The sequence below is a fragment of the Sphaerisporangium sp. NPDC051011 genome (genome assembly GCF_040653595.1).
In the GTDB taxonomy this organism is placed as follows: domain Bacteria; phylum Actinomycetota; class Actinomycetes; order Streptosporangiales; family Streptosporangiaceae; genus Sphaerisporangium.
The window spans coordinates 115,344-170,687 of sequence record NZ_JBFAGG010000005.1; the positions used below are offsets into that span (position 1 = coordinate 115,344).

General features: G+C 70.9%; 58 protein-coding genes (2 of these 58 running past the window's edge). 21 read left to right on the forward strand and 37 right to left on the reverse strand.

Going from position 1 to position 55,344, the window contains the following annotated elements:
- The 6 genes from AB0H21_RS13390 to AB0H21_RS13415 form a co-directional block, all read right to left on the reverse strand.
- A protein-coding gene (locus tag AB0H21_RS13390; RefSeq protein WP_358515704.1) for a molybdopterin-dependent oxidoreductase crosses the window boundary here: on the reverse strand, window positions 1-72 show its beginning. 1,641 nt of this gene lie to the left of the window's left edge; only the first 72 of its 1,713 coding nucleotides appear in the window; the start codon lies at window positions 70-72; the stop codon falls past the left edge of the window.
- 127 nt (window positions 73-199) lie between these two features.
- Window positions 200-811, reverse strand: a complete 612-nt coding sequence (gene rdgB / locus AB0H21_RS13395; protein ID WP_358515707.1) for an RdgB/HAM1 family non-canonical purine NTP pyrophosphatase — start codon at window positions 809-811, stop codon at window positions 200-202.
- Window positions 808-1,524 (reverse strand): ribonuclease PH, encoded by a 717-nt coding sequence (gene rph / locus AB0H21_RS13400; RefSeq protein WP_358515711.1) that lies wholly within the window; start codon window positions 1,522-1,524, stop codon window positions 808-810. Before rph ends, rdgB begins: the two co-directional genes overlap by 4 nt.
- Before the next feature lie 4 nt (window positions 1,525-1,528).
- Window positions 1,529-2,281 carry an MBL fold metallo-hydrolase gene (locus AB0H21_RS13405; protein WP_358515714.1) on the reverse strand — a complete coding sequence of 251 codons (753 nt, stop codon included), beginning with the start codon at window positions 2,279-2,281 and terminating at the stop codon, window positions 1,529-1,531.
- 127 nt (window positions 2,282-2,408) lie between these two features.
- Window positions 2,409-3,320 (reverse strand): glutamate racemase, encoded by a 912-nt coding sequence (murI, locus tag AB0H21_RS13410; RefSeq protein ID WP_358515717.1) that lies wholly within the window; start codon window positions 3,318-3,320, stop codon window positions 2,409-2,411.
- A gap of 66 nt (window positions 3,321-3,386) precedes the next feature.
- A complete protein-coding gene (locus AB0H21_RS13415; protein WP_358515720.1) occupies window positions 3,387-4,205 on the reverse strand; it encodes a thioesterase family protein in 819 nt (272 codons plus the stop codon).
- 219 nt (window positions 4,206-4,424) lie between these two features.
- Here AB0H21_RS13415 and AB0H21_RS13420 point away from each other — a divergent pair, with 219 nt between their 5' ends.
- Window positions 4,425-6,176, forward strand: a complete 1,752-nt coding sequence (locus AB0H21_RS13420) for a DUF3352 domain-containing protein (RefSeq protein WP_358515723.1) — start codon at window positions 4,425-4,427, stop codon at window positions 6,174-6,176.
- Window positions 6,177-6,356: 180 nt separating this feature from the next.
- Here AB0H21_RS13420 and AB0H21_RS13425 read toward each other — a convergent pair whose 3' ends face one another.
- From AB0H21_RS13425 to clpS, 5 genes are all read right to left on the reverse strand, one after another.
- On the reverse strand, window positions 6,357-7,304 hold the full coding sequence (locus tag AB0H21_RS13425; RefSeq protein WP_358515726.1) for a cysteine synthase: 948 nt from the start codon (window positions 7,302-7,304) through the stop codon (window positions 6,357-6,359).
- A gap of 2 nt (window positions 7,305-7,306) precedes the next feature.
- Entirely contained in the window at window positions 7,307-7,585 is a 279-nt protein-coding gene (locus AB0H21_RS13430) for a MoaD/ThiS family protein (RefSeq protein WP_358515728.1), read from the reverse strand.
- A gap of 267 nt (window positions 7,586-7,852) precedes the next feature.
- Complete coding sequence (locus AB0H21_RS13435; protein ID WP_358515731.1) at window positions 7,853-8,263, reverse strand: M67 family metallopeptidase; 411 nt, start codon at window positions 8,261-8,263, stop codon at window positions 7,853-7,855.
- A 9-nt stretch (window positions 8,264-8,272) separates the two neighbouring features.
- A complete protein-coding gene (locus tag AB0H21_RS13440) occupies window positions 8,273-8,800 on the reverse strand; it encodes a DUF2017 domain-containing protein (protein ID WP_358515734.1) in 528 nt (175 codons plus the stop codon).
- On the reverse strand, window positions 8,797-9,087 hold the full coding sequence (gene clpS, locus AB0H21_RS13445) for an ATP-dependent Clp protease adapter ClpS (protein ID WP_358515737.1): 291 nt from the start codon (window positions 9,085-9,087) through the stop codon (window positions 8,797-8,799). Before clpS ends, AB0H21_RS13440 begins: the two co-directional genes overlap by 4 nt.
- A 45-nt stretch (window positions 9,088-9,132) precedes the next feature.
- Here clpS and AB0H21_RS13450 point away from each other — a divergent pair, with 45 nt between their 5' ends.
- A complete protein-coding gene (locus AB0H21_RS13450; protein ID WP_358515740.1) occupies window positions 9,133-10,416 on the forward strand; it encodes a nicotinate phosphoribosyltransferase in 1,284 nt (427 codons plus the stop codon).
- A gap of 114 nt (window positions 10,417-10,530) precedes the next feature.
- Window positions 10,531-11,196 carry an isochorismatase family protein gene (locus AB0H21_RS13455; protein ID WP_358515743.1) on the forward strand — a complete coding sequence of 222 codons (666 nt, stop codon included), beginning with the start codon at window positions 10,531-10,533 and terminating at the stop codon, window positions 11,194-11,196.
- Between the two features lie 17 nt (window positions 11,197-11,213).
- Here AB0H21_RS13455 and AB0H21_RS13460 read toward each other — a convergent pair whose 3' ends face one another.
- From AB0H21_RS13460 to AB0H21_RS13485, 6 genes are all read right to left on the reverse strand, one after another.
- The gene (locus tag AB0H21_RS13460) at window positions 11,214-12,044 is read right to left on the reverse strand and encodes a hypothetical protein (RefSeq protein ID WP_358515746.1); all 831 of its coding nucleotides are present in this window, start codon (window positions 12,042-12,044) and stop codon (window positions 11,214-11,216) included.
- A gap of 36 nt (window positions 12,045-12,080) precedes the next feature.
- Complete coding sequence (locus tag AB0H21_RS13465; protein ID WP_358515749.1) at window positions 12,081-13,838, reverse strand: DEAD/DEAH box helicase; 1,758 nt, start codon at window positions 13,836-13,838, stop codon at window positions 12,081-12,083.
- Between the two features lie 237 nt (window positions 13,839-14,075).
- Complete coding sequence (locus AB0H21_RS13470) at window positions 14,076-14,774, reverse strand: hypothetical protein (protein WP_358515751.1); 699 nt, start codon at window positions 14,772-14,774, stop codon at window positions 14,076-14,078.
- 207 nt (window positions 14,775-14,981) lie between these two features.
- A complete protein-coding gene (locus tag AB0H21_RS13475; protein WP_358515754.1) occupies window positions 14,982-15,866 on the reverse strand; it encodes a zinc metalloprotease in 885 nt (294 codons plus the stop codon).
- Between the two features lie 175 nt (window positions 15,867-16,041).
- A complete protein-coding gene (locus tag AB0H21_RS13480) occupies window positions 16,042-16,296 on the reverse strand; it encodes a DUF3039 domain-containing protein (protein WP_358515757.1) in 255 nt (84 codons plus the stop codon).
- A gap of 296 nt (window positions 16,297-16,592) precedes the next feature.
- A complete protein-coding gene (locus AB0H21_RS13485; RefSeq protein ID WP_358515759.1) occupies window positions 16,593-18,164 on the reverse strand; it encodes a DHA2 family efflux MFS transporter permease subunit in 1,572 nt (523 codons plus the stop codon).
- A gap of 137 nt (window positions 18,165-18,301) precedes the next feature.
- Here AB0H21_RS13485 and AB0H21_RS13490 point away from each other — a divergent pair, with 137 nt between their 5' ends.
- A complete protein-coding gene (locus AB0H21_RS13490; protein WP_358515762.1) occupies window positions 18,302-18,964 on the forward strand; it encodes a TetR family transcriptional regulator in 663 nt (220 codons plus the stop codon).
- Here the strand turns inward: AB0H21_RS13490 and AB0H21_RS13495 are convergent.
- The gene (locus tag AB0H21_RS13495; RefSeq protein WP_358515765.1) at window positions 18,907-19,485 is read right to left on the reverse strand and encodes a YqgE/AlgH family protein; all 579 of its coding nucleotides are present in this window, start codon (window positions 19,483-19,485) and stop codon (window positions 18,907-18,909) included. The two genes, AB0H21_RS13490 and AB0H21_RS13495, sit on opposite strands and share 58 nt — an antisense overlap.
- A 184-nt stretch (window positions 19,486-19,669) precedes the next feature.
- Here AB0H21_RS13495 and AB0H21_RS13500 point away from each other — a divergent pair, with 184 nt between their 5' ends.
- The gene (locus AB0H21_RS13500; RefSeq protein ID WP_358515768.1) at window positions 19,670-20,365 is read left to right on the forward strand and encodes a hypothetical protein; all 696 of its coding nucleotides are present in this window, start codon (window positions 19,670-19,672) and stop codon (window positions 20,363-20,365) included.
- 27 nt (window positions 20,366-20,392) lie between these two features.
- Here AB0H21_RS13500 and AB0H21_RS13505 read toward each other — a convergent pair whose 3' ends face one another.
- Both AB0H21_RS13505 and AB0H21_RS13510 read right to left on the reverse strand, forming a co-directional pair.
- Window positions 20,393-21,802 (reverse strand): NAD-dependent malic enzyme, encoded by a 1,410-nt coding sequence (locus tag AB0H21_RS13505; RefSeq protein WP_358515771.1) that lies wholly within the window; start codon window positions 21,800-21,802, stop codon window positions 20,393-20,395.
- Window positions 21,803-22,043: 241 nt separating this feature from the next.
- Window positions 22,044-23,000, reverse strand: coding sequence for a tetratricopeptide repeat protein (locus tag AB0H21_RS13510; protein ID WP_358515774.1), 957 nt, complete (start codon window positions 22,998-23,000; stop codon window positions 22,044-22,046).
- 217 nt (window positions 23,001-23,217) lie between these two features.
- On the opposite strand from AB0H21_RS13510, the gene AB0H21_RS13515 reads away from it, so the two are divergent.
- A complete protein-coding gene (locus tag AB0H21_RS13515) occupies window positions 23,218-24,939 on the forward strand; it encodes a S8 family serine peptidase (RefSeq protein WP_358515776.1) in 1,722 nt (573 codons plus the stop codon).
- Window positions 24,940-25,010: 71 nt separating this feature from the next.
- Here the strand turns inward: AB0H21_RS13515 and AB0H21_RS13520 are convergent, their stop codons facing one another.
- Entirely contained in the window at window positions 25,011-25,559 is a 549-nt protein-coding gene (locus tag AB0H21_RS13520) for a MarR family transcriptional regulator (protein WP_358516544.1), read from the reverse strand.
- A 375-nt stretch (window positions 25,560-25,934) separates the two neighbouring features.
- Here AB0H21_RS13520 and AB0H21_RS13525 point away from each other — a divergent pair, with 375 nt between their 5' ends.
- The 3 genes from AB0H21_RS13525 to AB0H21_RS13535 all read left to right on the forward strand — a co-directional run bounded on the left by AB0H21_RS13525 (window position 25,935) and on the right by AB0H21_RS13535 (window position 28,579).
- Window positions 25,935-27,299: a hypothetical protein gene (locus AB0H21_RS13525; RefSeq protein ID WP_358515779.1), complete on the forward strand. Its 1,365-nt coding sequence runs from the start codon at window positions 25,935-25,937 to the stop codon at window positions 27,297-27,299.
- 87 nt (window positions 27,300-27,386) lie between these two features.
- Window positions 27,387-28,076, forward strand: coding sequence for a DUF4230 domain-containing protein (locus AB0H21_RS13530; protein ID WP_358515781.1), 690 nt, complete (start codon window positions 27,387-27,389; stop codon window positions 28,074-28,076).
- A gap of 362 nt (window positions 28,077-28,438) precedes the next feature.
- Complete coding sequence (locus tag AB0H21_RS13535; RefSeq protein WP_358515783.1) at window positions 28,439-28,579, forward strand: hypothetical protein; 141 nt, start codon at window positions 28,439-28,441, stop codon at window positions 28,577-28,579.
- 111 nt (window positions 28,580-28,690) lie between these two features.
- On the opposite strand, the gene AB0H21_RS13540 is transcribed toward AB0H21_RS13535, so the two are convergent.
- On the reverse strand, window positions 28,691-29,878 hold the full coding sequence (locus AB0H21_RS13540; RefSeq protein ID WP_358515785.1) for an acetyl-CoA C-acetyltransferase: 1,188 nt from the start codon (window positions 29,876-29,878) through the stop codon (window positions 28,691-28,693).
- Between the two features lie 168 nt (window positions 29,879-30,046).
- Here AB0H21_RS13540 and mce point away from each other — a divergent pair, with 168 nt between their 5' ends.
- The 3 genes from mce to AB0H21_RS13555 all read left to right on the forward strand — a co-directional run bounded on the left by mce (window position 30,047) and on the right by AB0H21_RS13555 (window position 33,401).
- Complete coding sequence (gene mce / locus AB0H21_RS13545; RefSeq protein ID WP_358515788.1) at window positions 30,047-30,475, forward strand: methylmalonyl-CoA epimerase; 429 nt, start codon at window positions 30,047-30,049, stop codon at window positions 30,473-30,475.
- A gap of 272 nt (window positions 30,476-30,747) precedes the next feature.
- Window positions 30,748-32,040 carry a DivIVA domain-containing protein gene (locus AB0H21_RS13550; protein ID WP_358515791.1) on the forward strand — a complete coding sequence of 431 codons (1,293 nt, stop codon included), beginning with the start codon at window positions 30,748-30,750 and terminating at the stop codon, window positions 32,038-32,040.
- A 113-nt stretch (window positions 32,041-32,153) separates the two neighbouring features.
- Entirely contained in the window at window positions 32,154-33,401 is a 1,248-nt protein-coding gene (locus AB0H21_RS13555; RefSeq protein WP_358515794.1) for an AI-2E family transporter, read from the forward strand.
- Window positions 33,402-33,544: 143 nt separating this feature from the next.
- Here AB0H21_RS13555 and AB0H21_RS13560 read toward each other — a convergent pair whose 3' ends face one another.
- The 3 genes from AB0H21_RS13560 to AB0H21_RS13570 form a co-directional block, all read right to left on the reverse strand.
- Window positions 33,545-34,249, reverse strand: coding sequence for an alpha/beta hydrolase (locus AB0H21_RS13560; RefSeq protein ID WP_358515797.1), 705 nt, complete (start codon window positions 34,247-34,249; stop codon window positions 33,545-33,547).
- Window positions 34,250-34,388: 139 nt separating this feature from the next.
- Complete coding sequence (locus AB0H21_RS13565) at window positions 34,389-34,688, reverse strand: ATP/GTP-binding protein (protein WP_358515800.1); 300 nt, start codon at window positions 34,686-34,688, stop codon at window positions 34,389-34,391.
- 64 nt (window positions 34,689-34,752) lie between these two features.
- Window positions 34,753-36,234 carry a 3-hydroxybutyryl-CoA dehydrogenase gene (locus AB0H21_RS13570; protein ID WP_358515803.1) on the reverse strand — a complete coding sequence of 494 codons (1,482 nt, stop codon included), beginning with the start codon at window positions 36,232-36,234 and terminating at the stop codon, window positions 34,753-34,755.
- Between the two features lie 121 nt (window positions 36,235-36,355).
- On the opposite strand from AB0H21_RS13570, the gene nucS reads away from it, so the two are divergent.
- The 8 genes from nucS to AB0H21_RS13610 all read left to right on the forward strand — a co-directional run bounded on the left by nucS (window position 36,356) and on the right by AB0H21_RS13610 (window position 44,816).
- Window positions 36,356-37,015, forward strand: coding sequence for an endonuclease NucS (nucS, locus tag AB0H21_RS13575; protein ID WP_358515806.1), 660 nt, complete (start codon window positions 36,356-36,358; stop codon window positions 37,013-37,015).
- Window positions 37,016-37,589: 574 nt separating this feature from the next.
- Window positions 37,590-38,849, forward strand: coding sequence for a glycosyltransferase family 4 protein (locus tag AB0H21_RS13580; RefSeq protein ID WP_358516546.1), 1,260 nt, complete (start codon window positions 37,590-37,592; stop codon window positions 38,847-38,849).
- Between the two features lie 109 nt (window positions 38,850-38,958).
- On the forward strand, window positions 38,959-39,819 hold the full coding sequence (locus AB0H21_RS13585; RefSeq protein ID WP_358515809.1) for an ABC transporter ATP-binding protein: 861 nt from the start codon (window positions 38,959-38,961) through the stop codon (window positions 39,817-39,819).
- On the forward strand, window positions 39,816-40,670 hold the full coding sequence (locus tag AB0H21_RS13590; RefSeq protein ID WP_358515812.1) for an ABC transporter permease: 855 nt from the start codon (window positions 39,816-39,818) through the stop codon (window positions 40,668-40,670). The genes AB0H21_RS13585 and AB0H21_RS13590 overlap by 4 nt, the downstream gene beginning before the upstream one ends.
- Window positions 40,628-41,869 carry a sensor histidine kinase gene (locus AB0H21_RS13595; RefSeq protein WP_358515815.1) on the forward strand — a complete coding sequence of 414 codons (1,242 nt, stop codon included), beginning with the start codon at window positions 40,628-40,630 and terminating at the stop codon, window positions 41,867-41,869. The genes AB0H21_RS13590 and AB0H21_RS13595 overlap by 43 nt, the downstream gene beginning before the upstream one ends.
- A complete protein-coding gene (locus AB0H21_RS13600) occupies window positions 41,866-42,483 on the forward strand; it encodes a response regulator transcription factor (RefSeq protein WP_358515818.1) in 618 nt (205 codons plus the stop codon). Before AB0H21_RS13595 ends, AB0H21_RS13600 begins: the two co-directional genes overlap by 4 nt.
- A 160-nt stretch (window positions 42,484-42,643) precedes the next feature.
- The gene (locus tag AB0H21_RS13605; RefSeq protein WP_358515821.1) at window positions 42,644-44,131 is read left to right on the forward strand and encodes an aldehyde dehydrogenase family protein; all 1,488 of its coding nucleotides are present in this window, start codon (window positions 42,644-42,646) and stop codon (window positions 44,129-44,131) included.
- A gap of 79 nt (window positions 44,132-44,210) precedes the next feature.
- Complete coding sequence (locus AB0H21_RS13610) at window positions 44,211-44,816, forward strand: TetR/AcrR family transcriptional regulator (protein ID WP_358515824.1); 606 nt, start codon at window positions 44,211-44,213, stop codon at window positions 44,814-44,816.
- A gap of 33 nt (window positions 44,817-44,849) precedes the next feature.
- On the opposite strand, the gene AB0H21_RS13615 is transcribed toward AB0H21_RS13610, so the two are convergent.
- Complete coding sequence (locus tag AB0H21_RS13615) at window positions 44,850-45,176, reverse strand: STAS domain-containing protein (RefSeq protein ID WP_358515826.1); 327 nt, start codon at window positions 45,174-45,176, stop codon at window positions 44,850-44,852.
- 126 nt (window positions 45,177-45,302) lie between these two features.
- On the opposite strand from AB0H21_RS13615, the gene AB0H21_RS13620 reads away from it, so the two are divergent.
- Window positions 45,303-45,893 (forward strand): cob(I)yrinic acid a,c-diamide adenosyltransferase, encoded by a 591-nt coding sequence (locus AB0H21_RS13620; RefSeq protein ID WP_358515829.1) that lies wholly within the window; start codon window positions 45,303-45,305, stop codon window positions 45,891-45,893.
- An 82-nt stretch (window positions 45,894-45,975) separates the two neighbouring features.
- Here AB0H21_RS13620 and AB0H21_RS13625 read toward each other — a convergent pair whose 3' ends face one another.
- The 11 genes from AB0H21_RS13625 to AB0H21_RS13675 all read right to left on the reverse strand — a co-directional run.
- Window positions 45,976-46,383: a DUF2550 domain-containing protein gene (locus AB0H21_RS13625; protein ID WP_358515831.1), complete on the reverse strand. Its 408-nt coding sequence runs from the start codon at window positions 46,381-46,383 to the stop codon at window positions 45,976-45,978.
- A gap of 13 nt (window positions 46,384-46,396) precedes the next feature.
- On the reverse strand, window positions 46,397-46,798 hold the full coding sequence (locus tag AB0H21_RS13630) for a F0F1 ATP synthase subunit epsilon (RefSeq protein WP_358515834.1): 402 nt from the start codon (window positions 46,796-46,798) through the stop codon (window positions 46,397-46,399).
- 52 nt (window positions 46,799-46,850) lie between these two features.
- The gene (gene atpD / locus AB0H21_RS13635) at window positions 46,851-48,278 is read right to left on the reverse strand and encodes a F0F1 ATP synthase subunit beta (protein ID WP_358515837.1); all 1,428 of its coding nucleotides are present in this window, start codon (window positions 48,276-48,278) and stop codon (window positions 46,851-46,853) included.
- A 9-nt stretch (window positions 48,279-48,287) separates the two neighbouring features.
- Window positions 48,288-49,190, reverse strand: a complete 903-nt coding sequence (locus AB0H21_RS13640; RefSeq protein ID WP_358515840.1) for a F0F1 ATP synthase subunit gamma — start codon at window positions 49,188-49,190, stop codon at window positions 48,288-48,290.
- Between the two features lie 3 nt (window positions 49,191-49,193).
- Complete coding sequence (gene atpA, locus AB0H21_RS13645; protein ID WP_358515843.1) at window positions 49,194-50,846, reverse strand: F0F1 ATP synthase subunit alpha; 1,653 nt, start codon at window positions 50,844-50,846, stop codon at window positions 49,194-49,196.
- Between the two features lie 40 nt (window positions 50,847-50,886).
- Window positions 50,887-51,696: a F0F1 ATP synthase subunit delta gene (locus AB0H21_RS13650; protein ID WP_358515846.1), complete on the reverse strand. Its 810-nt coding sequence runs from the start codon at window positions 51,694-51,696 to the stop codon at window positions 50,887-50,889.
- Complete coding sequence (locus AB0H21_RS13655) at window positions 51,696-52,235, reverse strand: F0F1 ATP synthase subunit B (RefSeq protein ID WP_358515849.1); 540 nt, start codon at window positions 52,233-52,235, stop codon at window positions 51,696-51,698. Before AB0H21_RS13655 ends, AB0H21_RS13650 begins: the two co-directional genes overlap by 1 nt.
- A 30-nt stretch (window positions 52,236-52,265) precedes the next feature.
- Window positions 52,266-52,499 (reverse strand): ATP synthase F0 subunit C, encoded by a 234-nt coding sequence (atpE, locus tag AB0H21_RS13660; protein ID WP_114029024.1) that lies wholly within the window; start codon window positions 52,497-52,499, stop codon window positions 52,266-52,268.
- Between the two features lie 76 nt (window positions 52,500-52,575).
- Entirely contained in the window at window positions 52,576-53,367 is a 792-nt protein-coding gene (atpB, locus tag AB0H21_RS13665; RefSeq protein ID WP_358515852.1) for a F0F1 ATP synthase subunit A, read from the reverse strand.
- Between the two features lie 289 nt (window positions 53,368-53,656).
- Window positions 53,657-54,088, reverse strand: coding sequence for a hypothetical protein (locus AB0H21_RS13670; RefSeq protein ID WP_358515855.1), 432 nt, complete (start codon window positions 54,086-54,088; stop codon window positions 53,657-53,659).
- 138 nt (window positions 54,089-54,226) lie between these two features.
- Window positions 54,227-55,344 carry the 3' portion of an MraY family glycosyltransferase gene (locus tag AB0H21_RS13675; protein ID WP_358515858.1) on the reverse strand. It continues 136 nt past the right edge of the window, so the window shows 1,118 of its 1,254 coding nt (coding positions 137-1,254); its start codon lies beyond the right edge, outside the window; its stop codon occupies window positions 54,227-54,229.

Here is a 55,344-nt window from a genome sequence, read left to right on the forward strand (position 1 = left end):
GGCGCCCGCCACCAGCCCGGCGAGCGCCGCCGCCCACGCGTCCGCACGCGAACGCGCGTTGAAGTCCTTCACACAGCGAACGCTACGCCCAAAGCCCCCGCCGGTTCTTACGCCCTGGTTACGGGAACCTGGGCGTACCAGGCGGGTACCGCCGCCGGGTGACGGGGCTGTGCCCATGGCCTCGCTCTGCTCGGCTGGTTCAGCCGAGCAGGTCGCGCAGGGCGGGGACGAGCGCGCGGAAGGCCCGCCCGCGGTGGCTGATCGCGTCCTTCTCGGCCGGGGACATCTCGGCGGTCGTGCGCGTCTCGCCCTCCGGCACGAAGATCGGGTCGTACCCGAACCCATTGGTGCCGCGCGAGGCGCGGACGAGCGCGCCATGAAGAGCGCCCTCGACCACGCGCTCCTCACCGGACGGCAGGGCGGCGGCGGCCGCGCAGGCGAAGTGGGCGCCCCTGCGGCCGTCGGGAACGTCGGAGACCTGGGCGAGCAGGAGCCGCAGGTTCCCGGCGTCGTCGCCGTGCGACCCCGACCATCGGGCGGAGAAGACGCCCGGCATGCCGTTCAGCGCCTCGACGCACAGCCCGGAGTCGTCGGCGACGGCGGGCAGCCCGCTGGCCGAGGCGACGGCGTGCGCCTTGAGCAGAGCGTTCTCGGCGAACGTGAGGCCGGTCTCGGCGACCTCGCCGATCTCGGGGAACTCCTCCAGGCCGACGAGCTCGATCTTCTGATCGGCCTCGGCCAGGATGCGGCGAAGCTCGACGATCTTGCCCTGGTTGCGCGTGGCGAGCACGACTCGCGCCGCACCGCTCATGCGAGCGCCTCACGCTGGCGGACGGTCAGCTCGGCGCAGCCCCCGGCGGCGAGGTCGAGCAGCGAGTCGAGCGCGCCGCGGTCGAAGGGAACGCCCTCGGCGGTGCCCTGGACCTCGACGAACTCCCCCGACCCGGTCATGACGACGTTCATGTCCGTCTCGGCCGCGACGTCCTCGCTGTAGCAGAGGTCGAGCAGGGTGGAGGTGCCCACGACGCCCACCGAGACGGCGGCGACGGAGTTGACCAGCGGGTCGCCCGGGCACATCTTGCGCGCGCGCATCCACGCCACGGCGTCGGCGAGCGCGACGTAGGCCCCGGTGATGGCGGCGGTGCGCGTGCCGCCGTCGGCCTGCAGAACGTCGCAGTCGAGGACGATGCTGTTCTCGCCGAGGGCCTTGTAGTCGACGCAGGCGCGCAGGGACCGCCCGATCAGGCGGGAGATCTCGTGCGTGCGCCCGCCGATCTTGCCGCGCACCGACTCGCGGTCGCCGCGGGTGTTGGTGGCCCGGGGCAGCATGGCGTACTCGGCGGTGATCCAGCCGAGCCCGCTGCCCCTGCGCCATCGCGGCACGCTGTCCTGCACAGAGGCGGCGCACAGCACTTTGGTGCGCCCGAACTCCACGAGGACCGAGCCCTCGGCGTGAGCGAGCCAGCCACGGGTGATCGTGACGGGCCGAAGCTGATCGGGCCTGCGCCCGTCTTCACGTGCCATGGGCTCACCTTAGGTCATACACGGCCCCGCTCCGCGCGAGTTCGATGTCGCCGCCGAAGCCCGCGCGACGGGCCTCGGCGAGCACCTCCGCGGGGTCGTACCAGGGCACCAGATGGGTGAGCACCAGCGTGCCGACGCCGGCGCGCGCGGCGTGCTCGGCCGCCTGCCCGCCGGTCATGTGCAGGCCCTTCGGATTGCCCGGACGGTCCAGGAAGGACGCCTCGCAGAGCAGGATGTCGGCGTCCGCGGCGAGTTCGACCAGCTCGGGGCACTCGCCGGTGTCGCCGGAGTACGCCACCGAGCGCCCGCCGTGCGAGACGCGGAAGCCGTAGGTCTCGACGGGGTGGTTCATCAGGGCGGCGGTCACCTCGAACGGGCCCACGCGGAAGGTGCCCGGCGCGAGCGGCGCGAAGTCGAACGCGGTCTCCAGGCCAGGCTCCTCGTCCATGCCGTAGGCGGCGGCGAGGCGGCGAGGGGCGTCCCGGGGCGCGTGGACCGGGACGCGCGGCAGGGGCCGGACGGGGGCGTAGGTGCGCACGACGTGATAGGCGCACAGGTCCAGGCAGTGGTCGGCGTGCAGGTGGGACAGGCAGATGGCGTCGACGTCGTACAGGCCGATATGCCGCTGCAGGGGTCCGAGCGAGCCGTTGCCGAAGTCGAGCAGCATGCGGAAGCCCTCGGCCTCCAGCAGATAACAGGACGCGGGGCTGTCCGGGCCGGGAAAGCTCCCGGAGCATCCCACGATCGTCAGCTTCACGGCTTTCTCCTTACTCTCCCGGCGCGGCGCGCCCCTCCCCGAGGCCGCCTGTCGCACCGGCTCGCTGTTGTGCCCCGCATCACCGCCCACCCCCGAGCGCCTGACCCGTCTGACCCGCCTGACCCGCCTAACCGGGCTGGACGGGCGCGGTCAGCGCCTCCTCGTCCGCCGTCCCGTCGAGCGGCGCGCGTTCGACGGTGACGATCTCGGGGCCGAGGAAGCGCCGGCCGAGGTCGGCGAACAGGGTGCCGTCGCCGGTCGCGCGGAACCGGTGCCGGGGCCCCGTGCCCTGCCCCACCAGCCCGCGGTCGTGCAGGACGCGGAAGACGTCCTTGGCGGTCTCGTCCGCGCTCGACACCAGCGTGACGCCCTCCCCCATCACATAGGAGATGGCCCCGGCGAGCAGCGGGTAGTGGGTGCAGCCGAGGATCAGCGTGTCGCAGCCCTCGTCGATCACCGGCCGCAGGTACCCGCGGGCGACCTCGATCAGCTCCTCGCTCATCGTCTCTCCGCGCTCCACGAACTCCACCAGCCGGGGGGCGGCCACGCCGGTGAGGCGGACGTCCGGGGCGGCCGCGAAGGCGTCGTGGTAGGCCATCGACTCGATGGTGGCGCGGGTCGCGATCACCCCGACCCGGCCGTTCCTGGTGGCCCGCACGGCCCTGCGTGTCGCCGGGAGGATCACCTCCACCACCGGGACGTCGTAGCGCTCCCTGGCGTCCCTCAGGACGGCCGCGCTGGCGCTGTTGCAGGCGATCACGAGCATCTTGACGTCGGCCTCGACGAGGTGGTCCATGACCTGGAGGGCGTAGGCGCGCACCTCGGCGATGCGCTTGGGCCCGTACGGCTGGCGCGCGGTGTCGGCGACGTAGAGGATCGACTCGCCCGGAAGCTGGTCGATGATCGCCCGCGCGACGGTGAGGCCGCCGACGCCGCTGTCGAAGATCCCGATCGCGGGCTCCTCGCGGCCGATGTCCTCGCCCGAGGACTCCCTGATGCTGACCCACGGCGTGTGGGCGACGCTCCCGATGTCCGACATGATTCCCAAGGTTAGGGGAGCGCGGTCAATCGCTCGCGGTAAGAATCCTCACACGGCGGTAATCGTCTATGCCGGCCCGGTCGCGCCGGCTCGCCCGCCCCGGCCGAGGCGGGCGAGCTGGCGCGACTGGGCGACGAGGTGGCCCGCGGAGTCCCACACCTCGACGTCCTCGTCGAACCAGCCGTCCCTGATCAGCCGTCCGTGGCCGATGAGCGTGAGCCAGCCGGGCGCCGGCAGGGCGCGCAGGTGCCAGGTCAGCTCCACGGTGGGCGCCCAGCCCCGGCTCCCGGCCGAGAACACGACCGGCGGCAGCGCGTCCACGGCCAGGGCCAGGACGAACGGGTCGGGGTCCTGCGGCTCGGCCATGCGGAAGTACGCACGCGACTCGGGCCGTCCGGTCGGCTCGCCGTGGAGCCAGCCGATGGTGGGCGGGTCGAAGCGCAGCTCCATGCGGGCGCTGAACGTCATGTTCGACTCGGGCTTCGGCTCGGGCAGCGTCACGCATTCCTCGACGGGGGGCATGGCGACGGCGGGCGTCCCCGACCAGGTGCTCGCGGCGGCGCCGAGCGTGGCGGTCGTGACGAGGGCGTCGAGGTGGGCCCGGCCGTCACGGACCAGCGTGGCCCGGGTCACGGTGGCCGTCCTGCCTGTCTTGACCTGTTCCAGGTGGACCCGGGCCGGGCCCGGCGCCGCCGCGCGGAGGAACTGGACGGACGTCGAGACGGGGTGGTCGTGCGGGGAGGCGTCGACGACCGCCCGCAGCAGCGCGGCCATGAGGTAGCCGCCGTTGAGCGGGCCGCCGATGGAGTAGCCGGGGTCCAGGCACACGTCGTAGGTCGTCGCGTCGACCCGGATGGCCTGGGTGGCCTCGTCGAACTTCGTCATCTGTCCCCTTGAGCCCTCGCCCGGCCGAGCCTGCCGAATATTGTTCTGTTCACCCCTACTTTACCGACGCCCGGTGGCGTCCTGGCGGCGGAGGGGCCGCGAACGCTCGGCCCGACTTGAAATATCCCTACTTATGAAGGCGAAAGCGTCTTGCAAGCGGCCTGCTACCGGGACGATCTACTTTCATGACCGAACCCCATGAGACGGCGAGAGTGGATCATGTCTGACCAGCAGCCCTATCCCCCGTACCCCTTCAACCAGGACCCGGAGGCCACGGTGCACTACCGGACGCCCGGCGGCGGACCCACTCCCGCCGGGTACGGTCGGCAAGCCGGATACGGCCAGCAGCCAGGGTACGAACAACAGGCCGGATACGGGCAGCAGGCCGGATACGGGCAGCAGGCCGGATACGGGCAGCAGGCGGGCTACGGACAGCAGCCGTACGGCTATGCCCCGCCGCCGGTGGAGGGCCCACCGACCTGGCAGGGCGGAGAGCTGGGGCCGCCCATGCAGCCCCCTCCCCCGCCGGGCCACCGGAGGAAGCGGCGCGGCGGCTGGTTACTGGCCGTGATCGCCGCCGTGATCGTGGCGCTGGTCGGCGGTGGCGGCGTGTACGCGATGAACCTGCTCAGCGGCGGCGGGACCCAGCCCGAGGACGTGCTGCCCGGCGACGCCCTGGTGTACGCGCGGCTGGACCTCGACCCGTCCGCGGCCCAGAAGCTGGCGCTGTTCAGCCTGGCGCGCAAGTTCCCCGCGACCCAGGACAGCTTCTCCGGCGACGACCCGCGCAAGGCGCTGGCCGAGCTGATCGGCAAGAGCGGGGCCCTTGACAAGATCGATTACGCCCGCGACATCCAGCCCTGGCTCGGCGACCGGATCGGTCTCGCGCTGCGCGCCCCCGCCGACACGAAGAAGGGGCAGCCCGAGGTCGTGCTCGCCGTCCAGGTCACCGACGAGGCCGCCGCCCGCACGGGGCTGGCCAAGCTGAACAAGGGCGGCGAGCTGAAGGGCCTGGCCTTCCGCGAGGGCTACGCGCTCATGGCCGCGACCCAGCGGGCCGCCGACGGGTACGCCGCCGCCGCGCCGCTGTCGGCCAACGCGAACTTCACCGCCGACCTCAAGTCCCTCGGCGACCCCGGCATCCTGTCCTTCTGGGCGGACATGGGGCACCTCTCCAAGATCATCGCCGACACCACGGGCGCCGACCGCGCCGCCCTCGGCCTCGCCGAGAACGCGCGCTTCGCCGGAGCCCTGCGCTTCGACAGCGGCTACGCCGAGCTGAGCGTCGCCACCAGCGGCGTCAAGGCCGTCGACGCGAGCGAGCCGAGCCGTATCGCCGACCTGCCCGCCTCGACCGTCGGCGCGGTCTCGATCTCCGGGCTCGGCGACCTGCTCTCCAAGCAGTGGCCCGAGCTGCTCAAGACCATCGAGTCGGCCGCCGGGGCCCAGGGCGGGGGCGACATCGTCGCGATGGCCCAGCAGGCGTACGGCATCACGCTGCCGGACGACGCGGTGACCCTGCTCGGCAAGAACCTCACCGTCGCGGTCGACGAGAAGGGCCTGGACGGGGAACTGCCCAACATCGGCGCGGTGCTCACCACCGACCCCGCCAAGGCGCAGGAGGTCGTCGCCAAGCTGGAGGCCGCCGCCCAGAAGTCCGGCACGGGGGTGCCGCAGATCGCCAAGGTGGCCGCGGACGGGCGGCTCGTGCTCGCCAGCACCCAGGACTACGCGGCGCTGCTCGCGCAGGACGGGGCGCTCGGCGACAGCGAGACCTTCAAGACCGCGGTCCCCGACGCCGGCTCGGCGAGCGCCGCGCTGTACGTCGACCTGGACAAGCTGGAGAAGTACTACCTGAACTCGCTGAACGGCGACGAGAGGGCGAGCGTGGAGAAGCTGAAGGCCGTGGGCATCAGCGGCCGGCAGTCCGGCGACACCGGGTCCTTCACCCTGCGGGTCCTGTTCAACTGAGGTACCAACGAAGGGCCGGCTCCCCGTCCGGGGGCCGGCCCTTCGTCGTACGTCCGAAACGAGCAGCGCCGAGGCTTCGCCCAGAAGCCGCTCATGATCAGCTCGTGACCGGCTCAAAACCGGTACAGAACCGGCTCAGAGCGGGCACTGAGGCCAGGCCCAGAGCTGCTGGCACCGACGCTAGGCCCAGAGCTGGCCCTCCAGGCGGTCCTCGGCCTCGTCCAGGGTGCCCTCGTAGGCGCCCGTGGACAGGTACTTCCAGCCGCCGTCGGCCACGATGAACGCGATGTCGGCGCGCTCGCCCGCCTTCACCGCCTTGGCCGCCATGCCGAGCGCCGCGTGCAGCGCGCAGCCGGTGGAGATGCCGGCGAAGATGCCCTCGGCGCCGAGCAGCTCGCGCGTGCGCCGCAGCGCGTCGGCCGAGGTCACGGAGTAGCGCGTGGTGAGGACGTCGGCGTCGTAGATCTCGGGGATGAAGCCCTCGTCCACGTTGCGCAGCCCGTACACCAGCTCGCCGTACCGCGGCTCGGCGGCGACGATCTGGACGCCGGGCACCCGCTCGCGCAGGAAGCGCCCGACCCCCATCAGCGTGCCGGTGGTGCCGAGCCCGGCCACGAAGTGCGTGATCGAGGGAAGGTCCTCGAGGATCTCGGGCCCGGTCGACTCGTAGTGGGAGCGCCAGTTGGCCGGGTTCCCGTACTGGTAGAGCATCACCCACGAGGGGTTCTCGGCCGCGAGCCCCTTGGCGACGCGCACGGCCTCGTTGGAGCCGCCCGCCGCCGGCGAGGAGATGATCTCGGCTCCCCACATGCGCAGAAGCTGGCGGCGCTCGTCGGAGGTGTTCTCCGGCATGACACAGATCAGCTTGTAGCCCTTGAGCCGGGCGGACATGGCCAGCGAGATGCCGGTGTTGCCCGAGGTCGGCTCCAGGATCGTGCAGCCGGGGCTGAGCAGGCCGTCCTTCTCGGCCTGCTCGATCATCCACAGCGCCGGGCGGTCCTTGACCGAGCCGGTCGGGTTGCGGTCCTCCAGCTTCGCCCAGACGCGGACGTCCGCGGACGGGGACAGGCGTGGCAGCCCCACCAGCGGCGTGCGCCCGACCGATTCGATCAGCGAGTCGAAGCGCATGACTAGCGCGCGCCCCCGGCCACGGCGGGAAGCACCGTGACGGTGTCGCCGTCTGAGACGGGAGTGTCGAGGCCGCCCAGGAAGCGGACGTCCTCGTCGTTGAGGTAGACGTTGACGAACCGGCGCAGACCGGACTCGTCGACGATGCGCTCCTTGATGCCGGGGTGGCGGGACTCCAGGTCGCCGATCAGGTCGGACAGCGTCGCACCGGCGCCGCTGACGGACTTCTCGCCGCCGGTGTAGGTGCGGAGGATGGTCGGAATGCGAACCTCGATGGCCATCGCGGGTCAGTCTCCTTGGTCATTTGTCGTCGCGGGGGCGCCCAACGGGTGCGAACACGCGTCGGGAGGACGGGATTCCTGCGATCAGGAACAGTCGTAGACGACGGCACAGGGAGTGTGCCCGAAAAGGTGCGTCCGCACGGGCGACGAAGGCCCGGGGCGCACCCTGGCGCTCCCGATCTCCGGGTCAATCGTCAGCATGTTCCCAACTCTACAGCGTCCGGGCGTTCGCGCCGATGGCCGAAACCGCGCCGGACGGCGGACCGTTCAGGCGGGGACGATCTTCACGTCCTCCTCGGTGATGACGCCGTCGATGATCCGGTAGGAACGGAACTGCACCGCGTCGGCGTCGGCCGTGGACACCAGCACGTAGTGGGCGTTCGGCTCGGAGGCGTAGGAGACGTCGGTGCGCGAGGGGTATGCCTCGGTGGCGGTGTGGGAGTGGTAGACGACCACGGGCTCCTCGTCACGGTCGTCCATCTCGCGCCACACCCGGAACTGCTCCATCGAGTCGAAGCGGTAGAACGTGGGCGAACGCTCGGCGTTCTCCATGGGAATGAACCGCTCGGGACGGTCGGAGCCGACCGGCCCCGCGATCACCCCGCACGCCTCGTCCGGGTGATCGGCCCAGGCGTGGGCGATGATCTTGTCGACCAGTTCCCGTGAGATCGTCAGCATGCCTGGAAGTTACCAAAGCGCGCGGACCAGTGTGTCCTGCAGGTAGGTCAGCCAGTCGTAGGTCACGTACGCCGGGTAGCGCGGGTCGTCCTCGGACATGTCGGACAGCTCTTCATGGATCTCCTCGGTGACCTCCAGGCGCACGCCGAGGGCCAGCCGGACGTCGTTCAGCGCGCGCAGCCACGCCTGCGCCTGGTCGGCGGTGAGGCGAACCTCACCCTGCTCGGCGGTCTCCAGCAGCGTCTCGGCGTCGGCGCGCTTGCCCTCGCGCAGCGTGGCCTCGGTGTAGCGCCGGAACTCCGTCGACGCCTTCTCGTCGTCGGCGTAGGCGGAGGGGAACAGGCGGGCGAGCACCGGATCGGAGGGCTCCTCGGCCTCGCCGATGCCGAGCGCGCGCTCCAGTGGGTCCTGCCCGGTGGAGCCGGGCTGCACCAGGCCGAGGACCTGCGACACCAGCGAGCGCAGGATCGACGCCTCGCCGCCGTCCAGGAAGATCGTCACGCCCCCGCCGAGGCCCGCGCTGAAGCCCGTGCTCACGCCGAATCCCGCTGGACGGTGGCCCACAGGCCGTAGGAGTGCAAGATCTGCACGTCGCGTTCCATCTCCTCGCGGGTGCCGCTCGCCACGACGGCCCTGCCCTTGTGGTGCACGTCGAGCATGAGCTTCTCGGCCTTCTCACGGGGGTAGCCGAAGACGGTCTGGAAGACGTACGTCACGTACGACATCAGGTTGACCGGGTCGTTCCAGACGATCGTCAGCCAGGGGAAATCGGGCCGGACGTCCATCGACGGACGTGCGACCTCAGCCGGCGCGGTACTACCCACATTCCCATCCTGCCCTACCCCGGTCGTAGTCTTCGACTTGTGAAGATGGGGATGAGCAGCGCGTTGCTTACCGATCACTATGAGCTGACGATGCTGCAGGCGGCATTGGCCAGCGGTGCGGCCCACAGGCGCGCGGTCTTCGAGGTCTTCGCCCGCCACCTTCCCGGCGGCCGCCGGTACGGGGTCGTCGCGGGCACCGGGCGCGTGCTGGACGCCCTCGCCGGCTTCCGCTTCGGCGACGCCGAGCTGGCGTACCTGCGCGAGAACCGCGTCGTCAACGACGAGACCCTCGCCTTCCTGGCGTCCTACCGCTTCTCGGGCGACGTCCGCGGCTACCGCGAGGGCGAGTGCTACTTCCCCGGCTCGCCGATCATGGTCGTGGACGGAACGTTCGCCGAGGCGGGGCTGCTGGAGACGGTGATCCTCTCCATCCTCAACCACGACTCGGCCATCGCGTCGGCGGCCTCCCGCATGGTGGGGGCCGCCGGCTCGCGGCCGATCATCGAGTTCGGCTCCCGGCGCACCCACGAGGCCGCCGCCGTCGCCTCGGCCAGGGCCGCCTACCTCGCGGGCTTCTCCTCCACCTCCAACCTCATGGCCGGCAGCGTCTACGGCGTGCCGACGGCCGGCACCGCCGCCCACGCGTTCACGCTCCTGCACGACTCGGAGTACGACGCCTTCCAGGCGCAGATCGACTCCCTCGGGGCGGAGACGACGCTGCTGATCGACACCTACGACGTCGCCAAGGCCGTGCGCACGGCGGTGGAGCTGGCCGGGCCGGCGCTCGGGGCGGTCCGCATCGACTCCGGCGACCTCGCCGTGGCCGCGCACGAGGTGCGGGAGATGCTCGACTCGCTCGGCGCGACGCGCACCCGCATCGTGGTCACCAGCGACCTGGACGAGTACTCCATCGCCGCCCTCGCCGCCGCGCCGGTCGACGGGTACGGTGTCGGGACCTCGGTCGTCACCGGCTCGGGCGTGCCGACGGCGGCCATGGTGTACAAGCTGGTCGCCCGCGAGGACGCCGACGGCGTGCTCCAGCCGGTGGCCAAGAAGTCGGTCGGCAAGCCGAGCCGGGGCGGCGGCAAGAACGCGTTCCGGGCCCTGGAGGACGGAACCGCCGTCGCCGAGCTGGTCACCTCCGCCGACGCGCCCGCCCCGGCGGGGGCCCGGCCGCTGCTGCACGAGCTGGTTCGCGGGGGCGAGATCGTCGGGCGTGAGCCGCTGGACGCCGCCAGGGAACGCCACCGGGCCTCGGTGAACGAGCTGCCCGTGCCGGCCCGGCAGCTCTCCCACGGCGACCCGGTGATCCCCACCGTCTTCTCCTAGCCGCCCTCGCGGACCGCAGTCTCCCTTGTCGCTGGACTTCCCGACATATCCCCTTTGATCCCCCGGTGGCCGGGGCGGCGCGTCCCCGGCCACGCGACCGAAACGAGGCCGACCATGAACCCGGAGAACCGCGAGAACCCCGTGGATGTCGAGAACCCGGCGGGCGGGACGACCCCGGACGGCCCGGCGAACACGGCGAACACGGCGAACACGGCGCTGATCATCGTCGACGTGCAGAACGACTTCTGCGAGGGCGGCAGCCTGGCCGTCGCGGGCGGCGCCGGGGTGGCGGCGGCGATCGGCCCGCACGCCGCCGCCGAGCCGTACGCGCACGTGGTGGCCACCCGCGACTACCACGTCGACCCCGGGGCCCACTTCGCCGAGCACCCCGACTACGTCCACAGCTGGCCCGCCCACTGCGTGGTCGGCACCCCCGGCGCCGGGTTCCACCCCGCCCTCGACACCTCCCCCATCGAGGAGGTCTTCAGCAAAGGCCGCCACAGCGCCGCCTACAGCGGCTTCGAGGGACACGGCGAGGACGGCACGGGGCTGGCCGAATGGCTGCGCTCGCGCGGCGTGGAACACGTGGACGTCGTGGGCATCGCCACCGACCACTGCGTGCGCGCCACCGCCCTCGACGCCGTGAGGAACGGCTTCACCGTCCGCGTCCTGCTCGACCTGACCGCCGGCGTCGCGCCCCAGACCACCGAAGCCGCCCTCGCCGAGCTCAGGGCCGCAGGGGTCCACCTCACCGGCGCCCCGGTGCTCGCGACCCCCTGACCGCGCCGGCCGCGGCGTCACACCTCGGCGGGAACCGGCAGTTCCTCGGGGTCGGGCAGGAGGCTCGCGATGAGCTCCCACACGCGCTGGACCTCGACGAAGATCAGCCGCAGGTCGCCGTCGGGGGTCAACGTCCCCGGCATCATCGGCTCGGCGAGGCTCTCGCACAGCCAGTAGCCGAGAGGGCCGCAGTCCAGCACGGTGATGCCGCGGACCTCCGTGCCCGATCCGTCCCGGTTGGGCCACGCCGCGGTCATCCGCCAGTTGGCGTTGAGCTGCAGCAACAGATGGGTGAAGATCGTCAGCTCGGGCTCGGTCAGATCGTCCTCGGCGGCCAGCACCGCACGTAACAGCGCGGCGGTCTCCTGGACGCGGGTGGGGTCCATACGGGCGAGCGCGGCGAACCCGGCGTCCATGGCGGCGACCCTCGTGGTCACGACGGGGGCGACCGGAGGCTTGACCCCCCGGTCGCGCAGGCCGACCACCCGCGCCAGCGACCACACCAGCGCGCCGAGGTCGGTGGGCACGTACTCCGACTCCGCCTCGCCGGGCCATCCCTCGAACACGTAACAGGCATGGTGCCCGATGACCGCGCCGTGGCTGGTCGGCCCCTCACTGCCCGTGATCTCGACCTGGACCAGCACGAGCGGCTCGGCGATCACGTCGGCGAGGGTGGCCAGCTCGGGGATGACCTCGCCCATGTCGCCGAGGAGCCCCGCCGCCCACAGCTCGTCGCGGGCGCCCAGCAGGTCGGCGGTGACCGGCACCCCTTCGTACAGGCAGCCCAGCACCCCGAGGTGAGCCGGGCTCAGCCGGAAGCGGTCACGCGCGCTGTCGAAGGAGGGCATCGATCGATCTTCCTGCCTGGGCCGGGACGCACGAGCTTAGCGCGAGCGCTGGTTGGCCCACTTGCGGATGGTTTCGATGCGCTGGCGGATCTGCTCGGCGGTGGCCTGCGCGATGGCGGGGCCGCCGCAGGTGCGGCGAAGCTCGGCGTGGATGACGCCGTGCGGCTGGCCGGTGCGGTGGTTCCAGGCGCCGACGAGACCGTTGAGCTCCTTGCGCAGGGCCGCGATCTCCTCGTGCGGGCTCAGGGCGGGCTCCGGCCGGGGTTCGGCCGCCTGGCGCCGCTTGGCGGCCTGCTGCTCGGCCTGGTGCTTGCGGAGCAGGACCGCCACCTGGTCGGGCTCCAGCAGCCCGGGAAGGCCCAGGAAGTCCTCCTCCTCGGGAGAGCCGGGCGCGGCGGCCGTGCCGAACTCGCCGCCGTCGAACAGGACGCGGTCGAAGGTGGCCGACGCCTCGACCGTCTCGAACGGCAGCTCGTCGCCGAGGACGTCGGGATTATCCTTCTTCTGCTGGGCCTCCTCGACCAGGAAATCGTCGAGGCCTTCCTCGGGGAGCTTGCGGTCGAGGACGTGGTCGCGCTCGGCCTCCATCTCGCCCGCCAGCCCCATCAGGGTGGGCACGGAGGGCAGGAACACCGAGGCGGTCTCTCCCCGCTTGCGCGCCCGGACGAAGCGCCCCACGGCCTGGGCGAAGAACAGCGGCGTGGACACGCTGGTGGCGTAGACGCCCACGGCCAGCCGGGGGATGTCGACGCCCTCGGACACCATGCGGACCGCGACCAGCCAGCGTTCGTCCGAGGCGCTGAACTGCTTGATCTTGTCCGAGGCGCCGGGATCGTCGGAGAGCACGATCGTGGCGCCCTCGCCGGTGATCGCCCGCAGGTGCTTGGCGTACGCGCGGGCGGTCTCGTGGTCGGTGGCGATGACCATGGCCCCGGCGTCGGGCACGCCCCGGCGGACCTCGGCGAGCCGCCGGTCGGCCGCGCGCAGAACCTGGCGGATCCAGTCGCCCTTCGGGTCGAGCGCGGCCCGCCAGGCCTGCCCGAGCTGGTCCTTGGTGAGGGGGGTGCCGAGGGTGGCGGTGATCTCGTCGCCCGCGCGGGTGCGCCACCGCATCTCGCCGGCGTACGCCAGGAAGATCACGGGACGGACGACGCCGTCGGCCAGCGCCGGGGCGTAGCCGTAGGAGTAGTCGGAGACGCTGCGCCGCACCCCCTCGCCGTCCTCGGCGTAGGTGACGAACGGAATGGGGTTGGTGTCCGACCGGAACGGCGTGCCGGTGAGGGCCAGGCGCCTGGCGGCGGGCTCGAACGCCTCGCGCACGCCGTCGCCCCAAGACTTGGCGTCGCCCGCGTGGTGGATCTCGTCGAAGATGACGAGGGTCCGGCGGTACTCGGTGCGGGAGCGGTGGAGCGCGGGGTGCATGGACACCTGGGCGTAGGTGACCGCCACGCCCATGTAGTCGCGCGAGGTGGCGCCCTGGCTGTTCTTGAACTCCGGGTCGATGGCGATGCCCACCCGGCCGGCGGCGTCGGCCCACTGGCGCTTGAGGTGCTCGGTGGGCGTGACGATCGTCACCCGCTGGACGGTGCCCCGGGCGAGGAGCTCGCTGGCGATGCGCAGCGCGTACGTCGTCTTGCCCGCGCCCGGCGTGGCGACCGTGAGGAAGTCACGCGGCTCGCGCCGGAAGTAGAGGTCGAGCGCCTCCTGCTGCCACGCGCGGAGCTTGGGCGCGGTGCCCCACGCGGCGCGGTCGGGATACGAAGGTGACAGATGGGACGCGGCAAACGAGCTCACGCCGACCTCCTCCTCAGACGGCTCCGGCGGCCGGCCGGGCCCTCGCCCCCGTTTGTGATCTTGACGTCGCGCTCGTGTCGGTCCCTCACAGTGAAGCCACCCTAGTGGGGCCGACCGACAAACGCGCCGACGCCCGCGGAATCGCCGCCCGGTGTCCGGCTGCGCCCACGTGGTATTCTCGCGTCCGCGACCCCTGCCGCCCCGTGGGGCCGACGCCGCCCCACCCGGCCAGGCGAGCTACCTGAGCCCGTTGACCACGGCGTCGATCTCGGCCCGCCGCCCCGGGTCGTCCGGCTGGGCGAGGCCGACGACGATCACGCTCTTGTCGTCCTTGGTGAGAAGTGTCACCCGCAGGTACGACGGCCGGTTGACGACATCGGTGTACGTCGCGCGAAGCGCCCGTGAATGGCCCGTGTACGCGCCGACGCTCATCCACCGGTCGTCGACGACCTCCATGGTGTCCCCGCGCAGCAGCAGCCGCCCGTACAGGTCCGCGAGCCCGATCGCGGCCTGACGGGGCCCGAGAACGGCCACGGAGTCGGCCGCGCCGCCGGGCCTGGCCATCACCAGCGCGGTGTCCGGCAGGGCCGCGACGGAGGTGAATCCGGTGACCGGCGGGATCGCCCCGCGGGTCCACCCCTTCGGCAACGGGTAGGTGACGCCCGCCGTCGTGTCCGCCACTGCCGAGGGCGCCTCGGGTGAGCGGACGGCGCTCGTGATGACGGCGACCAGACCGGCCACCAGCGCCGTGCCCGCCACCACCGCGACGGCGAGCAGCGCCGCGCGCCTGGCCCACGCGGGCACCGCGACCCGCGACGGCGGCGCGGGCCTGCCGTACACGCGGGCCGAGGGCGGTAAGCCCTCCTCCTGTTCCGGCTCCGGCGGGGCCCATGCCGGATCGCCGTACGGCCGTCGTCCCGTGCGCTGTTCCTCCACGCCGCCTCCTCCCGGTGCTCTGAGTATCGCCACCGAGCCCGCCCCTCCGTCAACGCCGTGTTTATTGCCGAGCCTCCGGCACGGCGGTTCTGGGCGCCCTTTTAGGCGGCGTTCTTCCGCCCTCCAGAACACCGCCGCGCCCCGAACATGCCTATGGCCGCGCCCCCGGCACGGCGGTTCGGGGCGCCCCTTCAGGCCCCGAAGGGATCACGTGGCGGAGGCGCGGTAGGCGGACCACATGTCGCGCATGCGGGCCGCCTGGCCGGCGGTGAACTGGGACATGCAGCGGTCGTGGGCGTAGTCCATGAAGTTGTGGATCGGATCCTCGCCCGGGTCGGGGCAGGTGTCCTTCTGCACGGGGCAGCCCTGCGTGGGCGTCGCCTCGGGAGGGGTGTCGTCGACGGAGTCGCCGGGCGGGGAGCACCCGTTCTCGAACGTGTGCAGCAGGCCGAGCCAGTGGCCGATCTCGTGGACGGCCGTGTACCCCTTCGAGAAGTCCCGCATGGAACCCCCGGGCAGGCTGCGCCAGTCGATGACCACGCCGTCGTTGGCGGGGCGTCCGGCGTACCAGTGCGGGTAGGTCGCGTACCCGAGCACGAGCTCACCGAGCTGGGCGATGTAGAGGTTGAGGGTCTCGGGGCCGCCCCTGTGCAGACGCTGCTTCATGGCGTTCTCGCTGAGCAGCGGTTTGCGGAACCAGACCGGGTTGTCGGTGTGGGTGACGCCGCGCAACTCGAACCTGATGCCGGTGTCCACGCCGCCGAGCCGCCCGCCGTACGCGGCGTTGAGCGTCTCGACCTGCGGCCCGATCGCGGTGTCCGGGACGCCCTCGCGCCCGTCGGTGATCACGTGGACCCACAGGGGAACCGTCGTCGTCGTGGGGGGCCGCCGCCGGGGCGGGCCGGGCAGGGACCCCAGGCGGCGGCGCATGCCGGCGAGCATCCGTGCGGCGTCGGCGGCGTTCAGGGAGTACGGCTCGTCCCGCTGTGTCCCGGCCCCGGGCGCCCGGGTGCGTTCGCATGAACGCGCGGCGTCCGCCCGGGCGGGGCCGGAGGGGCCGCCCTGTGTGCCGAGGCACACGAAGGAAACCACGGACGCCAAAGACACGGCCACCGCGCGCCGCACCATGCACTCCCCCGTCGTCGCAGGTCAGAGTGCTGACGCTAGCCGCACTCCGCGCGATCACCGGGGAGCAACACTCCGTCGGAGACGCACGAGCCGAGGAGCGACCCTCCCTTGGAGACCCGCGAGCCCAGGCGCGGCACCCTCAGGAGCCGCCGGGCTCGCCGCCCTTGGGCAGGCCCTCGTAGATCTCCTTGCACTCCGGGCAGACCGGGTACTTCTTGGGATCACGGCTCGGCACCCAGACCTTGCCGCAGAGCGCCCGGATCGGAACGCCGGTCACCATGCTCTCGGTGATCTTGTTCTTGTCGGCGTAGTGCGAGAACCGCTCGTGGTCCCCCTCGTCACCATGCGAGAGGTTCGGCCGTACATCGCTCTCAGGCAGGATCTTCGTGCTCACGAACCGAGTTTATTGGGTGGTTCGGAGTCTCGCTCCGTCAACCAAGATCTGTCCGGGGCCCGGCACCCCGAACCCGCCGAGCCAAGCGAGGCCATAGGCCGTTCGGGGCGCGGCGGTGTTCTGGAGGAGGAGGGAGGAAGGGGTGAGGAACGAACCCCTTCCGAGTGACGACGGAAGAACGCCGCCTACGGGGCGCCCCGGACCGCCGTGCCGAAGGCGCGGCCATAGGCACGGTTCGGGGCGCCTGAGGGGGCGCCCCGAACGCGCCATGCAGGAGGCGCGGCCTTAGGCACAACTCAGCCCACGTGGACGGGCGCGTCCTCGACCTTGCGGCCGGCACGGACGAAGAGGGCCAGGGCGGCGGCGAGCACGGCCACGACCACGGAAACGCCGAAACCGAAGTGCATGCCGTCGAGGAAGGACAGATGGGCGGCCTGGGTCAGGGCGTCCGCGATCGGCTTGGGGCTGCCGGGGGGCACGGGGGCGACGCCGAGGGCGACCGCGCTGCTCATCGCGTCGACCTGCGCCGCGGTGGCGGGGATCTTCACGGCGGAGAGGTGGCCGGGCAGGACCTCCGCGACCTTGGCGGTGATGAGCGCGCCGAGGACGGCCGTGCCGAGCGAGCCGCCGACCTGCATGGCCGACTGCTGCATGCCTCCGGCGACGCCGCTGAGCGACTCCGGCGAGTTGCCGACGATGACCTCGGTGGCGCCGACCATGACGGGCGACAGGCCGAAGGCGAGGAGCGCGAACGGGATCGCGGTGTCGATGTAGCCGGCCTCCAGACCGAGACGGGAGAGCAGGAACATCGAGACGGCGGTGATCAGCATGCCGACGGCGATGGGGATCTTCGGCCCGAACTTGCTCAGCAGGACGCCGGCCAGCGGTGAGGCGACCATCATGCCGGCGCTCATCGGGAGCATGCGCATGCCCGACTCCAGCGGGGACAGGCCGTGCACGCCCTGGAAGTAGAACGTGAGGAAGAACATCGCGCCGAACATCGAGAACGCCATGAGCACCATCAGGGCCGTGCCGATGGAAACCGACGCGTTGCTGAACAGGCCGAGGGGCAGCAGCGGCTCGCTCGCGCGGGTCTGCCAGAAGACGAACAGCGCCCCCAGCACGATCGCCCCGGCGAGGAACCCGAGCGTCTTGGGGTCGCCCCACCCGTAGCCCGGTGCCTTGATGATGGCCCACACCAGGCAGAACATGGCGCCGGACAGCAGCACCACGCCCAGCCAGTCGATCTTGGACAGGGACCCGGCCCTGTTCTCCTTGATCACCCAGAAGGCGACGATCAGCGCGACGACGCCGACCGGCACGTTGATGAAGAAGACCGACTGCCAGCTCACGTTCTCGACGAGCAGGCCGCCGACGATGGGGCCCGCCGCGCTGGACATGCCGATCGTGGCTCCCCAGATGCCGATCGCCATGCCGAGCTTCTCGGCCGGGAACGCCGCGCGCAGCAGCGCGAGCGCGGCCGGCTGGAGCAGCGCGCCGAACAGGCCCTGGAGGACGCGCAGCGCGATGAGCATGCCGATGGAGGAGCTGAGGCCGATGGCCAGCGAGGCGAGGGCGAAGCCGGCGATGCCCACGAGGAAGACGGACTTGTGCCCGAACAGGTCGCCGAGCTTGCCCGCCGTGATGAGGAAGACGGCGAGGGCGAGCAGGTATCCGCTGGTGATCCACTGGAGGTCCGAGAGCGACGCTCCCAGCTCCTTGCCGATCACCGGGTTGGCGATGGAGACGACGGTGCCGTCGAGCATCACCATGATCACGCCGAGCGCGACCGCCAGCAACGTCAGCCACGGATGGCCGTGGCCGCGACGGGCCGGCGCGTCGGGGCGCGCGGCCAGCGCTTGAGCCATGAAGATGTCCCCCTGATTCGACTAGTAGTCAACGACCGGTAATTTATGTCAGTCGATGACAGATGACAAACGCTTTTATGCGACAGATGATGACTTATGGCAGTATATGAAGTAAATATTTCGAGGAGGCATCTGGGGTGGGTCTAAGGGAGCGCAAGAAGCATCGGACCCGGCTCGCGTTGTGCGATGCCGCCTTCGAGCTATTCCTCGAACAAGGGTTCGAGTCTACCACCGTCGATCAGATCGCCGCGGCGGTGGACGTCTCGCCGCGCACCTTCTTCCGCTACTTCGGCAGCAAGGAGGACCTGGCGCTCGACTACACGGTCGAGTACGACGAGCTGATCACCACGGCACTCGCCGCGCGCCCCGAGGACGAACCGCCGTTCCAGGCCCTGACCAACGCCTACCGCACGTTCATCCACGCGCTGGAGGCCGGCGCGGCCGAGGACCCCGCCCGGTTCGTCCGGCAGCGGCGCGTGATCGAGGGCAACCCGCACCTGATGGCCGCGAGCTTCGCCCGCATGGCCGAGACCGAGAAGAAGCTCACCGCCGAGATCGCCCGGCGCCAGGGCACCGACCCCGAGATCGACCAGCGCCCGCGGCTGCTGGTGGCGTTCATCACGGCGGCGATCCGCGTCGGCTCCGAGTGCCCCGTCGAGGCCACCACTTCACTGGCCGAGCTGCTCGGCAAGATGGAGAGCGTCCTGTCGCTCGTCGAGCAGGCGCTGGACCCCGGCTGGTGTCAGTTCAGCTTGGGGTCGTCCGGGCAGGTCGCCACGAAGGCCAACTCCCCGGGCTGACGCCGCAGCACCGCCCGCCACAGGTCGGCCGGACGCGAGTCGAACGTGTCGCCCGGCTCCGCCTCCACGACGTACCAGGACCCCTCGCGGATCTCGGCCTCGAGTTGGCCCGCCGTCCATCCGGCGTACCCGGCGAAGATGCGCATCTGGGTTATCTCACCCGCGAGGATCTCGGGAGGGGCGTCCAGGTCCACCGTGCCGAGCTTGGACACCGCCGAGACCCCGGCGTGGAGCCTGCGCCACCCGAGCGGCTCCTGGCCGCTCGGCACCGAGGCCAGCGCGAGCGCGCTGTCGGTCTGCACCGGCCCGCCCTCGAACAGCACCGGCGGTCCGCTGACCAGCGGGTCCCAGGACGGGAGCACCTGGTTCACCGTGACCTCGCTCGGCCGGTTGAGCATCACGCCGAGGGTCCCGCCGTCCTCGTCGTGTTCGAGGACCAGCACGACGCCGCGCCGGAAGTTCGGGTCGTCCAGCAGTGGCGTCGCCACCAGCAGCCCGCCGACGTAGATCGCCTCCGCCATGCATCCATCATGACGCGTGATGCCCCTAATGCGCGCCTACCCCCAGCCACTCGGCCACACGGGCGCGGACATGTTACTTTGGGTGCGCGAGCGGGCACTCTCCGTGTCAGATCCTGGTGATGGAGGAGCCTGTTTCGCGCAAACCGCCCCAACCAGACGGCAGTGGCCGAGAGGGAGAGCCCACATGAACCGCCTCATACTCGTGGCGCTCATGGCGGTGGGCGTGGCCGTGGGCGTCCCCGCCGCGCGCACCTCCCATGCCGCCGGCATCGGCGACGAGGGCGGGAGACGCGACCCGCGCGACGGCCGGGTCGACGTCAACGTCTCCCGGGTCGAGTGCCCCTCCAGCAAGGCGAACGTCGTGATGACCGCGCCGCGCGACCACGGCACCGTCGAATACTCCGTCTACCGCGGCGACACGCTCGTGCGCAACGGCCTGCTCTGGCCGGGCGTCCAGCGCACCATCCCCGTCTACGTCGAGCCGCGCTCCACCGAGCGCATCGGGGTCACCCTCGCCGGGCAGGGCACCACGCGCTACCAGGTCTGGTCCCGCTGCGAGACTCAAGAGGAGTCGTACGGCGAGTACCGCGAGTCGGTCTACAGCGAGAGCGAAGAGAGCTCCGACGACGCGCGAGGCGGCGGGCGCGCCGAGAGCGTGCGCTCCCACCGCTACAACCCGCTGATCCGCCAGCCGTACGGCCGCCTGCCGTACACCGGGCCGCCCGCCGACTTCTGGGGCAAGGTGGCCACGGCCACCGGCCTGATCGTCTTCGGCGGAATGCTGTGGTGGGTGGCCCTGGTGTGGCCGCGCCGCGTCCCCGCGGAGCCGCTCATACGGCCCCGCCCGATGTACGCCTCCCGCCGGTCCACGCCTCGATGAGACGGTCAACGCCTCGGCGAGGCGGGTCTACGCCTCGGTGAAGCCGCGGGCCTTGCCGCCCGCCGACTCCCGGACAGCCGCCGCCACGGTGGTCGCCACGTCCGGGTTGAAGACGCTGGGGATGATGTAGTTCGGCCCGAGCTCCTCCACCGACACGACGTTGGCCAGGGCGTTGGCGGCGGCGAGCAGCATGGCCTCGGTCACCGTGCGCGACTGCGCGTCCAGCAGTCCGCGGAAGACGCCCGGGAAGGCCAGCACGTTGTTGATCTGGTTGGGGTAGTCGGAGCGGCCCGTCGCGACCACGGCGGCGTGCTCGCGCGCGTCGTCGGGCGAGACCTCGGGCTCGGGGTTGGCCAGCGCGAACACCACGGCCTTGTCGGCCATGGTGGCGATGTCGTCGCCGTTCAGGATGCCGGGGGCCGAGACGCCGATGAAGACGTCCGCGCCCTTCACCGCGCCCCGCAGGTCGCCGCCGTACCCGTCGGCGTTGGTGTTCTCGGCGATCCAGCGCAGCGACGCGTCCAGGTCGTCGCGGCCGAGGTGGACCGCGCCGACGTAGTCGCAGACGACGACGTTGCGCGCCCCGGCGGCGAGCAGCAGGCGCAGCACGGCGGTGCCCGCGGCCCCGGCGCCCGCCATGGCGATGCGCACCTCCGGCAGGGACTTGCCGACGACGCGCAGCGCGTTGGTCAGGGCGGCCAGCACGCAGATGGCGGTGCCGTGCTGGTCGTCGTGGAAGACCGGGATGTCCAGCAGCTCGCGCAGCCGGCGCTCGATCTCGAAGCAGCGCGGCGCCGAGATGTCCTCCAGGTTGATGCCGCCGAACCCGGGGGCGATGGCCCGGACGATCTCGACGATCGTGTCGACGTCCTGGGTGTCCAGGCAGATGGGCCAGGCGTCGATGCCCGCGAAGCGCTTGAACAGCGCGGCCTTGCCCTCCATGACCGGCAGCGCCGCCGCGGGGCCGATGTTGCCGAGGCCGAGCACCGCCGAGCCGTCGGTGACCACGGCGACGGTGTTGCGTTTGATGGTCAGCCGGCGGGCGTCCTCGGGGTTGCGGGCGATGGCCAGCGACACCCGCGCGACGCCGGGCGTGTAGGCCATCGACAGCTCGTCACGGTTGCGCAGCGGCACCTTGGACTGCATCTCGATCTTGCCGCCGAGGTGCATCAGGAACGTGCGGTCGCTGACCTTGTGCAGGACGACGCCCTCGACCGCGTCGAGGCTGTCGACGATGGCCTGCGCGTGGTCGGTGTCCTTGGCGGCGCAGGTGACGTCGATGCGAAGCTTCTCGTGACCGGCGTTGGTCACGTCGAGGGCGGTGACCACACCGCCCGCGTTCTCCACTGCGTGAGTGAGCTGGCTGACGGCCTTGCCGCCCGCCGGAACCTCGAGTCGGACGGTGATCGAGTAAGAGACGCTCGGCACGGTGGCCACGGGTATCCGCTCCTTTGCGGTACTGCTGATCCGCGTGCTCGGGTGCCCGGTGTCGCGCATCCGGCTCGCCTGTTCCCCTGGGAGACCTGCATCCGGGGGTATCCATCGTGCCAGACGCGGCCGGGCGCTTCCGCCTCTCGCGGGACGTGGCCCGAGCCCTAGGGGTGGTGACCCGGGGCCCCGGCCGCCCGCGAGCGACGCCCTCCAGAGGAGAAGGGCGCCGCGCGGGAGCGGCGGCGCCTCAGTAGAGGGCGTTGGCGAGGGCCCGGCGCGCCTTGGCGACCGAGGGGTCGTCCGCGGGCAGGGCGTCGAACAGGCCGAGCAGGTGGCGGCGGGCGCGGTCGCGGTCGTCGCCGGAGGTGCGGCGGACGAGCTGGACGAGCCGCTCGAACGCCTCGTCCACCTTGCCGCCGAGGATCTCGACGTCGGCGGCCTGGGTGTGGGCCTCGACGTCGGCGGGGTTCCCGGCGGCGCGGGTCAGGACGGCCGCGGGGTCGAGGCCCTGGGTGCGACGCACGAGGCCGACGCCCGCGAGGCCGATCTTGGCGTCGGGGTCGGCCGGGGACCGCGCGAGCAGCCGCTCGTAGGCCGCCGCGGCTGCGTCGAGATCGCCCTGCTCGATGGCATTCTCGGCGGCCAGCAGGTCGGGGTCGGCTGCGAACTGCGGCGCCTCCTGGCCCTCCGGCGCCTCGCCGGGCGGCGGCAGGTACTGCGCGAGGGCGGTCATGAGCTGGTCGAGCCACTGGCGCACCTGCGCCTCGGGAAGCGCGCCCTGGAAGCCCGTGACGGCCTGCCCCTGGAAGACGGCGAGGACGGTCGGGATGCTCTGCACCTGGAGGGCGCCGCTGATCTGGGGGCTCTTGTCGACGTCGACCTTGGCGAGCACCCACCGGCCCCCCGCCTCGGCGGCGAGCTTCTCGAGGATCGGGCTGAGCTGCTTGCAGGGCTCACACCAGGTGGCCCAGAGGTCGAGGACGACCGGCGTGCGCATGGAGCGCTCGATCACGTCTGTGGCGAAGGTCTCATCGGTGACGTCGATGACGGCCGCGCCGACGGGAGGCTGGGCGGGACCTCCGCCCGCCGCGGCCTGCGCCGCCGCCGCCTCACGGCGGGCCTGGGCTTCCAGTGCCTGCTTGCGGGCACCGAGGTCCACGGCCCCCTGCAGCGAGGCCGGTCGAGTGAAGTCCGCTGGGCTCATAGTCCAATCCTGCCGTATCCCGCGTGTGCTCAGGGTCGCCACGGGGGCGGCGGGGCCGCGCCGGAGGGACGACCGCGCGCCGGGGGACGGCTGGGGACGGCGGGAGGACAGCCACCGAATGTCACGCCTTTGTCGCAGAAATCTCTCGGAACTGTCGTGTGGCGCGAATATCACCAACGATGGGCACGGCATGAATTCAGCTCACGTGGAGGTGGGTGTGAAACGCGTCATCGTCGTCTCCGCCGCTGCCGCCGTGATCGCCGCGACAGTGGCGGTCCCGGCGCAGGCCGTCCCAACGACGGCCGAGCCCGCGGCAACGACCCAGTACGTCGTTCTTTACAAAGACGGCGCCACTGCGGCGGACGCCCAGAAGGCGATAGAGGCCGCGGGTGGCACCGTCGTCAAGGTGAACAAGGCCGTGGGCCTGGCCACCGTGACGACGGCGAACCCGGGCTTCGCCTCGGCGCTCACCGGTAACGGCGCCATCGAGGGCGTCGCCCACGACCGTGTCATCGGCAGCGTCCCGAAGACCGCCAGGCTGGCGGCGAACACCCAGGCGGCCATCCAGTCCCAGGCGGTCGAGAAGGCCGGCCGGGGCGATGGCGGCCCGCTCAAGTTCGGGCGCTCGGTCAAGGCCGAGCCGCTGTCGGATCTGCAGTGGGACATGAAGCAGATCCACGCCGAGGAGGCGCACAAGTACGAGCAGGGCGACCCGAAGGTCCTGGTCGGTGTGATCGACACCGGGATCGACGGCTCGCACCCCGACATCGCGCCCAACTTCAACCGGGCGCTCAGCCGCAACTTCACGGTCGACATCCCCTACGACGCCAACGGCGACGTGGTCGACGGCCCCTGTGAGGACGAGCCGGACCAGTCCTGCAACGACCCGAACGACGTGGACGAGAACGGCCACGGGACGCACGTCGCGTCCTCGATCGCCTCCCCGATCAACAATCTCGGCGTCTCCGGTGTGGCACCCAAGGTCACGCTGGTGAACCTGCGGGCCGGCCAGGACTCGGGCTACTTCTTCCTCCAGCCCAGCGTGGACGCGCTGACCTACGCCGGCGACATCGGCGTCGACGTGGTCAACATGAGCTACTACATCGACCCGTGGCTGTTCAACTGCGTCGACAACCCGGCGGACTCCCCTGCCGACCGCGCCGAGCAGGCGACCATCATCAAGGCGACCCAGCGCGCGCTGGACTACGCCCACCGGCACGGCGTCACGCTGGTCGCCGCCGCGGGCAACCAGGCGATCGACTACACCAAGACCAACACCGACGCCTCGAGCCCCGACTTCGCCGGCGTGCCCGGCCAGGCGCCGTACTCGCGCACGATCCCGTCGAGCTGCTCCTCGATGCCGACCGAGGGCGAGCACGTGATCTCGGTCTCCTCGACCGGAATCAGCAAGCGCAAGTCGTACTACTCCAGCTACGGCAACGGATTCGTCGACGTGGCCTCACCCGGCGGTGACGTCTACGACACGCCGGGCAACACGCGGGACGTCACCAAGGCGACGCTGTCGGCCTATCCGAAGTCTCTCGCCCTCGCCAACGGTGAGATCGACGAGAACGGCGACCCGACGGTGAACTACGTGGTGAAGGACTGCAACAGCGGCACCTGCGCTTACTACCAGTACCTGCAGGGCACCTCCATGGCCTCGCCGCGCGCGACCGGGGTCGCGGCGCTGATCGTCAGCAAGTACGGGTACCGCGACTGGCGCAACGGCGGCAAGACCCTGGCTCCGGACGTGGTGGAGGCGATCCTGAAGGGCACGGCCACCAAGACGGCCTGCCCGAACCCGCCCGCCTTCACCTACACCCGCATCCTGCCGAGCGGGCAGACGGTGACCGCCACGCACACCTGTGAGGGCACCCAGGCGTCCAACGGCTTCTACGGCAGGGGCATCGTCGACGCCCTGCGCGCCGTCGGACACTAGCCGGGCCGACTGACCAGGCCGACTGACCGGGCCCGCGCACAGCGGTAACGACCGGGCCGGACGACCGGGGCTCATCGCCTCCGGTGGTCCGGCCCGGACTCGTCTCCGGGTGGCTCGAAGTCGCCCGCCGCCACCCTGATCGTGCGCAGCATGCCGAACATCTCGGCCAGGTCGGACTCGCCGTACATCGTCATGCAGAAGTCGGCCGCCATCAGGTCGGCGGTCGCCCGGGTGACGAGCTCGCGCCCCTTCTCGGTGATCTCGGCGAGCACCCCGCGCCCGTCCCTGGGGTTGCGCATGCGGCGGACGAGCCCGGCGCGCTCCAGGCGGTCGACGGTGTTGGTCACGCTCGTCGGGTGCACCATCAGGCGCTCGCCGATGCGCGACAGGGGCAGCGCGCCCGTGCGGCTGAACGTGAGCAGCACGAGCGCCTCGTAGCGGGCGAACGTCAAGTCGTGCGGTCTGAGCAGCGTGTCCAGTTGCCTCAGCAGGATCTGGTGCGCTCTCATGATCGATGTTACGGCCGCCATGGCGGATGACGGCCCGAAATGGACGCGCCAGGACTCGGCGGCGCGTTCGATGGGGTCGAATGGCAGATTGAGCGGCTTCGGTACACCGATGGACACAACGCTACGCTAGCGCCTGCGTGGACCACTGACACTGGGTGACTGAGTTCATGGGTTACCCAAGAACCGGGACGCCAAACATCACGCTCCGTTATGGTGTGCATGTCAAGAGGTGAGACGCGGCAAAGCCCGGTCCAAAACGGGGAAAACCGCGTCGGCGACGCGAGGCACGGTAAGACGAGCCCGTGGACGTCCGGCGTGGCGGGGACCGACCGGGCGAAAGGTGCCAAGGGGCCGGCACCGGCGCACGCGTCGCTCATCCAGGCACGGGGGGTGCTTGTATGAACAACATGAGCGCACGGGCAGCGCGGCCGGTCGTCCGGTCCGCGCGAGGCCGTGCTTGAGCAGAGGGGCGTTTCACGCGAAGAGTTGAAGCACAGCGCGCTTGCGGCGGTAGGGATACTGCTCGCGCTGGGCCTGCTCGCGGCGTGGAGCGTCCTCGTACCCGGAATATCCGCGTGGGAGAACATCGTCGTCGCGGTCATCGGCTCGCTGCGGCTGACGGGACCGGTCGCGGCGGCCTTCGCGGCCTGGATCGCCGTGCGCAGGCGCCGGGCGGCGCCGCGCCGCGTGCCGGGCGCCTGGCAGGTGCTCAGAGCGCCGCTGGCGATCCTGGGCGTCGTGGTGGGGTCCTTCGGGGCCACCGTCACGCTGCTGGCGATGAAGGCCGTCCTGACCGAGCAGGCGGGCCATCTGGCGCCCACGGGCCTGGCGGTGGGCGCCGCCGGGCTCGCGCTGTACACGGTGACCGGATGGGTCGCCGGGTGGGCGCTGCCTTGGCCGGTCACCCCGCCGCTGGCCGGGGTGGGTGCGTACGGCCTGCTGACGGCGCTGCCGCAGGGGTCGTCCTGGGGCGCCAGGCTCGCGCCCGCACTGTCCGAGCCGTACGACCCGTTCGAGGGGTTGAGCCCCGGGGCCTTCGCCAACCAGACGCTCTGGCTGGTCGGGCTCACCGTCGCCCTGCTGCTGGCGTGGGCCGCCGCCGTGACCGGGCGCGCGCTGACGCTGGCCGGCGCGATGCTGGCCGTGCTGGCGGCGGGCACGGGCATGGCGCGACTGCTGGGCGAGCCGCAGGCCGTGGCCGCGAGCGAGCCGATGGTCTACACCTGTCAGGAATGGCCCATCACCGTCTGCGTCCATCCCGGGATGGCCGGCGGTCTGACCGAGCTGGGCGCGGCGTTCACGACCGTGGCCGCCCGCCTGACGGGCACGCCGGGGGCGTTCTCGCGGGTCGAGCAGCGCTCCCGCGCGGACACCGCCCCGCCGGGGCCGGGCGTGGTGCCCGTCTACGTCGACGACCTGACCCCGGGGTTCGCCGCGCGGGCGGCGGCCGAGTTCGTCGAGCGGCTGGTACGTCCGTGCGGCACCGCCCGCGCCGCCGGGTACCGCGCGATCGTGACGGCCTGGCTACGCGCGGAGCCGCTGCCGAGCGGACCGCTGCCGGGTCACCAGGCGGCGGCCACGTGGTTCTCCGGCCTGGCCGAGAGCCAGCGCCGCGACTGGCTGCGCATGTTCTACACCGACTTCGCCACGTGCGGGCTGAAGGCGTCCCATTTCGGTGGAGGCGGGGCGGGGCAGATCGCCGTCCACCACGTGGCGCCCGGGGCCGGGACGGCTTCCCGGCCGCGTGCGCGGGTCGTGCCGGGCTATCCGGGCCAGTCGCCCGTGCCCGGTTCGCCGTACCCGACGATGCCCGCCCCGGCCTCCCCGCAGCCGGCGGCCTTCCCCAAGTGAGAGGCCGCCGGCGTGGCGGGGGCCGCGCTCCCGAGGAGCGGCCGCACATGATGTGAGAAAGGCCTCATCTCGGGAAGGAGACGGGTCGTGAACCGCCCGATGCCGACCCCCCAGACGGCGCCGCCGGCCGAGCCGGTCGAGCGCCGCCGCCGGCGTGGCTGGCGCCTCCTCGCCGGCGTGCTCGTGGTGCTGGTGCTCCTGGTCGTGGGAGCCCGGCTCACCTGGTCGTACCTCAACCCGTTCGGCGAGACGACCGTCGACCGCAGCCAGCCGGTCCTGCTCCAGTCGATCCAGAACATGAGCCGGTTCCAGGCCGCCAGCGGCGACTTCCAGGTCATCGTCGACCTGGAGAAGGACGCCGCGTTCCTTCCCGACGCCATCAAGGGCTCGCGCACGCTGTTCGTCGGCGCGGGCAGCGTGGACGCCTACGTCGACTTCTCGGGCCTGCCCAAGGACGCGATCACCGTCTCCCCCGACCGCACCGAGGTCACCGTGCGGCTGCCGCGCGCGCAGTTGGAGAAGACGAACCTGAACAACGAGAGGTCCTACGTCTACGCCCAGCAGCGCGGGCTGCTCGACCGCGTCCAGGAGCTGCTGTCCAGCTCCCCGCAGAACCAGCAGGAGCTGTACGTCCTGGCCGAACGCAAGATCGCCGAGGCCGCCCAGGCCAGTGACCTGCGCGCCCGCGCCGACCAGAACACCAAGCTGATGCTCGAGGGCATGCTCAAGTCCCTCGGCTTCACCAAGGTGACGGTGAAGTACGCCGACGAGCCCTGAGCCGCCGGGGGATTCCGAAGGATCCCCCGTTCGGGGAGCGCTTTCTCCTGCCGGATGTTTCCGGAGGTCCAGGCAGATGTCAGGTTTTCAGCGAAATCCGACTACTGGCATGATTTGGGTTGAGATGAGATGGGATGCCGCTATTCATCGTGAGCTGCACCTTTGCCGCCCTGGTGGGATAGGGATGGGACGCCCGTGAAATGCCCGCCGGGTCCGGTGACGGCTCCACCCCCGAAATGCGAGGGCTTCATGGCGCGACGAGGCGAAGCCGAACAGTTCGCCGCCTTGCTTCGAATGCTCAAGGACCGGGCCGAGATCACGACCTCGGCCCCGTGAAAGCCTGCGTCAAACACGACGGGGACATGGAGGCGGTCCGGCGCGCCTGCTCGGGCGCGTTCTCGCCGCACGCGGCCATCGCCTACGTGAACGTCGACATCTGCCGGGACGACCTTCTCGTGGAGATCGAGGGAATCGTGCCGCCGGAGCGTTTCCCCCGCGCATGAACCCCGGCTGAACCCGCCTGTGCCCTGCCGCGGGCCCAGGCCACGGCCCCGGGCGGGCGTCCGCACCCGCCCGGGAAACGTGAGAAACCGTGAGATGTGCCGGTCCGGGTTTCAGGAGCCCGGGACGGTGATGATCAGCGCGTCGCCCTGGCCTCCGCCGCCGCACAGCCCGGCCGCGCCGGTGCCCCCGCCCCTGCGCCGCAGCTCGTGGGCCAGGGTCAGGACGATGCGCGCCCCAGAGGCGCCGATGGGGTGGCCGAGGGCGATGCCGCCGCCGTTGACATTGATCTTGTCCTCCGGCAGGCCGAGCTCCTTGGTGGACTGGAGCACGACCGCCGCGAACGCCTCGTTGATCTCGACCAGGTCGAGGTCGTCGGCGGTGAGGCCCTGCTTGCCGAGAGCGTGGTGGATGGCGTTGGCGGGCTGCGACTGCAGCGAGTTGTCCGGCCCGGCGACGTTGCCGTGCGCGCCGATCTCGGCGAGCCAGGGCAGCCCGAGCTCCTCGGCCTTGGCCTTGGACATGACCACGACGGCGCAGGCCCCGTCGGAGATCTGGGACGCCGACCCGGCCGTGATGGTGCCGTCCTTGGCGAAGGCCGGGCGCAGCTTGGCGAGCGTCTCGACGGTGGTGTCGCCGCGCACGCCCTCGTCGGTGGTGAAGACGATCGGGTCGCCCTTGCGCTGGGGCAGGGTGACCGGGACGATCTCGTCGTCGAACCGGCCGTCCTTGATCGCGGCGGCGGCGAGCTGGTGGGACCTGGCCGAGAAGGCGTCCTGCTCCTCGCGTCCGAGGCCGAGCCGGGTGTTGTGCCGCTCGGTGGACTCGCCCATCGAGACGTGGTCGAACACGTCCGTGAGCCCGTCGAGGGCCATGGCGTCGACGACCTCGGAGCCGCCGAACTTGACGCCCTTGCGCAGGCCCGGCAGCAGGTGGGGGGCGTTGGTCATCGACTCCATTCCGCCCGCGACCACGATGTCGAACTCGCCGGCGCGGATGAGCTGGTCGGCCAGGGCGATCGCGTCGAGCCCGGACAGGCAGACCTTGTTGATGGTCAGCGACGGCACGCTCATCGGCACGCCTGCCTTCACTGCGGCCTGGCGGGACGGGATCTGCCCCGCGCCGGCCTGGATGACCTGGCCCATGATCACGTACTGCACCTGATCGGGCGCGACGCCGGCGCGTTCCAGCGCCGCCTTGATCACGATGCCGCCCAGGTCGGCGGCGGACAGACCGGACAGCGCGCCGAGCAGCCGTCCGATGGGAGTGCGGGCCCCTGCCACGATGACGGATCGCGACATGCCAGGCGGGATGGTGGAAGAACCGGACACCAGGGCCTCCATGATGGGGTCGTAGGCGACTTTGCCACCATACCCAGGGCGCGCCGGACGGTTTACGCGAGGTCTCGGCGACGGGACCGCGCTCAGGACGCCCGGCCCGCGCAGGCCGACACGCAGGGAGGACACGCAATGCTGCTGAGAATCGACCATGTGGGCATCGCCTGCGAGAATCTCGACGAGAAGATCGCGTTCTACCGGGCGGCCTTCGACGTGAAGGTCGTCAGCCGCGAGATCAACGAGGAGCAGGGGGTGGAGGAAGCCATGCTGCACGTGGCCGACGGCGAGGGGGGCGGCTCCTACATCCAGCTCCTCCGGCCTCTGGGCCCAGACACGCCGGTGGGGAAGTTCCTCGCGCGGCGGGGCGAGGGTGTTCACCACATCGCGTACGGGGTGTCCGACATCGTCGCGGCGATGGAGCACATCGGCGGCGAGGGCGTGCGTTTGCTGGACAAGACCCCTCGGCACGGAGCAATGGGCACGTCAATCGCGTTTCTTCATCCAAAAGACGTGGGAGGAGTCTTGACAGAGCTGGTCGAGTCCCCTCCCCGGCCCTCCTAGCAGACGAAACTTAACAATGGCTTATTCGTAACAAGTCGCGCAGAAAGTCGGACGGGACCTCCAATTCGGCAACACCGGAGTACGCTGGCCTACCACCGGACGTGGATCCCGACCATGGACGGGCGAGCCGAGCACAAGCACCGGAGGGCACGCGAGAGCGGGCCCTCCGGCATGTGCGCAGCGCGCGCGACCATGGGCGCGGGTTCCCGCCTCGGATGTCCGCCCCCCCGTCCGGCCCGTGTAGCCGTCTCGACAACCCAGGATCGAGCCTCATGCAGTCCGACATCGACGCCCAGCTGAACAATTTCTTCGAAGACGCCCCCACGCGGGAATTCGACGTGGTTCTCCGTGGTTACGACCGGCACCAGGTGCACGACCACCTCAAGCAACTCGACACCGAGTTGCGACAGGCGCGCGAGCAACTCGGCGCGTCGCAGCGCGAGCTGTCCGATTCCCAGCGCCAGCTCCAGGAGCAGGAGCGCCCGACTTATTCCGGTCTCGGCGCCCGCATCGAGCAGCTGCTGCGGCTGGCGGAGGAGCAGGCGACCGAGCTGGTCCAGGCGGCCAGGTCCGAGGCCAACGAGATCAAGGCCGCGGCCAAGGTCGACGCCGCCGACACGCGCGCCGCCGCCGAGAACGAGGCGGCCGAGAAGCGCGCCCTCGCCACCCGCGAGGCCGACGAGATGCGCACGACTGCCGAGCGCGAGGCCGAGGAGATCCGCTCGACCGCCAAGCGCGAGGCCGACGAGCTGACCTCCACCACCGAGCGCGAGGTCTCCAAGCTCCGCGCCACCGCCGACCACGAGGTCGCCGAGAAGCGCGCCGACGCCGAGCGCGAGATCGCCAAGCTGCGCACCACCACCGAGCGCGAGGTCGCGCAGCTGCGCGCGTCCACCAAGCGCGAGCGCGACGAGGTGCTCACCACCGCCAAGCGTCAGGCCGACGAGATGCGGGCCCAGGCCCAGCGCGTCCTGGAGGAGTCCGAGGCCAAGCGCGCCCAGGACGAGGCCGAGTTCGAGATCCAGCTCGCCGCCCGCCGCGAGGAGGCCGAGCGCCAGGAGTCCGAGCGTCACGCCACCGCCCAGGCCGCCACGCAGAAGCTGGTCGCCGAGGCCGAGCAGCGCGCCGCGACGGCCGAGCAGCGGGCCACCAAGGCCACCCAGCAGGCCGAGCAGACCCGCCGCGAGGCGGACACGCACGCCAAGCAGCTCCTGGCGAACGCCCGCAAGAACGCCGACCAGCTCGTGGCGGAGGCCAAGTCCAGCGCCGAGTCGATCGTCTCGGACGCCAAGTCCGAGGCCGAGCGCAACCGTACCGTCGCCCAGCGCCAGGTGGACGAACTGACCCGCCAGCGCGACAGCATCACGAGCCACCTCGCTCAGCTGCGCCAGCTGCTCGGCGGCGCGGCACTGCCGGGCATGGACGAGGCCCCGGCGGTGGCCGCCGCCCCCGCCAAGCCCGCCCTGGCGCCGACGCCGATGGCGAGCGAGAAGCCGAGCCCCGCGCCGGCTCCGCAGCGCGCCTCGGCTCCCGCCGACGACGAATCCGAGTGGTGGCAGGAGTAAGCCCCAGCGGTAATCACAAATGGGGCGTTAGGACGGCTACCGGGAGAGCCTGGCGATCATGTTGGTCGCTAGGCTCTCCTGTTGTCCGCGTCCTGTGATGTCGAGGAGCACTCGTGCCCGATACCACCCCGGATGCCACACAGCGTCCGGACCTGCCCAGATCCGCCGCGCACGGCGGGCTGGGCGCCGCCGAGGTGACTGACGTCCTGCCCGCGGCGGGCATCCCCCGTCCGGCGCCCTCCGGCGAAGACGCGCCATCGCGGAGCGGCGCGGGCACGGCGGCGCCGGCCAAGGACGCGGCGGACGGCGGCGCGCCCTACGGCGAGCCGGGCAAGCCCTTCGCCCGCGGCCCGTTCCTGTGGGGATTCACGGCAGCGCTCGGCGTGCTGACGGCGTGGGGCCTGGCCCAGGCCCTGATCAGCTCGCGCAGCGTGATCGTGCTGATCGTCGTGGCGGCGTTCCTGGCCGTGGGGCTCAACCCCGTGGTCGAGGGGCTCCAGCGGTGGGGACTCGGCCGGCGCTGGGCGATCTCGATCGTCTTCCTCGGCGTGATCGTCATGTTCGGGCTGTTCGGGCTGGCGATCGTCCCGCCGGTCAGCGAGCAGACCAGCGACTTCATCAGCGCGGTGCCCGGCTATGTGCAGGAGCTGCTGGCCAACCCGACGATCAAGCAACTCGACGCTGACTACGAGATCCTCGCCAAGGTGCAGGACTACATCACCAACGGCGGCCTCGGGGCGGCCGTGGCCGGGGGCATCGTCGGCGCGGGCGCGGTGGTGCTCGACGCGTTCTTCTCCGGGTTCACGCTGCTGGTGCTGACACTCTACTTCCTCGCCTCGCTGCCCTCGATCAAGGACTACCTGCTGCGGCTGGTGCCCGCGACCCGCCGGACGCGCACCGCGGCGATGGGCGACGAGATCCTGACGGGCATCGGCGGCTACGTCGCCGGCAACGTGCTCATCTCGGTGATCGCGGGCGCCCTGTCATGGCTCTTCCTGTCCATCGCGGGGGCGCGGTACGCGCTGGCGCTTGCGCTCGTGGTCGCGGTGACCGACCTGATCCCGCTGGTGGGAGCCACGGTGGGCGCGGTGCTGGTGAGCGCGGTCGGCTTCCTGCAGTCCATGACGCTCGGCTTCGCCTGCGCGATCTTCTTCATCGTCTACCAGCAGATCGAGAACTACGTGATCTACCCGCGCGTGATGCGCCGTTCGGTGGACGTCGCGCCCGCGGTGACGGTGATCGCCGCGTTGTTCGGCGGCGCGCTGCTCGGCGTGGTCGGGGCGCTGCTGGCGATCCCCGTGGCGGCCGCGGTGGCGCTGATCGTCCGGGAGGTCGTCCTGCCCCGCCAGGCCCGGGTGTGACCCCGGGCACGGGTCCCCGGATGGCTCGGGCGGCACGAACGCCTCGAAGGTCGCTCAGGTCGCGGTGAAGCCGCCGATGAACAGCACCTGTCCGGTCATGTAGGCCGAGTGTTCCTCGCCGGCGACGCCGCGCGGGCGGGAACTCACACTTCGGTGGGCAGCGGATAAGCGGCGGGGTTCACCCGCCTGACGATCTCGTTCAGCACGACGCGGACGTACGGCTCGCCGACCCACAGGTGCTTGGCTCCGTCCACACCGACCACCTCGGCCTGCGGGACCCGCGCGAACCGCTGCCGCGCCTCCTCGGGCCTCAGGTAGTCGTCGAACTCGGGGACCAGCGCGACGAGCGGCCGTCCGAAGCCCGCCCAGGCGTCGAGGTCTGCGTCTCCGGCGCGCTTGAGGGGAGGCGACAGCAGGATCGCGCCCCGGACGAGCGGGTCGTGCCCCCACTTCAGCGCGAGCTCGGTGCCGAACGACCAGCCGAGCAACCAGGGATTCGGCAGGTCGTGGAACTCGGCGTACTCCAGGGCCGCCGCCACGTCGAACCGCTCGCCCTCACCCTCGTCGAACGCGCCCTCGGACTTGCCCCGGGCCGAGGCGGTCCCCCGGGTGTTGAAGCGCAGCACCGCCAGGCCCGCCAGCGCGGGCAGCCGGTAGGACGCCTTGCGCAGCACGTGGCTGTCCATCATGCCCTCGGCCGTGGGCAGCGGGTGCAGGCAGATCAGCGTCGCGGCGGGACGGCCCTCGATCGGCGAGGCCAGCTCGCCGACCAGCGTGAGCCCGTCGGCCGTGTGCAGCTCGATGTCCTCCCGCTCGGCGGGCAGGATCGTGGACGAGCGGATCTCCAATGACGGCTCCTCAAACTTCTTCGAGCACCCCGGCGAGCCCGGGGCGGGACGGCTTCCGCGTCTCGGCGCGGGCCGCTTCCTGATCAGCGGCCCGCCATCTGACCGGCGGACCGCTTTCCGGTCGGCGGGCCGCTTCGGGTCAGTAGCGCGAGCGGCCGGGCCCGCGGTCGGAGCGCTTGCGCCAGCACGCGGTGTGCCAGTGGCGCCGCTCGCCCTCCCCGCCGGTCCAGTTCGGCCAGCTCACGATGTGCGGCAGCCCGGGACGGATCTCCTGGTCACACCCCGGGCAGCGGTAGACCTTCTCGGACCCGCCGCCGGAGACCATGCGGACCTTCCACTCTCCGTCCGGTCCTTCCTCCACCCGGTCCATTCCCCGCAGGACGTCGTCGTCCATGGGGCGCGCGGGCGTGGCGCGTCCTCCTCTGTCCCAGGGGTCCATGCGGCGAGCACGACGGGGGCTCATGTCGACCTAAACGTCTGATCGCAGGATCTTCTTCCTGTTCCTAGCCCCTATATCCCCCGTCATCGATCCGCGTCACCCCGGCCGTGACCAGCCGGTCCAGCAGGGGCGCGGGCGCGAAGGACGGCTCGCGGTACTCGGCGTACAGCGCGCGCAGGCCCTCGCGGACGGTGGCCAGGCCGACGGCCTCCAGCATTTCGAACGGGCCCGCCGGGTAGCCGCAGCCGAGACGCATCGCGGCGTCGATGTCGGCGACGGACGCGTACCCGGAGTCGTACATGCGCACGGCGTCGTTCAGGTAGGGGTACAGCAGGGCGTTCACCACGAACCCGGCGCGGTCGGCGCTCGCGACCGGCGTGCGCCCGAGCACCGAGACGACCTCCCTGGCGGCGCCGGCGGCCTCGGGAGAGGTGAGCACCGTCGAGACGACCTCGGCGACGCGCTCGCCGACCAGGTGAAGACCGACGAGCCGCTCGGGCCGGGGCAGCCGCGCCGCGTGCTCGACGACCGGCGTGCTGGAGAGGACGAGCACGACGTCGGCCTCCTGCGCGTCGCCCGTCTTGACGCCCGCCACGGACAGCTCCGCCGCCAGCCGCTCGGCCCCCTCGCCGATCACGCACACCGACCCCGGATGCGTCCCCGCCGAAGCCGGTCCGGCCTCGGCGGCGCCCTCGTAGGTGTGGAAGCCGCGCCCGCTCTTGCGACCGAGGAGCCCGGCGGTGACCAGCTCGCGCAGGATCGGCGCGGGCGCGTGCGCCCGGTCGCGGCTCTCCTGGAACAGGACCTCGCAGACCTCGTGGGACACGTCCAGGCCGATCAGGTCGAGCAGGGTGAACGGGCCCATCGGCAGGCCGGCGCCGAGCCGCATCGCGGCGTCGATGTCGTCGCGTGAGGCGACGCCCAGCTCCAGGAGGGTCGCGGCGTGGTTGAGGTAGCCGAGCAGCAGCCGGTTCACCACGAACCCGGCCCGGTCCCCCACGGTCACCGGGGTCTTGCCGACCCGCCGCGCCAGCTCGGCGACGTCCTCGGCCACCCCCTCGGCGGTGACGACGGTGCGCACGACCTCGACGAGCGGCATGACCGGCGCGGGGTTGAAGAAGTGCATGCCGACGACCTGGCCGGGCCGCGCGATGGTCGAGGCGACGGCGGTGACGGACAGGGAGGAGGTGTTGGTCGCGAGGATGGCCTCCGGCTTGCACACGCGATCCAGGTCGGTGAACAGGGCGCGCTTGTACTCCATGACCTCGGGGATCGCCTCGACCACCAGGTCGGCGTCGCGCAGGTCGTCCAGCGAGCCGGTGAAGGCGATCCTGCCGACGATCTCGTCGCGCCCGGCCTCGGACAGCTTGCCCCTGCTCACCGCGCGGCCGGTGGACCGCAGGACGTGCCCCCGGCCGCGCTCCAGCGCCTCCGCGTCGACCTCGACCCCGACGACGGCGAGCCCGGCGCGGGCGAACACCTCGGCGATCCCGGCCCCCATGGTGCCCAGCCCGACAACTCCGACCGTCTCAAATGTCCGTGACATCCGGCCCTCCTCTCGCCGCAAGTCTCCCAGAGCGCCGGGCGTCCCCTCAAAAGGCCCCACCCCGGACGGCCGTCCGCGATCGGCGCCCGGCGGCCCCGGGCGGGCGGTAGGGTTGGCGGTCATGCGGCTGGTCATCGCGCGTTGCAGCGTGAATTACGTGGGGCGGCTGACGGCGCACCTCCCGATGGCGCCCCGGCTGATCCTGATCAAGGCGGACGGCTCGGTGTCGATTCACTCAGACGACCGCGCGTTCAAGCCGTTGAACTGGATGAACCCTCCGTGCAGGCTCCGCGAGGAGGAGGGCGGCTGGACCGTCACGCACGGCAAGACCGGCGAGCAGCTGATCCTCACCATCGAGGAGATCCTCCACGACTCCTCGCACGAGCTCGGCGTCGACCCTGGCCTGCGCAAGGACGGTGTCGAGGCCCACCTGCAGGAACTGCTGGCCGAGCACATCGAGACGCTCGGCGACGGCTGGTCGCTGATCCGCCGGGAGTACCCCACCGCGATCGGGCCGGTGGACATCCTGTGCCGCGACCACCTCGGCGGCACGGTCGCCATCGAGATCAAGCGGCGCGGCGAGATCGACGGCGTCGAGCAGCTCACGCGCTATCTGGAGCTGCTCAACCGCGATCCGCTGATCGCGCCGGTCAAGGGCGTGTTCGCCGCGCAGGAGATCAGGCCCCAGGCCCGCGTGCTGGCCACCGACCGGGGCATCGGCTGCGTCACGCTCGACTACGACGCCCTGCGCGGCATCGAACGCACCGACACCCTCTTCTGAGCTCCCTGTAGTCCCGCCTCCTGGCGCGGCGCCGATGCGGTGCCGCGCCTTTGGCATGCCCTGAATCCATAGCGGCACCCGGGAAACCGGCGTCCCCGCCAAATCATTCACAACAGGGGCGCATTTCCACTGGTAGAGCGGCTGTCCGATTCATCCCGCGTTCATCGGGCCGGCCTGCCTATGGGCGTAGGGCGTGACCGCCCGGCCGCGGATCGCTCCCCCGGCACGCGAATGCCGTTCGGGTCAGCCGCCGGACGCACTCGCCCGGTGACATGCGGCGACCCGTCGCACCCTGGACACCCCGGCCCCGGACACTCCGCGCCATGCCCCGTTTCAGGTAACCATTCGAGCACGCACCGAATTTTTCGCGAAAAGGCGCAACTTTTCAGCGGGATCAATGCGTCTAGATCATGAACAAGGGGACTTGGTACGGGAGCGCGCTAACCCAACGTTTACCTCCGATGGAGTACGAAAGGGACCATCGTCCTCCCGGACAGGGGCGGCTCCCCGCGCCGTAGGGCGAATGACTTGCGAGGGCACGAATGACTTCACGACACAGGGGGCGTCCAGCGTGATGACGAGGGCACGGGCGATCGTCGCCCGCGCGGCGCTCGCGCTGCTCGGGCTGGTCAACCGCAGGCGGCTGCGCCAGGCGCCGCCCCGAGGGACCGGACCGGTGCGCATCCTGCTGCTGCACGCGTACGGCATGGGCGGCACGATCCGCACGGTGCTCAACCTCGCCGCGTACCTGTCCCGGGAGCGCGAGGTCGAGATCGTCAGCCTGGTGCGCACGAACGAGGAGCCGTTCTTCGCGATGCCGCCGGGCGTGAAGGTGACCTTCCTCGACGACAGGACGACGCCGCGCGGCCGGTTCGCGGACTTCCTCGCGCGGCGCCCGAGCAGGCTGGTGTCCAAGGAGGAGAAGGCGTACCACACGATGAGCCTCCTCACGGACCTGCGGCTCGTCCGCTACCTGCGGTCCCTGCGCGGCGGGGTGGTCATCGGCACCCGTCCGGGGTTCAACCTGGTCATGGGCCTCTTCGCGCCGCCGGAGGTCGTGCTCGTCGGCCAGGAGCACGTCACCTTCGAATCGCACGGCCCCGAGCTCCAGGCCCAGATCAAGCGGCGCTACGGCAGGCTCGACGCGTTCGCCACCCTCACCGAGGCCGACCGCAAGGAGTACGCCAAGGCGCTGCGCAAGAACCCGCCCGGACGGCTGGTGCGCATCCCGAACGCGATCCCCGACCTGGCGGGCGACGTCTCGCCGCTGACCGAGAAAGTGGTCATCGGGATCGGCCGCATCGTCTGGGTCAAGGGCTTCGACCGGCTGGTCAACGCCTGGAAGACCGTGGCCGTGGAGCACCCGGACTGGGTGCTGCGCATCTACGGCGGCGGCACGCCCGAGCGCGAGGCCAAGCTCCAGTCCCGCATCGACGAGGCCGGGCTGTCGGACAAGGTGTTCCTCATGGGCAGCACCCCGGAGATCGGCGTCGAGCTGGCCAAGTCCTCGATCTACGCGGTCGCCTCGCGGTACGAGGGCTTCGGCATGACGATCCTGGAGGCGATGAGCAAGGGGGTGCCGGTGGTGAGCTTCAACTGCCCGCACGGCCCCAAGGAGATCATCACCGACGGGCACGACGGCCTGCTCATCCGCTCCAAGAAGGCCGTGGAGCTGGCGGCGGGCATCGGCCGGCTCATCGAGGACGAGGACCTGCGCCGGACGATGGGTGCCAACGCGCTGCGCACCGCGGCGAACTACCAGATGGACGTCATCGGGGCCCAGTGGACCGACCTGCTGGCGGACCTGGCCCGACCCTCCCCCGGCGCCGCCTGACCCGCGCGGATCCGCCTGTCCATCGACCCAGCCGTCCATCGATCGGTGGACAACCCGATCGGTCCCTCGGTGGTGCCCAGAATGCGCGCGGCGGGCGGATGATTGCGGCATGAATCAGACAGCGGTGAGCGTGCGCGGTCTCACCAAGCGGTACGGCGACGTCCGCGCGGTGGACGGCATCGACCTGGAGATCGGCACGGGCGAGGTGTTCGCCATCCTCGGCCCCAACGGCGCAGGCAAGTCGACGACCGTCGAGATCCTTGAGGGGTATCGCGAGCGGGACGCCGGGGAGGTCAGCGTCCTCGGCATCGACCCCCGGCACCCGACGCGGCTGTGGCGCAGCCGCGTCGGCATCGTCCTGCAGACGGCCAACGACACCGCGGAGCTGACCGTCGGCGAAACCGTGCGCCACTTCGCCGCGATGTACCCCTCCGCCAGGGACCCCGACGAGGTGATCGCCAAGGTCGGGCTGACCGAGAAGGCCCGCACGCGCCTGCGGCAGCTCTCCGGCGGCCAGCGGCGGCGGGTCGACGTGGCGCTCGGCGTGATCGGCCACCCCGAGCTGCTGTTCCTGGACGAGCCGACCACCGGCTTCGACCCCGAGGCCCGCCGTCAGTTCTGGGAGCTGATCAAGGGGCTCGCCGACGACGGCACGACGATCGTCCTCACCACCCACTACCTCGACGAGGCCGAGGCGCTCGCCGACCGGGTCGCGGTGATCGCGAAGGGCCGCATCGTCGCCGAGGGCGACCCCGCCACGCTGGGCGGGCGCGCGTCGGCCCAGGCCACGGTGAGCTGGCTGGAGGACGGCGGGCGCAGGCACGTCGAGACCCACACGCCGACCGCGGCGGTCCTGGACCTGACCGCCCGCTTCGACGGCGAGGTCCCTGAGCTCACCGTGACCCGCCCGTCCCTCGAGGACGTGTACCTGCGGCTGATCAATCCCGAAGACGAAGAGGGGCGGAAATGACCGAGACCGTCGCGTCACCGCACGCCGGAGCCGTGGACGGGGCCGGAATCGGCCGGCTGCCGTCCGTCGTCGCGAGCGGCTGGAACCGGGCGGCCGTGGAGACCAAGATGTTCTTCCGTGAGAAGGACGCGGTCATCTTCACCTTCTCGTTCCCGATCATCCTGCTCGTCATCTTCGGTTCGATCTTCCAGGGAGAGCTCGACGGGCACATCACCGTCGCGCAGCTCTACACGGCCGGGCTGATCGGCGCGGGCGTCATGAGCGCGAGCTTCCAGAACCTCGGTGTCGGCATCGCGGTCGACCGGGACGACGGCACGCTCAAGCGCCTCGCCGGCACGCCCATGCCGCGCAGCGCGTACTTCGTCGGCAAGATCCTCAGCGTGCTGGCGCTCTCGGTGCTGGAGGTCGCGATCCTGCTGGCCGTCGGCGTCGTGATGTACGACCTGAACCTTCCCTCCGCGCCGGGCACCTGGATCACCTTCGCGTGGGTGTTCGTGCTCGGCATCACGGCGTCCTCGCTGCTCGGCATCGCCGTCAGCAGCCTGCCGAGATCGTCCAAGAGCGCGACCGCGGTGATCAGCATGCCGTTCGTGGTGCTCCAGTTCATCTCCGGGGTCTTCATCCCGTTCACGGTGCTGCCCGAATGGCTGATGAGGATCGCGTCGTTCTTCCCGTTGAGGTGGATGTGCCAGGGCTTCCGGTCGGTGTTCCTGGGTGAGGCGGGGGCCTCCCTGGAGCTGGCGAAGTCCTACGAGCTCGGCCGCGTCGCCCTCGTGCTCGGGGCGTGGACAGTCGGAGGTCTTGTCCTGTGCCTGACGACGTTCCGCTGGAAGGGCCGCCGCGACGGATGACGAGCCGCCTCTCGCGCGGCGACGCGTGGAGGGCCTTCCGAAGCTGGGAGATCTTCTACCTCGTCGTGTTCGTGGTGACCGCCGGCATCGTGGCGACGGACGGCGGGCCGTCCCCCGCGGCCAAGGGAACGGCGCTCGCCCTGCTGGGGGCGTGCGCGGTCGCCTACTTCGTCGTGGGACGGGCCGCCACCATGAGCGACGAGCCCACCCCGCGGGAAGGCGTGATCTACAGCGTGCTGATCGTGGTCGCGTTCGTCCCCGCGGCGACGATCGTCCACACGGCGGGGTTCGCCCTCTCCGCGCTGTGCCCGCAGGTGTTCATGATGCTGCGCTCGCGGTGGGCCGTGGTGGTCGTGATCTTCCTCAACGTGTTGCCGACCGTCCGCCTCCTCAGCCCCGAGCTCAGCGTGGGTGAAGTCATCGGGAGCGCCGCGTTCACGGTCGTCTCGGTCGCGTTCTCCCTGGTGTTCGGTCCGTGGGTGTCGCGCATCATCCGCCAGAGCGCCGAGCGGGCCGAACTGATCGAGGAGCTGCGGGCCAGCCGCGCGCAGGTCGAGCGGCTCTCGCGGGAGCGGGGCGTCCTGGCGGAGCGGCAGCGGCTCGCCGGGGAGATCCACGACACGCTGGCCCAGGGCTTCACGAGCATCATCATGCTGATCCAGGCGGCGGAGGCGCAGGCCGACCCGTCCCACCACCTGGCCCTGGCCGTGCGGACGGCACGGGAGAACCTGGAGGAGGCGCGCGGGCTCATCGCGGCGCTCACCCCGGCGCCGCTGGACGGGTCCACGCTGGAGGAGGCGCTCGGCAGGATCGCCTCGCGGCTGGGCGAGGAACTCGGCGTGCCGGTCACCTTCACGGCCGAGGGCGCCTCGCGCCCGCTCCCCCCGGGCGCCGAGGTCGTGCTGATCAGGGCCGCCCAGGAGGCACTGGCCAACGTGCGCAGGCACGCGACGGCCTCCTCCGCCCACGTGGCGCTGGAGTACGGCGAGCACGAGGTCGTCCTGCGCGTCGCGGACGACGGGGTGGGTTTCGACCCCGGGGCGGGCGCACCGGAGCCCGCCCCGGAGGCTCAGGGGTACGGCCTGCGGGCCATGCGCACGCGCGTCGAGCAGGCCGGAGGCACACTGGAGATCACGAGCGCGCCCGGGAAGGGCACCGAGCTCACCGTCCGGCTTCCCCAGGAGGAGACCCCCGCGTGATACGCGTGCTGATCGTCGACGACCACCCCGTCGTCCGGGAGGGCCTGCGCGGCATGCTGGAGGCCGACCCGGGCATCGGCGTGGCCGGAGAGGCCGGTTCGGGCGAGGAGGCCGTGGCCCGCGCGCGGGAACTGACCCCCGACGTGATCCTCATGGACCTGCGCATGCCCGGCGGCGACGGCGTCTCGGCCATCGCGCGCATCCTCGCCGACCACCCCGAGAGCCGCGTGATCGTCCTCACGACCTACGAGACCGACCAGGACATCGTGCGCGCGGTGGAGGCGGGGGCCGCGGGCTATCTGCTGAAGGACACCGCGCGGGCCGACCTGATCGCGGCGGTGTTCGGCGCGGCGCGCGGCGAGACCGTGCTGTCCCCCTCGGTCGCCACCCGGCTGGTCACGCGCATGCGGGCGCCCGCTCCCGAGTCGCTGTCCAAGCGCGAGACCGAGGTGCTGGCGCTGGTCGCGCGCGGCCTGACCAACGGCGAGATCGGCAGGTCGCTGTTCATCAGCGAGGCGACGGTGAAGACCCACCTGTTGCGGATCTTCGGCAAGCTCGGCGTCTCCGACCGCACCGCCGCCGTCACGACGGCCCTGAGCCGCGGCCTGCTGTGACGGGCACGCGCGGCGCCGCGACGGTTCGGACCGCCGGGCATATCGTTGCCCCGGATCGCCGGAAAGGTGCACCATGTGGGTCCGGGCGGGTCCGGACGGGGCGGCGTACCCAGGCCCTGGGACCGGCCGACGCCGCCAGCGCCGAGAGGGAGACGTCCTGATGTCAACGGTCACCGAGCAGCGCACCTTCGACTCGCTGGACCCCGCCACGGGCGCGGTCGTGGGCACCCATCCGATCCATGACGCGGCGTCCGTACGGGCCGCCGTCGAGGCCGCGGGCGAGGCGGCGCGCTGGTGGGCCCGGCTGGGCTTCGCCGAACGGAAGCGCCGGCTGCTGGACTTCAAGGCCGTCCTGACGCGGAACCTGGAACGGGTCGCCACGAAGATCCACCAGGAGACCGGCAAGCCGATGGGTGACGCGACGCTGGAGACGGCGATCACGATCGTCCACCTGGACTGGGCGGCGCGCCACGCGCGCAGGGTGCTCGGCCCGCGCCGGGTCTCGCCGGGCCTGGTCGGCATCAACATGGCCGCCACGCTGGAGTACCTGCCGCTCGGCGTGGTCGGCGTGATCGGCCCGTGGAACTACCCGCTGTTCACCCCCATGGGGTCCATCGGCTACGCGCTCGCCGCCGGGAACGCCGTGGTGTTCAAGCCCAGCGAGCTGACCCCCGGCGTCGGCGTCCTGCTGGCCGAGCTGTTCGCCGAGAGCGTCCCCGAGCACAAGGTGCTGCAGGTCGTCACCGGGTTCGGCGAGACCGGGGCCGCGCTCGCCGCCGACCCCGGCGTCGGCAAGATCGCCTTTACGGGGTCGACCGCCACCGCCAAGCGGGTCATGGCGGCCTGCGCGGCGAACCTCACGCCGATCGTCGCCGAGTGCGGCGGCAAGGACGCGCTGATCGTCGACGAGGGCGCCGACCTCGCCGCGGCGGCGGACGCCGCGCTCTGGGGCGCGATGTCCAACGCCGGCCAGACCTGCGTGGGCGTGGAGCGCGTGTACGTCGTGGCGGGCGTCTACGACGCGTTCATGCGCGAGCTCACCGAGCGCGCCGGGGCGCTGCGCACCGGCGAGGACTACGGGCCCATCACCATGCCGTCCCAGACGGAGGTGATCCGGCGGCACGTCGATGACGCGCTGGCCCGGGGCGGCAAGGCCGTGCTGGGCGGCGCCGCGTCCGTACGGCCGCCGTACGTCGACCCGGTGGTGCTCACCGACGTGCCCGAGGAGTCGAGCGCGGTGCGCGAGGAGACCTTCGGGCCGACGATCACGGTGACCAGGGTCGCCACGGCGGAGGAGGCGCTGGAGAAGACCAACGCCGTCGCCTACGGCCTCGGCGGGACGATCTTCTCGGGCGACGCCCGGCGGGCCATGGAGCTGGCCCGTGCGATGCTCAGCGGCATGACGGCGATCAACTCGGTCATCTCGTTCGTGGGCGTGCCCGCGCTGCCGTTCGGCGGCGTCGGCGACTCGGGGTTCGGGCGGATCCACGGTGCGGACGGGCTGCGCGAGTTCACGCGTGCCAAGTCCATAACGCGGCAGAGGTTCCCCCTTCCGGGCATGAACCTCACGTCTTTCACCAGGACTCCGGCGGAGCTGCAGCGTCTTGTGAAAATGGTCACTATTCTGCATGGTCGACGCAAGAGCTAGTTGTCCTGATACTTCCCCAAAAACGATCTTGCGTCCATAATGATGGGTTCCTACGAGCCAGCAGGACGCGAGGTGGGACTTGGCGACCGGACGTGACTACCGCGGGATGACGGCGGAGCAGCGATTAGCCGACCGCAAGGAACGGCTGATGAGCGCGGCTTACACGTTGTTCGCCGGACCAGGATTCAATGCCACCACGATCGAACGATTGTGCGCGGCGGCTCGCATTTCCAACCGGGCGTTCTACGAATGCTTCACCGGGCGCGAAGATCTGATGCGGGCGGTGTACGACCGCTGCGTCGAGGAGACCCTCCTCGCGGTGTCCAAGGCGATCGGAGAGGCGCCCCCCGACACCGACAGCAGGATCCGGGCGGGCATCGCCGAGTACATCACCTTCGTCACTCGTGACCGGCGGCGGGCGAAGATCATGCATCTGGAGGTGCGCAGGGCCGGCGACATCCTCGCCCCGCACCGCCAGCGCGCGGTCACCGGCTTCACCCAGATGATCGAGGAGACCATGGGCGAGGTGCCCGGCGAGCCGCCGGAACGCCTCCACCTGCTCTCGCTCGCGCTCGTCGGCGCGATCCAGGAACTGCTCATCGAGTGGGTCCTCGCCGACGTCAAACCTCCCCTGGACAGCCTGATCGACACGGCCGTCCACATCTTCCGCCGCTCCTTCGGCTGAAGCGCACCCCCGTCGCACCCGGGGGACGCGCCTTCAGGCCGCGGCGGCGGCCGGGAGCTCGACCTTGAGCACCCGGTGCAGGCGGGTGATGGCGAGGAGCCTCATGACCCGCGGCGGCACCCCGCGAAGGACCAGCCGGCGCTCCGCGCGCAAGGCGCGGCGATGCGTCCCGACGAGGACCCCCAGGCCGGCGGCGTCGATCATCTCCAGACCCGAGAGATCGACGATCATGTCACCGTCCCCCGACTCGACCGCCTCGTGCAGACGCGGCCGCAGCCGGGCCACCGTGCCGACATCGAGCCTCGCCCCGACGCTGACCACCTGGACCCCCGCGCACCCCGGACCAGACCGGCTTGGCATGCCGCCTCCTCATGTCAGACGGCCCTCACAGGCCGCAGAGGTCCCCTGCCCACCAATCCCTCTCCTATTCCTCCGTTAGTGCCCCAGAGCACCGTTGAAGGACGCCCGCGGGGCTACGCTGGCGGCATGACGCGCGCTGACAACGACAAGCCTGTCGTGCTGTCCAAGATCTACACGCGGATCGGCGACGACGGCACCACCACGCTCGGGGACATGAGCCGTGCCCAGAAGACCGATCCCCGGCTCGCCGCCTACGCGGACGTCGAGGAGGCGAACGCCGCGATCGGTGTGGCCGTCGCGATGGGGAACCTCGCGGCCGAGATCGTCGAAGTGCTGGCCGTCGTCCAGAACGAGTTGTTCGACGTCGGAGCCGACCTCTGCACGCCCGTGACCGAGAACCCCGAGTTCCCGCCCCTGCGCGTCGAGCAGTCCTACGTCGACCGGCTCGAAGCGCAGTGCGACCTCTTCAACGAGCGGCTACGCCCGCTGCGCAGTTTCATCCTGCCGGGCGGCGACCCGGGCACCGCGCTCCTGCACGTGGCCCGCACGGTCGTCCGCCGCGCGGAACGCACCACCTGGTCGGCCCTGGAGACCCACGACGACGTGAACCCGCTCACGGCCCGCTACCTGAACCGCCTGAGCGACCTGCTCTTCATCCTCTGCCGCATAGCGGCCGACGGCCGGGAACTCCTCTGGAAGCCCGGCGCCACCCGTTAGGCAGTGCCTATGGCCTCGCTCCGCTCGGCGGGTTCGAGGCGCCCCTTACCGCCGTGCCGGAGGCGCGGCCATAGGCACAGATTTACGCGGCGTCCAGGTGTGCGCTGGGCGGGGCGCTTTCGACCCAGGCCAGGAAGCCCGTCAGGGCGTCTTCGCTCATGGCCAGGGAGACGCCGGCGCAGTCGACCGTCCAGTAGCCTGCGGGGCCGTCGTCGCCCGTGAGGGGACGACGGGTCGAAACGGTGAGGCCGCGCCTCGCGATAGCGTGGCGCGGCCTCAGTCGCAGTCCAAGAAATGGGATCCAGTGGAGCTCTCCGCCCGCATAGCGGGCCACCCCGCTTCTCCAGGCCCGGTTACTCGTACGCAGGCTACATACGACGTTGCCCCGGGATCGGGCGAGCACTATGCCACGAAGGACGAGCAAGGCGGCGACCACCGCAACGCTTATCAAAATCTCCAGCGCCGCCATGGTCGCCCCCCCGAAGCTCATGTCCGTATAACTGTCAAACCTCTTCGCCGGCCGCGCGCAGGCGGGCCCTGGCACGCTTGGCCTCGATCTGCGCCTCGGTGTCCTCGCCGCCGGCGTCGACCGACGAGAGCGCCCGCTGGAGCGCGTCCCGGGCCGCCGCGACGTCCACCTCGGAGCCGAGCTCGGCCGTCTCGGCCAGAACCGACACGTCGTTGTTGGCCACGGAGATGAACCCGCCGTGGACGGCCGCGACCACGTCCCCGCCGTCGCTTCGCTTGATGCGCAGGACGCCGCCCTCCACGAGGACGCCGAGAACGGGGGCGTGATTCGGCATAATACCGATCTCGCCGTCCACGGTCTTGGCAATCACCATGTCTGCCTCGCCCGACCAGATCTCACGTTCCGGCGAAACGACGCCGATGCGGAGCTTTGCCATCACACACCTTCCTCGGATGCCGGTACGGCAGGGCCGTACCGGCACCCCGTCGTCAGCGGGCCAGTTCCTTCGCCTTGGCGATGGCCTGGTCGATGCCGCCGACCATGAAGAACGCCTGCTCGGGAAGGTGGTCGTACTCGCCCTCGCACAGGCCCTTGAAGGAGCGGATCGTCTCCTCCACGTCGACGAACTCTCCCGGCTGGCCGGTGAACGCCTCGGCGGCGTACATCGGGTGGGACAGGAAGCGCTCGATGCGGCGGGCCCGCTGGACGACGACCTTGTCCTCTTCCGAGAGCTCGTCGATGCCCAGGATGGCGATGATGTCCTGGAGCTCGCGGTACTTCTGGAGGATCCGCTTGGTCTCCTGGGCCACCCGGTAGTGCTCCTCGCCCACGATCGTGGGGTCGAGGATGCGGGAGGTGGAGTCGAGCGGGTCCACCGCGGGGTAGATGCCCTTCTCCGAGATCGGCCGGGACAGAACGGTCTGCGCGTCGAGGTGCGCGAACGCGTTGTGCGGGGCCGGGTCGGTGATGTCGTCCGCGGGGACGTAGATCGCCTGCATGGAGGTGATCGAGTGACCGCGGGTCGAGGTGATGCGCTCCTGGAGGACGCCCATCTCGTCGGCCAGGGTGGGCTGGTAACCCACCGCGGACGGCATACGGCCGAGCAGGGTGGAGACCTCCGAGCCCGCCTGGGTGAAGCGGAAGATGTTGTCGATGAAGAGCAGAACATCCTGCTTCTCGACGTCACGGAAGTACTCGGCCATGGTGAGCGCGGAGAGCGCGACACGCAGACGGGTGCCCGGAGGCTCGTCCATCTGGCCGAACACCAGCGCGGTGTCCTTGAGGACGTCGGCCTCCTCCATCTCCAGCCAGAGGTCGTTGCCCTCACGGGTGCGCTCGCCGACGCCGGCGAACACCGACGTACCGGAGAACTTCAGCGCGACCCGGCGGATCATCTCCTGGATGAGGACGGTCTTGCCGACGCCCGCGCCGCCGAACAGGCCGATCTTGCCACCCTTGACGTACGGGGTGAGCAGGTCGATGACCTTGATGCCGGTGGGCAGCATCTCGGTGCGCGACTCGAGCTGGTCGAACGGCGGGGACTGGCGGTGGATGCCCCAGCGCTCGTTGATCTGGAGCGAGGCGGTGGGCGTGTCCAGGGCCTCGCCGAGGGTGTTCCACACGTGGCCCTTGACGACCTGGCCGACCGGCACCGAGATGGGGGCGCCGGTGTCGTTGACGACGACGCCGCGGACGACGCCGTCGGTGGGCTGCATGGAGATGGCGCGGACCAGGTTGTCGCCGAGGTGCTGGGCGACCTCCAGGGTCAGCGTCTTGGTCTCGCCGCCGATGGTGACCTCGGTGGTGAGAGCGTTGTAGATGTCCGGCATCGCCTCGACGGGGAACTCCACGTCGACGACGGGACCCGTGACGCGGGCCACGCGACCTACGGCGGTCGCGACGGTCTCAGCAGTCATTGTGGTTTCTCACTCTTTCCCCGCGGAGGCGTCGGCGAGCGCGTTGGCGCCGCCGACGATCTCGCTGATTTCCTGGGTGATCTCGGCCTGCCGCGCCTGGTTCATCCGCTGCGTGAACACGCGGATGAGCTCGTTGGCGTTGTCGGTCGCCGACTTCATCGCGCGGCGACGCGAGGCGTGCTCGGAGGCGGCCGACTGGAGCAGCGCGTTGAAGATGCGCGACTCGATGTAGCGCGGCAGGAGCTGGTTCAGCACCTCACCGGCGGTCGGCTCGAACTCGTAGTACGGCAGCGGGCCTTCGGGGGGCTGCTCGGTGGTCTCCTCGACCTCCAGCGGAAGGATGCGCTTCACCTGGACCTGCTGGGTGAGCATCGAGACGAACTCGGTGTAGACGATGTGGATCTCGTCGATGCCGTTCTCGTCCTCGAACGCCCCCACCAGCGCGTCGGCGATCTCCTTGGCGTGCGCGTACAGCGGGTTGTCGGAGAACCCGGACCACTCGCCGCTCATCTGCCGGTCGCGGAAGCGGTGCCAGGTGATGCCCTTGCGCCCGACGACGAACGGCTTGGGCTCCAAGCCGCGTCCCCGCAGGTGACCGGCCAGCGCCTCGGCCTCGCGCAGCACGTTGGCGTTGAAGCCGCCGGCGAAGCCGCGGTCGCTGGTGACGATCAGGACGCCCGCCGCGGTGGGCCGTTCCTTGGCGACGGTCAGCGGGTGGTCGATGTCGGCCGAGTTACTGAGGACGGCCGACACCGCGCGCGTGATCTCACGCTCGTACGGAACCGCCGCCTCCATGCGCTGCTGCGCCTTGATGATGCGGGACGAGGCGATGAGCTCCTGCGCGCGGGTGATCTTCGCAGTGGACTTGACCGAACGAATCCGCCGCCGCAGCAGTCTTAGCTGGGCACCCATCGGCTACTGCTTCTCGGCCGTCGGGCGGACGTGCTTCACGATCTTCTCCTGGCCGACCTCGTTCGCCTGGAGCGGGTTGACCGGCTCGTCGTTCACGAGCAGCGTGCCGGAGGAGGTCTGGAACGTCTTCTTGAATTCCGTGATCGCCTCCTTGAGCGTCGTGATCGCATCGTCGTTCAGCTCGCGCGTCTCACGGATGCCGTCGAGGACGCCCTTGTACTTGGTCGTCAGGTAGTCCAGGAACTCGGCCTCGAAGCGCGCGATGTCCTCGAGCGGGACGTCGTCGAGCTCGCCGCTGGTGCCGGCCCACACGGAGACGACCTCGCGCTCGACCGCGTACGGGTGGTACTGCGGCTGCTTGAGCAGCTCGACCAGGCGGGCGCCGCGCTCCAGCTGGGCGCGGGAGGCCGCGTCCAGGTCGGAGGCGAAGGCCGCGAAGGCCTCCAGGTCGCGGTACTGCGACAGCGACAGGCGGAGCGTTCCGGCGACCTTGCGCATCGCCTTGATCTGCGCCGAGCCACCGACGCGGGAGACCGAGACACCGACGTTGATCGCCGGGCGGACGCCGGCGTTGAACAGGTCGGTCTCCAGGAAGCACTGGCCGTCGGTGATGGAGATGACGTTGGTCGGGATGAACGCCGAGACGTCGTTGCCCTTGGTCTCGATGATCGGCAGACCGGTCATCGAGCCGGCGCCCATGGCGTCGGAGAGCTTGGCGCAGCGCTCCAGCAGGCGCGAGTGCAAGTAGAAGACGTCGCCGGGGAACGCCTCACGGCCCGGCGGGCGGCGCAGCAGCAGGGACACGGCGCGGTAGGCGTCGGCCTGCTTGCTCAGGTCGTCGAAGACGATGAGCACGTGCTTGCCCTGGTACATCCAGTGCTGGCCGATGGCCGAACCGGTGTACGGGGCGATGTACTTGAACCCGGCGGCGTCGGAGGCCGGGGCGGCGACGATGGTGGTGTACTCCATGGCGCCGGCCTCTTCGAGGCGCGCGCGGACCTGCGCGATCGTCGAGCCCTTCTGGCCGACCGCGACGTAGACGCAGCGGACCTGCTTGCTCGGGTCGCCGCTGGCCCAGTTCTCGCGCTGGTTGAGGATCGTGTCCACGGCGATCGCGGTCTTGCCGGTGCCGCGGTCGCCGATGATCAGCTGGCGCTGGCCGCGGCCGATCGGCGTCATGGCGTCGATCGCCTTGATGCCGGTCTGCAGCGGCTCCTTCACCGGCTGGCGCTGGACCACCGACGGCGCCTGGAGCTCCAGGGGCCGGCGCGCCTCGGCCTCGATCGGGCCCTTGCCGTCGAGCGGGTTGCCCAGCGAGTCGACGACGCGGCCGAGGAAGGCGTCGCCGACCGGGGCGGACAGGACCTCGCCCGTCCGGCGTACCGACTGGCCCTCTTCGATGCCGCTGAAGTCGCCCAGGATAACGGCACCGATCTCCCGGACGTCCAGGTTCAGTGCCAGGCCACGCGTGCCGTCCTCGAACTCAAGCAGTTCGTTCGCCATCGCCGAGGGAAGGCCGGAGATGTGGGCGATGCCGTCGCCGGCATCGACGACGGTCCCGATCTCCTCCCGGGCCGCCCCTTCCGGCTCGTAGGCCTGGACGAAGCGCTCAAGCGCGTTCCGGATCTCGTCCGGCCGGATCGTCAGCTCCGCCATCTCTCTTCAGTCTCCCTAATCATCGGCCGCCCTGACTCTCCTAGCCGGCCAACCGGCGGCGGACATCTTCAATACGTCCTGCGATCGTGGTGTCGATCATCTCGTCGCCCAGCCGGACCGAGAATCCACCGATCACCCGCGGGTCCACCTCGACGTTCAGGTGGACGTCGCGACCGTACGTGGTGCGCAACCAGGCGGCGAGGCGCTGCCTCTGCCCGTCGGTCAGCGGAACCGCGCTGCGCACCACGGCGACAAGTTGCTGTCGCTGCTCCGCCACGAGCTGGATGTACTCATCCAGCCCTCGTTCCAAGCTACGTCCTCTGGGGTACAGCGCAAGCTGCGTCACCAGCCGCAGGGTGGCCGGGGCGACCCTGCGGGCGAGGAGGTCGCCGAGCAGGGCGCGCTTGGCGTCCGCGGGGAGGGCCGGGTCGGCGAGGGCGTGGCGCAGGTCGGGGTTGGCCTCGACGATGCGGCCGAAGCGGAAGAGCTCGTCCTCCACGTCGTCGAGCCTGCCCTGGGACTCGGCCTCGGCGACCGAGGCGATGACGCTGAGCCGCTCCAGCGCGTCGGAGAGGTCTCCGGACTTCGACCACTTGACCGAGACGGCCGTGACGACCGTCTCCAGGCCGGCGTCGTCGATCTTGCCGCTCAGCAGCGCCCGCACGACCTCGGCCTTCTGCTCCGCGCGACGCGCGGGGTCCGCCAGGTTGCGGCGAAGCCCGTGCTCGCGGTCCAGCAGGACCGCGACCGCGAGCAGGTCATCGGCCACGCGGGCGAGGTCCGCCGCCCCGGCCACCGCGTTGAAGCGCTCTTCGACCTCGGCGAACGAGCTACGGCTCAGGCCTCTCATCAGCGCACCGCCGCCCCGTCCGCGGACTCGAGCTCGGCGAGGAACCGGTCCACGACGCGGCTCTGGCGGACCTCGTCCTCCAGGGACTCGCCCACGATGCGACCGGCCAGATCGGTCGCCAGGCGGCCGATCTCACCGCGCAACTGGGCGAACGCCTGCTGGCGGTCGGCCTCGATCTGCGCGTGCGCGGCTTCGATGAGGCGCCGGGCCTCGGCCTGGGCCTCCTCACGGAGCTCGGCCTTGATCTGCGCGGCCTGCTCACGGGCCTCTTCCCGCAGGCGGGCGGCGTCGTGACGGGCCTCTTCGAGCTTGGCGCGGTACTCCTCGAGGGTGCGCTGCGCCGTGGCCTGGGCCTCCTCTGCCCTCTTCAGACCGCCTTCGATGGCCTCGGTCCGCATCTCCAGGGTCTTCTGGATACGGGGGACCAACAGACGGCCGACGAAGAACAGGACGATCAGGAAGGAGATCCCGCCGATGGCCATCTCCGCCATATTGGGGAGGAGAGGGTTCGCCGCTTCTTCTGCCGCTACTAGATACACAATTGCCACCTTCCGCCGGGGAGGGTCGCGTCAGACCCGGAAGGCGAACGCGAGCGCGATACCGATCAGAGCGAGCGCCTCGGCGAAGACGAAGCCCAGGATCATGTTCTGACGGATCAAGCCGTAGGCCTCCGGCTGGCGGGCGATGGCCTGCACGCCCTGGCCGAAGATGATGCCGATGCCGATGCCGGGGCCGATCGCGGCGAGGCCGTAGCCGATGGAACCAAGGTTGCCGGTCACTTCGGCGAGCAGACCACTAGACATGCTTAGTTTCCTTTTCTATCGACCAGTGGGACGTCCACCGGGGTTTCGGGCGAGGTGGAAGATTTTCAGTGCGTTATCAGTGCGCGGGGTGAACCGCGTCGTTGATGAACATGGCCGTCAGCAGCGCGAACACGTAGGCCTGCAGCGCCTGGATGAACAGCTCGAAGGCGGTGAGCAGGATCGTCATCGCGACCCCGAGCACGCCGAGCGGGGCGCCGAGCGGCGTGATCTGCACCGCGAGGAAGTGCCAGCCGACCTCGGAGAACAGCGCCACGATGAGGTGGCCCGCCATCATGGTGGCGAAGAGCCGCACCGCGTGGGTGATGTGGCGCAGGAAGAAGGTCGAGATCAGCTCGATGGGGGCGACCAGCACGTAGATCCAGCCCGGGAGGCCGGGAGGGAACATCACGTTCTTGAAGAAGCCGATCGGCCCCTGGTGCTTGATGCCCAGGTACATGACCAGCAGCCACACGCCGATCGAGAGGACCGCGGGGTAGCCGATGCGCGCCATGACGGGGAACTGGATGAAGATGACCGAGCCGAACAGGTTCATGATCCAGACGAACAGGAACATGGTGAACAGCAACGGCATCCAGCGATCGCTGTCCTTGCCGAGGTTCGGCCGGGCGATCTGGTCGCGGACGAAGTCGTAGGCGAGCTCGCCGACGTTCTGCACGCCCCTCGGCACGAGTTTCGGCTTGGAGAAGGCGATGAAGGCGAACACCACGACCAGGATGGAGGCGGTGAAGGCCAGCAGGGCCGGCTTGTTGAACCAGGCCACATCGTCGACGAGCGGTGGCCAGTCGAAAATGCCTAGCCCCGGAGCCTGGAACTCATCGGAGGCGAGAGGCGTCAGCGTGGCGCTCACTCGTCGTTCCCTTCGTCGTGATGATCGGTCGTCAGCAGGTCCTCCGGTCGGCGTACCTCGGAGAGGCCGGCCGGAGAAGAAGTGTGAAGAGGGCGAGGAGGCCAGGACTCAATGGCACAGGCGAACGTTCCCCTGCCGCGCACGCGACAATAGCAGGCGTGGCCCTGACTAGTCATATCGAGCCAGCCGCGTGAGGCGCGCGCCCCAGGCACCTGACGATGACGTGTCTCACCCCGTCTGCCAAGGCGAGTGTAGAGCAAACTCCCGGAGACCGTCGGTACGCGACGCGTCACGTCCGCTTCTCCCCGATCTGGCCCGGCACCTTGGCGGTGGGGTCGACGTAGAGGATGCGAAGTTTCAGGAAGCCGCGCGCCTCGCCGATGGTCCAGATGACGGTGCACGCGATGACGGTCAGGCCGAACGCCCCGGGAGTCCACACGGTGGCGTCCTGGAAGGCCTCCAGCGTCACGACCAGGGCCAGGATCTTCAGCAGGAACGTGCCCAGCGCCGCGGCCATCATCATCGTCGGCGAGATGCGCGCGGCGTAGGTGACGACGACGAGGCTGATGGTGAAGAAGGCCGCGACGACCAGCACGCCGATGCCGGCGCCCAGGGCTCCCTTGGCACCGCCGGCGAACGCCGCGACGGCGACGGCGACGAGCCCGGCCACCCCGGTGGGGATCGCGGCCGCCCGGAGAATCTGGAGGTCGTTGGCCTGCATCGGTGCTCCAAAGAACAGTTGTCAAGCGAGCGATTGCTACCTCGCGGGGCGGGCGTTGCCCGCCCTTGCTAGTGAAAGGTATCACAAGCTCATGAAGGAACGCCTTTACCTGGGCTTTCGGGCAGGTGAACGAATGTGTCAGCCGGTCGTCGCGGTGGCGGGCGAGGTGTGCGCGTCATCGGCGGCCGCGGACGCCTCCGGCGTGGAGGGGCCCGCCGAAATCGGGCCTGAGGTCGGACCGGGGCCGCGCCGGGTCGCGTGCGCGCCTCCCCCGCGCCCGCCCCGGCCCGAGCGCCACAGCGGCAGGCCCATGAGCATCAGCACGGCGAGGGCGAACACCACGACCGCGGGGAACACGAGCAACGGCACGCCGCCCACCGAGAGGCCGACGACGGCGGCGGCGAACAGGAACGTCCACGCGTACATGATCAGCACCGTGCGGCGGTGCGAGTGGCCGATGTGCAGCAGGCGGTGGTGCAGGTGGCCGCGGTCGGGCGCGAACGGCGACTTGCCGTACGACGTGCGCCGGATCACCGCCATGACCAGGTCGGCCAGCGGAAGCACCATCACCGCGAGGGGCAGCAGGATCGGCAGGACGAGGGGGAACCGGTTGATGTCCGCGGCGCCCCGGTAGTCGACCGTGCCGGTCACCGTGACCACCGACGTCGCCAGCACCAGGCCGATGAGCATCGCGCCGGTGTCGCCCATGAAGATCTTGGCGGGGTGGAAGTTGTGCGGCAGGAAGCCCAGGCACATGCCGATGAGGATCGCCGTGATCGCCGCCGCGACGCTCAGGCGGCCCTGATCGAGGCTCTCGGTGAGCGCGATCGTCCACGCGAACGTCGCCATCGCGGCGATGCAGACGATGCCGGCGGCCAGGCCGTCCAGGCCGTCCACGAAGTTGACCGCGTTGATGGCGACCACCACCACGAGAATCGTGATGATCGTCTGCAGCGTGCTGTCGAGGCTCACCGTGTTCCCGTTGGGCAGAGGGACCCACAGCAGCGTGAGCTTGAAGACCACCAGCAGCCCGGCCGCGGCGATCTGCCCCCCCAGCTTGACCAGGGCGTCCATGCCCCACCAGTCGTCCAGGAACCCGGTGATCACGATGACGCCGCCCGCGAGGGCCAGGGCTATCACCGTCTGCCCCTCGCCCATCTTGGGCGAGGCGAGCGTGGCCCCGATGTGCTCGAGGCGGGTGGCGACGAACAGCCCCGCCAGCATTCCCGCGTACATCGCCAGGCCGCCGAGGCGAG

Bases quoted from the DNA above. Each gene is read 5' to 3' on its own strand.
- AB0H21_RS13415 (WP_358515720.1), bottom strand. From the start codon at position 4,205: ATGACGAAGTTCGACGAGGCCACCCAGGCCATCCGGGTCGACGCGACG.
- AB0H21_RS13605 (WP_358515821.1), top strand. From the start codon at position 42,644: ATGTCAACGGTCACCGAGCAGCGCACCTTCGACTCGCTGGACCCCGCC.
- atpA (WP_358515843.1), bottom strand. From the start codon at position 50,846: ATGGCGGAGCTGACGATCCGGCCGGACGAGATCCGGAACGCGCTTGAG.
- AB0H21_RS13550 (WP_358515791.1), top strand. From the start codon at position 30,748: ATGCAGTCCGACATCGACGCCCAGCTGAACAATTTCTTCGAAGACGCC.
- AB0H21_RS13580 (WP_358516546.1), top strand. From the start codon at position 37,590: ATGACGAGGGCACGGGCGATCGTCGCCCGCGCGGCGCTCGCGCTGCTC.
- atpE (WP_114029024.1), bottom strand. From the start codon at position 52,499: ATGTCTAGTGGTCTGCTCGCCGAAGTGACCGGCAACCTTGGTTCCATC.
- AB0H21_RS13625 (WP_358515831.1), bottom strand. From the start codon at position 46,383: ATGAGCTTCGGGGGGGCGACCATGGCGGCGCTGGAGATTTTGATAAGC.
- AB0H21_RS13590 (WP_358515812.1), top strand. From the start codon at position 39,816: ATGACCGAGACCGTCGCGTCACCGCACGCCGGAGCCGTGGACGGGGCC.
- AB0H21_RS13565 (WP_358515800.1), bottom strand. From the start codon at position 34,688: ATGGACCCCTGGGACAGAGGAGGACGCGCCACGCCCGCGCGCCCCATG.
- AB0H21_RS13670 (WP_358515855.1), bottom strand. From the start codon at position 54,088: ATGCAGGCCAACGACCTCCAGATTCTCCGGGCGGCCGCGATCCCCACC.
- AB0H21_RS13460 (WP_358515746.1), bottom strand. From the start codon at position 12,044: ATGCCCTCCTTCGACAGCGCGCGTGACCGCTTCCGGCTGAGCCCGGCT.
- AB0H21_RS13430 (WP_358515728.1), bottom strand. From the start codon at position 7,585: ATGGCCATCGAGGTTCGCATTCCGACCATCCTCCGCACCTACACCGGC.
- AB0H21_RS13615 (WP_358515826.1), bottom strand. From the start codon at position 45,176: ATGCCAAGCCGGTCTGGTCCGGGGTGCGCGGGGGTCCAGGTGGTCAGC.
- AB0H21_RS13585 (WP_358515809.1), top strand. From the start codon at position 38,959: ATGAATCAGACAGCGGTGAGCGTGCGCGGTCTCACCAAGCGGTACGGC.
- rph (WP_358515711.1), bottom strand. From the start codon at position 1,524: ATGGCACGTGAAGACGGGCGCAGGCCCGATCAGCTTCGGCCCGTCACG.
- AB0H21_RS13455 (WP_358515743.1), top strand. From the start codon at position 10,531: ATGAACCCGGAGAACCGCGAGAACCCCGTGGATGTCGAGAACCCGGCG.
- AB0H21_RS13630 (WP_358515834.1), bottom strand. From the start codon at position 46,798: ATGGCAAAGCTCCGCATCGGCGTCGTTTCGCCGGAACGTGAGATCTGG.
- AB0H21_RS13570 (WP_358515803.1), bottom strand. From the start codon at position 36,234: ATGTCACGGACATTTGAGACGGTCGGAGTTGTCGGGCTGGGCACCATG.
- AB0H21_RS13535 (WP_358515783.1), top strand. From the start codon at position 28,439: ATGGAGGCGGTCCGGCGCGCCTGCTCGGGCGCGTTCTCGCCGCACGCG.
- AB0H21_RS13495 (WP_358515765.1), bottom strand. From the start codon at position 19,485: ATGGCGGAGGCGATCTACGTCGGCGGGCTGCTGGTGGCGACGCCACTG.
- AB0H21_RS13650 (WP_358515846.1), bottom strand. From the start codon at position 51,696: ATGAGAGGCCTGAGCCGTAGCTCGTTCGCCGAGGTCGAAGAGCGCTTC.
- AB0H21_RS13420 (WP_358515723.1), top strand. From the start codon at position 4,425: ATGTCTGACCAGCAGCCCTATCCCCCGTACCCCTTCAACCAGGACCCG.
- AB0H21_RS13450 (WP_358515740.1), top strand. From the start codon at position 9,133: ATGGGGATGAGCAGCGCGTTGCTTACCGATCACTATGAGCTGACGATG.
- AB0H21_RS13485 (WP_358515759.1), bottom strand. From the start codon at position 18,164: ATGGCTCAAGCGCTGGCCGCGCGCCCCGACGCGCCGGCCCGTCGCGGC.
- AB0H21_RS13620 (WP_358515829.1), top strand. From the start codon at position 45,303: ATGACGCGCGCTGACAACGACAAGCCTGTCGTGCTGTCCAAGATCTAC.
- AB0H21_RS13540 (WP_358515785.1), bottom strand. From the start codon at position 29,878: ATGTCGCGATCCGTCATCGTGGCAGGGGCCCGCACTCCCATCGGACGG.
- AB0H21_RS13500 (WP_358515768.1), top strand. From the start codon at position 19,670: ATGAACCGCCTCATACTCGTGGCGCTCATGGCGGTGGGCGTGGCCGTG.
- AB0H21_RS13435 (WP_358515731.1), bottom strand. From the start codon at position 8,263: ATGCTGACGATCTCACGGGAACTGGTCGACAAGATCATCGCCCACGCC.
- AB0H21_RS13640 (WP_358515840.1), bottom strand. From the start codon at position 49,190: ATGGGTGCCCAGCTAAGACTGCTGCGGCGGCGGATTCGTTCGGTCAAG.
- AB0H21_RS13510 (WP_358515774.1), bottom strand. From the start codon at position 23,000: ATGAGCCCAGCGGACTTCACTCGACCGGCCTCGCTGCAGGGGGCCGTG.
- atpD (WP_358515837.1), bottom strand. From the start codon at position 48,278: ATGACTGCTGAGACCGTCGCGACCGCCGTAGGTCGCGTGGCCCGCGTC.
- AB0H21_RS13425 (WP_358515726.1), bottom strand. From the start codon at position 7,304: ATGCGCTTCGACTCGCTGATCGAATCGGTCGGGCGCACGCCGCTGGTG.
- mce (WP_358515788.1), top strand. From the start codon at position 30,047: ATGCTGCTGAGAATCGACCATGTGGGCATCGCCTGCGAGAATCTCGAC.
- nucS (WP_358515806.1), top strand. From the start codon at position 36,356: ATGCGGCTGGTCATCGCGCGTTGCAGCGTGAATTACGTGGGGCGGCTG.
- murI (WP_358515717.1), bottom strand. From the start codon at position 3,320: ATGTCGGACATCGGGAGCGTCGCCCACACGCCGTGGGTCAGCATCAGG.
- rdgB (WP_358515707.1), bottom strand. From the start codon at position 811: ATGAGCGGTGCGGCGCGAGTCGTGCTCGCCACGCGCAACCAGGGCAAG.